This window comes from Vandammella animalimorsus (assembly GCF_002288875.1).
GTDB lineage: Bacteria > Pseudomonadota > Gammaproteobacteria > Burkholderiales > Burkholderiaceae_C > Lampropedia > Lampropedia animalimorsus.
Genome location: NZ_NTBH01000001.1, coordinates 1 through 56,245, shown reverse-complemented (window position 1 = coordinate 56,245; position 56,245 = coordinate 1). Strand labels below are relative to the sequence as shown.

The 56,245-nt window shown below is 67.0% G+C and carries 52 protein-coding genes and 2 riboswitches (1 of these 54 cut by a window edge); of the genes, 44 read left to right on the top strand and 8 right to left on the bottom strand.

The window, feature by feature from the left end:
• Positions 1-263 carry the 3' end of a Ppx/GppA phosphatase family protein gene (locus CLI93_RS00260; RefSeq protein WP_095543190.1) on the top strand. The gene continues 1,237 nt to the left of window position 1, outside the view, so the window shows 263 of its 1,500 coding nt (coding positions 1,238-1,500); the start codon falls outside the window, past its left edge; the stop codon is at positions 261-263.
• Between the two features lie 52 nt (positions 264-315).
• Positions 316-726, top strand: a complete 411-nt coding sequence (locus CLI93_RS00255) for a VOC family protein (RefSeq protein ID WP_095543189.1) — start codon at positions 316-318, stop codon at positions 724-726.
• Between the two features lie 6 nt (positions 727-732).
• Here the strand turns inward: CLI93_RS00255 and CLI93_RS00250 are convergent, their stop codons facing one another.
• The gene (locus CLI93_RS00250) at positions 733-1,512 is read right to left on the bottom strand and encodes a DUF6683 family protein (protein WP_095543188.1); all 780 of its coding nucleotides are present in this window, start codon (positions 1,510-1,512) and stop codon (positions 733-735) included.
• Between the two features lie 217 nt (positions 1,513-1,729).
• Between CLI93_RS00250 and CLI93_RS00245 the strand changes: the two genes are divergently transcribed.
• The 14 genes from CLI93_RS00245 (at position 1,730) to CLI93_RS14645 (ending at position 14,479) form a co-directional block, all read left to right on the top strand.
• Positions 1,730-2,149 (top strand): COG4315 family predicted lipoprotein, encoded by a 420-nt coding sequence (locus tag CLI93_RS00245; protein WP_172424334.1) that lies wholly within the window; start codon positions 1,730-1,732, stop codon positions 2,147-2,149.
• 132 nt (positions 2,150-2,281) lie between these two features.
• Positions 2,282-5,305 (top strand): monovalent cation/H+ antiporter subunit A, encoded by a 3,024-nt coding sequence (locus CLI93_RS00240; protein WP_095543187.1) that lies wholly within the window; start codon positions 2,282-2,284, stop codon positions 5,303-5,305.
• A gap of 14 nt (positions 5,306-5,319) precedes the next feature.
• The gene (locus tag CLI93_RS00235; protein ID WP_095538420.1) at positions 5,320-5,685 is read left to right on the top strand and encodes a Na+/H+ antiporter subunit C; all 366 of its coding nucleotides are present in this window, start codon (positions 5,320-5,322) and stop codon (positions 5,683-5,685) included.
• Positions 5,682-7,484, top strand: coding sequence for a monovalent cation/H+ antiporter subunit D (locus tag CLI93_RS00230; RefSeq protein ID WP_095543186.1), 1,803 nt, complete (start codon positions 5,682-5,684; stop codon positions 7,482-7,484). Before CLI93_RS00235 ends, CLI93_RS00230 begins: the two co-directional genes overlap by 4 nt.
• Entirely contained in the window at positions 7,481-7,990 is a 510-nt protein-coding gene (locus tag CLI93_RS00225) for a Na+/H+ antiporter subunit E (protein ID WP_238945895.1), read from the top strand. Before CLI93_RS00230 ends, CLI93_RS00225 begins: the two co-directional genes overlap by 4 nt.
• Positions 7,987-8,268: a K+/H+ antiporter subunit F gene (locus tag CLI93_RS00220; RefSeq protein ID WP_095538418.1), complete on the top strand. Its 282-nt coding sequence runs from the start codon at positions 7,987-7,989 to the stop codon at positions 8,266-8,268. The genes CLI93_RS00225 and CLI93_RS00220 overlap by 4 nt, the downstream gene beginning before the upstream one ends.
• Complete coding sequence (locus CLI93_RS15585; RefSeq protein WP_095543184.1) at positions 8,265-8,786, top strand: monovalent cation/H(+) antiporter subunit G; 522 nt, start codon at positions 8,265-8,267, stop codon at positions 8,784-8,786. Before CLI93_RS00220 ends, CLI93_RS15585 begins: the two co-directional genes overlap by 4 nt.
• A 67-nt stretch (positions 8,787-8,853) precedes the next feature.
• Positions 8,854-9,636 carry a glycerophosphodiester phosphodiesterase gene (gene ugpQ, locus CLI93_RS00210; protein WP_095543183.1) on the top strand — a complete coding sequence of 261 codons (783 nt, stop codon included), beginning with the start codon at positions 8,854-8,856 and terminating at the stop codon, positions 9,634-9,636.
• 56 nt (positions 9,637-9,692) lie between these two features.
• Positions 9,693-10,586, top strand: coding sequence for a recombination-associated protein RdgC (locus CLI93_RS00205; RefSeq protein WP_095543182.1), 894 nt, complete (start codon positions 9,693-9,695; stop codon positions 10,584-10,586).
• Positions 10,587-10,696: 110 nt separating this feature from the next.
• Entirely contained in the window at positions 10,697-11,626 is a 930-nt protein-coding gene (locus CLI93_RS00200; protein WP_095543181.1) for a hypothetical protein, read from the top strand.
• A 65-nt stretch (positions 11,627-11,691) separates the two neighbouring features.
• On the top strand, positions 11,692-12,003 hold the full coding sequence (locus CLI93_RS00195; RefSeq protein WP_095543205.1) for a type II toxin-antitoxin system RelE/ParE family toxin: 312 nt from the start codon (positions 11,692-11,694) through the stop codon (positions 12,001-12,003).
• Positions 12,004-12,294 (top strand): NadS family protein, encoded by a 291-nt coding sequence (gene nadS, locus CLI93_RS00190; protein ID WP_095543180.1) that lies wholly within the window; start codon positions 12,004-12,006, stop codon positions 12,292-12,294. It abuts the gene before it with no gap.
• A 162-nt stretch (positions 12,295-12,456) separates the two neighbouring features.
• Positions 12,457-13,728: an MFS transporter gene (locus CLI93_RS00185; protein WP_095543179.1), complete on the top strand. Its 1,272-nt coding sequence runs from the start codon at positions 12,457-12,459 to the stop codon at positions 13,726-13,728.
• A 91-nt stretch (positions 13,729-13,819) separates the two neighbouring features.
• Complete coding sequence (locus tag CLI93_RS14645; RefSeq protein ID WP_172425503.1) at positions 13,820-14,479, top strand: hypothetical protein; 660 nt, start codon at positions 13,820-13,822, stop codon at positions 14,477-14,479.
• A gap of 12 nt (positions 14,480-14,491) precedes the next feature.
• On the opposite strand, the gene CLI93_RS15605 is transcribed toward CLI93_RS14645, so the two are convergent.
• A protein-coding gene (locus CLI93_RS15605) for an IS630 family transposase (RefSeq protein WP_172424333.1) occupies positions 14,492-15,431 on the bottom strand; the annotation gives its coding sequence in 2 pieces (ribosomal slippage) (positions 14,492-15,097 and positions 15,099-15,431; 939 coding nt in all).
• A 274-nt stretch (positions 15,432-15,705) separates the two neighbouring features.
• On the opposite strand from CLI93_RS15605, the gene CLI93_RS00165 reads away from it, so the two are divergent.
• On the top strand, positions 15,706-17,421 hold the full coding sequence (locus CLI93_RS00165) for a (2,3-dihydroxybenzoyl)adenylate synthase (RefSeq protein ID WP_095543175.1): 1,716 nt from the start codon (positions 15,706-15,708) through the stop codon (positions 17,419-17,421).
• 21 nt (positions 17,422-17,442) lie between these two features.
• Here CLI93_RS00165 and CLI93_RS00160 read toward each other — a convergent pair whose 3' ends face one another.
• Positions 17,443-17,868 carry a type II toxin-antitoxin system VapC family toxin gene (locus CLI93_RS00160; RefSeq protein WP_095543174.1) on the bottom strand — a complete coding sequence of 142 codons (426 nt, stop codon included), beginning with the start codon at positions 17,866-17,868 and terminating at the stop codon, positions 17,443-17,445.
• Entirely contained in the window at positions 17,868-18,152 is a 285-nt protein-coding gene (locus CLI93_RS00155) for a type II toxin-antitoxin system Phd/YefM family antitoxin (protein WP_095543173.1), read from the bottom strand. The genes CLI93_RS00160 and CLI93_RS00155 overlap by 1 nt, the downstream gene beginning before the upstream one ends.
• Positions 18,153-18,384: 232 nt before the next feature.
• On the opposite strand from CLI93_RS00155, the gene CLI93_RS00150 reads away from it, so the two are divergent.
• Complete coding sequence (locus CLI93_RS00150; RefSeq protein ID WP_238945894.1) at positions 18,385-19,311, top strand: DMT family transporter; 927 nt, start codon at positions 18,385-18,387, stop codon at positions 19,309-19,311.
• A gap of 24 nt (positions 19,312-19,335) precedes the next feature.
• Here CLI93_RS00150 and brnQ read toward each other — a convergent pair whose 3' ends face one another.
• A complete protein-coding gene (gene brnQ / locus CLI93_RS00145; protein WP_238945893.1) occupies positions 19,336-20,679 on the bottom strand; it encodes a branched-chain amino acid transport system II carrier protein in 1,344 nt (447 codons plus the stop codon).
• A 490-nt stretch (positions 20,680-21,169) separates the two neighbouring features.
• Here brnQ and CLI93_RS00140 point away from each other — a divergent pair, with 490 nt between their 5' ends.
• From CLI93_RS00140 to CLI93_RS00085, 12 genes are all read left to right on the top strand, one after another.
• On the top strand, positions 21,170-21,988 hold the full coding sequence (locus tag CLI93_RS00140) for a PP2C family protein-serine/threonine phosphatase (protein ID WP_095543171.1): 819 nt from the start codon (positions 21,170-21,172) through the stop codon (positions 21,986-21,988).
• 87 nt (positions 21,989-22,075) lie between these two features.
• Positions 22,076-22,207: riboswitch (S-adenosyl-L-homocysteine riboswitch) on the top strand.
• A gap of 196 nt (positions 22,208-22,403) precedes the next feature.
• A complete protein-coding gene (gene ahcY / locus CLI93_RS00135; RefSeq protein WP_095543170.1) occupies positions 22,404-23,855 on the top strand; it encodes an adenosylhomocysteinase in 1,452 nt (483 codons plus the stop codon).
• Between the two features lie 141 nt (positions 23,856-23,996).
• Complete coding sequence (locus CLI93_RS00130; RefSeq protein WP_095543203.1) at positions 23,997-24,338, top strand: phage holin family protein; 342 nt, start codon at positions 23,997-23,999, stop codon at positions 24,336-24,338.
• Positions 24,339-24,376: 38 nt separating this feature from the next.
• A complete protein-coding gene (locus tag CLI93_RS00125) occupies positions 24,377-25,144 on the top strand; it encodes a TlyA family RNA methyltransferase (RefSeq protein ID WP_095995930.1) in 768 nt (255 codons plus the stop codon).
• Positions 25,145-25,266: 122 nt separating this feature from the next.
• On the top strand, positions 25,267-26,136 hold the full coding sequence (metF, locus tag CLI93_RS00120) for a methylenetetrahydrofolate reductase [NAD(P)H] (RefSeq protein ID WP_095995931.1): 870 nt from the start codon (positions 25,267-25,269) through the stop codon (positions 26,134-26,136).
• 32 nt (positions 26,137-26,168) lie between these two features.
• Positions 26,169-27,053: a septal ring lytic transglycosylase RlpA family protein gene (locus tag CLI93_RS00115; protein WP_238946639.1), complete on the top strand. Its 885-nt coding sequence runs from the start codon at positions 26,169-26,171 to the stop codon at positions 27,051-27,053.
• A gap of 152 nt (positions 27,054-27,205) precedes the next feature.
• Positions 27,206-28,267, top strand: coding sequence for a tRNA dihydrouridine synthase DusB (dusB, locus tag CLI93_RS00110; protein ID WP_238945896.1), 1,062 nt, complete (start codon positions 27,206-27,208; stop codon positions 28,265-28,267).
• 150 nt (positions 28,268-28,417) lie between these two features.
• Positions 28,418-29,215, top strand: a complete 798-nt coding sequence (gene pssA, locus CLI93_RS00105; protein ID WP_095543167.1) for a CDP-diacylglycerol--serine O-phosphatidyltransferase — start codon at positions 28,418-28,420, stop codon at positions 29,213-29,215.
• Between the two features lie 256 nt (positions 29,216-29,471).
• Positions 29,472-31,151, top strand: a complete 1,680-nt coding sequence (gene leuA, locus CLI93_RS00100; RefSeq protein WP_095543200.1) for a 2-isopropylmalate synthase — start codon at positions 29,472-29,474, stop codon at positions 31,149-31,151.
• Between the two features lie 345 nt (positions 31,152-31,496).
• Positions 31,497-33,182 carry an L-lactate permease gene (gene lldP, locus CLI93_RS00095; protein WP_095543166.1) on the top strand — a complete coding sequence of 562 codons (1,686 nt, stop codon included), beginning with the start codon at positions 31,497-31,499 and terminating at the stop codon, positions 33,180-33,182.
• 118 nt (positions 33,183-33,300) lie between these two features.
• Entirely contained in the window at positions 33,301-34,431 is a 1,131-nt protein-coding gene (lldD, locus tag CLI93_RS00090) for an FMN-dependent L-lactate dehydrogenase LldD (protein ID WP_095995932.1), read from the top strand.
• 50 nt (positions 34,432-34,481) lie between these two features.
• Positions 34,482-34,871, top strand: a complete 390-nt coding sequence (locus tag CLI93_RS00085; protein WP_095995933.1) for a tautomerase family protein — start codon at positions 34,482-34,484, stop codon at positions 34,869-34,871.
• 65 nt (positions 34,872-34,936) lie between these two features.
• Here the strand turns inward: CLI93_RS00085 and CLI93_RS00080 are convergent, their stop codons facing one another.
• Positions 34,937-36,214 (bottom strand): hypothetical protein, encoded by a 1,278-nt coding sequence (locus tag CLI93_RS00080; protein WP_095995934.1) that lies wholly within the window; start codon positions 36,212-36,214, stop codon positions 34,937-34,939.
• Between the two features lie 527 nt (positions 36,215-36,741).
• Between CLI93_RS00080 and CLI93_RS00075 the strand changes: the two genes are divergently transcribed.
• Both CLI93_RS00075 and CLI93_RS00070 read left to right on the top strand, forming a co-directional pair.
• On the top strand, positions 36,742-39,042 hold the full coding sequence (locus CLI93_RS00075; protein ID WP_095995946.1) for an NADP-dependent malic enzyme: 2,301 nt from the start codon (positions 36,742-36,744) through the stop codon (positions 39,040-39,042).
• Between the two features lie 114 nt (positions 39,043-39,156).
• Positions 39,157-39,555 (top strand): diacylglycerol kinase, encoded by a 399-nt coding sequence (locus CLI93_RS00070; protein ID WP_095995947.1) that lies wholly within the window; start codon positions 39,157-39,159, stop codon positions 39,553-39,555.
• Between the two features lie 182 nt (positions 39,556-39,737).
• Here CLI93_RS00070 and CLI93_RS15255 read toward each other — a convergent pair whose 3' ends face one another.
• Positions 39,738-40,139, bottom strand: a complete 402-nt coding sequence (locus tag CLI93_RS15255; RefSeq protein ID WP_238946640.1) for a hypothetical protein — start codon at positions 40,137-40,139, stop codon at positions 39,738-39,740.
• Positions 40,140-40,219: 80 nt separating this feature from the next.
• Here CLI93_RS15255 and CLI93_RS00065 point away from each other — a divergent pair, with 80 nt between their 5' ends.
• The 12 genes from CLI93_RS00065 to cydX all read left to right on the top strand — a co-directional run bounded on the left by CLI93_RS00065 (position 40,220) and on the right by cydX (position 55,773).
• Complete coding sequence (locus tag CLI93_RS00065; protein WP_238946641.1) at positions 40,220-42,304, top strand: glycosyl hydrolase family 28-related protein; 2,085 nt, start codon at positions 40,220-40,222, stop codon at positions 42,302-42,304.
• A gap of 10 nt (positions 42,305-42,314) precedes the next feature.
• The gene (locus tag CLI93_RS00060) at positions 42,315-42,944 is read left to right on the top strand and encodes an LOG family protein (RefSeq protein WP_095995936.1); all 630 of its coding nucleotides are present in this window, start codon (positions 42,315-42,317) and stop codon (positions 42,942-42,944) included.
• 56 nt (positions 42,945-43,000) lie between these two features.
• A riboswitch (cobalamin riboswitch) is annotated at positions 43,001-43,269 on the top strand.
• Between the two features lie 185 nt (positions 43,270-43,454).
• Entirely contained in the window at positions 43,455-45,476 is a 2,022-nt protein-coding gene (locus tag CLI93_RS00055) for a TonB-dependent receptor (protein WP_172425737.1), read from the top strand.
• The gene (locus CLI93_RS00050) at positions 45,476-46,057 is read left to right on the top strand and encodes a DUF7676 family protein (RefSeq protein ID WP_238946642.1); all 582 of its coding nucleotides are present in this window, start codon (positions 45,476-45,478) and stop codon (positions 46,055-46,057) included. Before CLI93_RS00055 ends, CLI93_RS00050 begins: the two co-directional genes overlap by 1 nt.
• 11 nt (positions 46,058-46,068) lie before the next feature.
• Positions 46,069-47,025, top strand: a complete 957-nt coding sequence (locus tag CLI93_RS00045; RefSeq protein WP_095995938.1) for an ABC transporter substrate-binding protein — start codon at positions 46,069-46,071, stop codon at positions 47,023-47,025.
• Positions 47,022-48,014: a FecCD family ABC transporter permease gene (locus tag CLI93_RS00040; RefSeq protein WP_095550451.1), complete on the top strand. Its 993-nt coding sequence runs from the start codon at positions 47,022-47,024 to the stop codon at positions 48,012-48,014. Before CLI93_RS00045 ends, CLI93_RS00040 begins: the two co-directional genes overlap by 4 nt.
• Positions 48,011-48,796 carry an ABC transporter ATP-binding protein gene (locus CLI93_RS00035; protein WP_095550452.1) on the top strand — a complete coding sequence of 262 codons (786 nt, stop codon included), beginning with the start codon at positions 48,011-48,013 and terminating at the stop codon, positions 48,794-48,796. Before CLI93_RS00040 ends, CLI93_RS00035 begins: the two co-directional genes overlap by 4 nt.
• A 296-nt stretch (positions 48,797-49,092) precedes the next feature.
• Positions 49,093-50,883, top strand: a complete 1,791-nt coding sequence (gene cydD, locus CLI93_RS00030; RefSeq protein WP_095995948.1) for a thiol reductant ABC exporter subunit CydD — start codon at positions 49,093-49,095, stop codon at positions 50,881-50,883.
• Positions 50,880-52,739: an ATP-binding cassette domain-containing protein gene (locus tag CLI93_RS00025; RefSeq protein WP_238946643.1), complete on the top strand. Its 1,860-nt coding sequence runs from the start codon at positions 50,880-50,882 to the stop codon at positions 52,737-52,739. The genes cydD and CLI93_RS00025 overlap by 4 nt, the downstream gene beginning before the upstream one ends.
• Positions 52,740-52,816: 77 nt before the next feature.
• A complete protein-coding gene (locus CLI93_RS00020) occupies positions 52,817-54,433 on the top strand; it encodes a cytochrome ubiquinol oxidase subunit I (protein WP_095552575.1) in 1,617 nt (538 codons plus the stop codon).
• A complete protein-coding gene (gene cydB / locus CLI93_RS00015; protein WP_095995939.1) occupies positions 54,430-55,587 on the top strand; it encodes a cytochrome d ubiquinol oxidase subunit II in 1,158 nt (385 codons plus the stop codon). Before CLI93_RS00020 ends, cydB begins: the two co-directional genes overlap by 4 nt.
• Positions 55,588-55,656: 69 nt before the next feature.
• Positions 55,657-55,773 (top strand): cytochrome bd-I oxidase subunit CydX, encoded by a 117-nt coding sequence (gene cydX / locus CLI93_RS00010; RefSeq protein ID WP_095543705.1) that lies wholly within the window; start codon positions 55,657-55,659, stop codon positions 55,771-55,773.
• A gap of 235 nt (positions 55,774-56,008) precedes the next feature.
• Here the strand turns inward: cydX and CLI93_RS15035 are convergent.
• On the bottom strand, positions 56,009-56,245 hold a 237-nt coding region (locus CLI93_RS15035; protein ID WP_172425501.1), incomplete at its 5' end, for a hypothetical protein.

Here is a 56,245-nt window from a genome sequence, read left to right as displayed (position 1 = left end):
TCAAAAAAGTCGCCGAGGACATCAGCGGCCAGCCCGTCTTCACCCGCCAGCTGCTGTGCCTGCGCCTGGCCGCCCTGCTCTGCCACGCCCGCCAGCGCCCCCAGCTGGACACGCTGCAATGGACGCTGCGCAAAAACGGGGCACTGCGGCTGAGCCTGCCGCAAGCCTGGGCGCAACAACACCCGCGCTCTTTCTACCTGCTGCAGGAAGAAGCCGCCGCCTGGGACAAATTCGGCCTGCACATCGCCATAGAGGCCCAGTGATGCAGTGATGGCGCGCCCGCCTCCAGCCCTCCCTCCACCTGAAAGGATCCCCATGTTCAATCACATCATGCTTGGCTCCAACGACATCGATCGCTCCCAGCGTTTTTACGATGCCGTGCTCGGCGTGCTTGGCGCGGCTGCGGCCACGCGCAATCAAGCAGCCAGCGGCCAATGGCGCTTGTTCTACCGCCACGATGGCGGCACCTTCGCCCTGACCGAGCCACTCAACGGCCAGCCAGCCACGGCCGCCAACGGCGGCACCATCGGCTTCAAATGCCAATCGCCCGAGCAGGTGCAGGCCTTCCACGATGCCGCTGTGGCCCATGGCGGCCAATCGGTCGAAGACCCTCCCGGCCTGCGCGACACCCCCATGGGCCCGCTGTACCTGGCCTACGTGCGCGACCCCGACGGCCACAAGCTCTGCGCCATCCACCGCCCTGCCGCCGCGCCGGCCAAGGGCTGAGCCCGCTCAGCCAATCTCCAGGCATTTGCTGCCGTTGCGGATGCTGCCCTCCAAGCCCATCTGGCGCAGCGCCGCCTTGGCATCGTGCATGCGGGCGTTGAGCTCCTGCGTGTTGCCGGTCTTGACCGCATCCACGTAGATGCCTAATTGCAGGCTGCCCATCCAGTACAGGGTTTCGGCCATGCGCTGCTTCTGGGCCGCATCCATACCGGCCACGCTCTGCTCGCCGGCCATGGCCGTCTGCAGCTGCTTGACCAGTGGCTGCATGCTCAAGCGATTCAAGTCCTGCTGCTGGGCGATGCCATAGTTCACCAGCACCCAGAAGGCCATGGCCGTGGCCAGGCTGTGCGGCTCATAGCCATCGGCGCGCAGCGCCTGATGCACCTGCTGCACGAAGCCAGCCTGCTGAAAGCCTTGCAGGCGCTGCTCGGCCTGGGCATCCAGGCGCCCTTGCTGGCGCAGGTAGTCGCGCAGCGATTGCACCATCTCGCCACTGACTTGCCGGGCCACGGCCTCGCTGTGCTGGTAGCGGTGCGCGTCGGGCCACGCCGGGCGCTTGGCGCTGCCCATCGCCTTCTTGCTTGGCTTGGCCGCGCCATAGAGCTGCCGGTACTGCGCGCTGCCTTCTGCCTGGGGCTTGCGCGCTTGGTGCCTGCGGCGGTTTTGTTCGTTGAGCAGCTTGTTCTGCTCCAGCGTGCGCCGATAGGCATCCTCAATCATCCAGGTCGGGTTGATGTAGGCGTCCACATACGCCTGCGCAGGCTGCAGCGGCAGGGTCAGCGCCAAGCCCAGGGCCAGCGCAGCCAGCCTGCCTCCGCCTGCACGTTTGCTCTGGGTGACAGCCCTGGCTTCGACGACATGGCCGCGCGCTTGAAGTGCTTCTTGCAGGGTGTGTCCCTCCTCGGCTTGACGATCAAGAGCCTGCCATTGTCTCTGCACTGGGCTTGTGCCGGGCATCATTTACACTGCCCGTTCCTTTTAATTAGCCTAGGAGGCTCTTGCCATGAAACCCATTCAATTGATTGCCCTGACTGCCTTGGCTGCAGCCCTGACTGCCTGCGGCAGCACCCGCAAGCCGACCGAGCCGCAGCAGGAAATTGCCAACGTGCCCGTTAGCCCGACCCAAGCCAACGACGGCGTGCTCATCGGCCCCAAGGGCATGACGCTCTACACCTTTGCCAAGGACAAGGCGCACAGCGGCACCTCGGCATGCAATGACCAGTGCGCCATCAACTGGCCGCCACTGGGCGTGGACAGCAAGGCCAAGCCGATGGGCGACTACAGCATCATCGTGCGCGCCGATGGCAGCAAGCAGTGGGCCTATAAGGGCATGCCGCTGTACTACTTTGCCAAGGACAAGCAACCAGGCGACAGACTGGGCGATGGCCTGCTTGAGGGCAACTGGCGTCTGGCCCGCCCCTGAGAGCCAGCTCTCTTCTGGAAAGCTCTGCCAAGGCTCGCGCAGAGCTTTGCTTGCCAGATGGGCGGCTGCCATGGGGATTTGAGGCTCTTTTGAAAATCAGCCCAAGCGCAAGCCCGTAGAATCCGCCCCATCATGGAGCCCGTTGCACTCAGTACCATTGTTCTTTTGCCGTTCATTGGCAGCCTGATTGCCAGCGCGCTGCCTTCCAACGCGCGCAACATCGAATCGACCATGGCCGGCCTGATTGCGCTGTTTTGCGCTGTGCAGCTGGCCATGTACTTCCCCGGCATTGCCCGGGGTGAAATTTACGAGCAGGACTTCCTCTGGCTGGCCAGCTACGGCCTGAACCTGTCCATGCGCATGGACGGTTTTGCCTGGATGTTCGGCATGCTGGTGTATGGCATCGGCGCGCTGGTGGTGCTGTATGCGCGCTACTACATGTCGCCGCAGGATCCGGTGCCGCGTTTTTTCTCCTTCCTGCAGGCCTTCATGGGCTCGATGGCCGGCGTGGTGCTGGCGGGCAACATCATCCAGCTGGCCTTCTTCTGGGAGCTGACCAGCATCTTTTCCTTTCTGCTGATCGGCTACTGGCACCACCGCAAAGATGCGCGCCGCGGCGCGCGCATGGCCTTGACGGTCACCGGCGCGGGCGGGCTGTGCCTGTTTGCCGGCGCGCTGCTGCTGGGGCACATCGTCGGCAGCTACGACCTGGACAATGTGCTGGCCGCCGGCTCGCAAATCCGCAACCACAGCGCCTACACCACGGTGCTGGTGCTGGTGCTGCTGGGGGTGTTCACCAAGAGCGCGCAGTTCCCGTTCCACTTCTGGCTGCCCAACGCCATGGCCGCGCCCACCCCGGTGTCGGCCTACCTGCACTCGGCCACCATGGTCAAGGCCGGGGTGTTTTTGCTCGGGCGCTTCTGGCCGGTGCTCAGCGGCACGCAGGAGTGGTTCTGGATCGTGAGCATCGTCGGCGCCACGACGCTGCTGTTTGCGGCCTTCATGGCCATGTTCCAGAACGATCTCAAGGGCCTGCTGGCCTATTCGACGATCTCGCACCTGGGCCTGATCACGCTGCTGTTTGGCCTCAACCGCGAGCTGGCGGCCGTGGCCGCAGTCTTTCACATCATGAACCACGCCACCTTCAAGGCCTCGCTGTTCATGGTGGTGGGCATCGTCGATCATGAGGCGGGCACGCGCGACATCCGGCGCCTCTCCGGCCTGCGCAAGCTGATGCCGGTGACCACGGTGCTGGCCCTGGTGGCCACGGCGGCCATGGCCGGCGTGCCGTTCTTCAACGGCTTTCTCTCCAAGGAGATGTTCTTTGCCGAGACGGTGCTGGTGCACGCGCCTGCCTATATCCAGGCCAGCTTGCCGGTGCTGGCGGTGACCTTTGGCATCTTCAGCGCCATTTATTCACTGCACTTTGCCTACGACGTGTTCTTCGGCCCCAAAGCCGACGACCTGCCCAAAAAGCCGCACGACCCGCCCATCTGGATGAACGTGCCCGTCGGCCTGCTGGTGGTGATTTGCTGCGCCGTGGGCGTGCTGCCCAATCTGACGGTCGGCAGTTTCCTGGCCGCGGCGGCCACGCCCGTGGTCGGCGGCCAGCTGCCAGAATACAGCCTGGCCATCTGGCATGGCATCAACAAGCCGCTGATCATGAGTGTGATCGCGCTGGTGGTGGGCACGGGCCTGTTTTTCTTTGTGGCGCGCTACGTGCGCGGCAAGGGCTATCTGGTCGACTACGCCTTCACCTGGACGCTGACGGGTCAGCGTATTTTCGAGTACACGCTGGCCTCGCTCACGCGCACCAGCCGCTCGCTGCGCCTGCGCCTGACCACCAACCGCCTGCAATGGCAGATGTTTTGGGTCGTCATGGTCACCTTCCTGGCCGTGGGCCTGCCGCTGTGGCATGGCGGGCTGACGATTGGTGACCGCGCCGTGCAACCGATCTCGCCTGGCTTTGGCGCCATCTGGTTCGTAGGCGCCATCTGCGCCATCGCCGCGGCCTGGCAGGCCAAGTTCCACCGCCTGGCCTCCATGGTGATGCTGGGCGCCACCGGCCTGTGCGTGGTGCTGAGCTTTCTGTGGTTCTCGGCGCCTGACCTGGGGCTGACGCAACTGACAGTGGAAATTGCCACCACCATCTTGCTCCTGCTGGGCTTGCGCTGGCTGCCCCAGCGCGACAAGTCCATCCGCCCGGCCAGCTGGGCCATCGACCAGAGCGTGGCCCAGGCGCGGCGCGCGCGCGATCTGGTGATTGCGCTGGTTGCCGGCAGCGGCATCGCGCTGCTGACCTATGCCATGCTCAGCCGCCCGTTTGACGACAGCGCCTCGACCTTCTACCTGGAGCGCGCCTACACCGAGGGCGGCGGCACCAACGTGGTGAACGTGATGCTGGTGGACTTCCGCGCCTTCGACACCTTTGGCGAGATCGTCGTGCTGGCCATCGTGGCGCTGACGGTGTATGCGCTGCTGCGGCGCTTCCGCCCGGCCCGCGAAACCATGGACCTGCCCATGCAGCAGCGCGTGCTGCCCGGCGATTTGATCACCGACCTGTTCAACCCGCGCCAGGCCAAGGACACGGCCATCGGCTACCTGACCGTGCCGGCCGTGCTGGTGCGCCTGCTGCTGCCCATCACCACCTTGGTGTCGGTGTACTTCTTCATGCGCGGCCACAACGAGCCCGGCGGCGGCTTCGTGGCCGGGCTGGTGTTCTCGCTGGGGCTGCTGCTGCAGTACATCGTCTCGGGCACGCAGTGGGTCGAGGCCAATCTGACGCTGTACCCGCGCCGCTGGATCGCCTTTGGCCTGGCCATCGCCATCGCCACCGGCGCCGGCGCGTTCTATTGGGACTACCCCTTCATGACCACGCACACGGCGCACCTGGAGCTGCCCTACCTGGGCGAGATCCACATCGCCAGCGCCATGTTCTTCGACCTGGGCGTGTTTGCCGTGGTGGTGGGCGCCACGCTGCTGATCCTCACCGCGCTGGCCCACCAGTCCACACGCGGCCACCGCTACCACGCGCGCAAGCTGGAAGAGGAAGCCGAGGCGCGCGAGGCCGCACGCGTCAACTACATGCGGGCCAAGGCTGCCTATGAGGCCGTGGCGCGCTTCAACGTCGATCCCCAGAACCCGCACAACAGCTGAGGAGAAGGCCACGCATGGAAATCGTCCTGTCCATCGCCATCGGGGTGCTCACCGGCGCCGGCGTCTGGCTGCTGCTGCGGCCGCGCACCTTTCAGGTCATCATCGGCCTGGCGCTGCTGGGCTATGCCGTCAACCTGTTCATCTTCTCGATGAGCCGACTGGGCCTGGCCATCGACAAGGAGCCCGTGCTGCGCCCAGGCGTGCCTCAGGATTTGCTGCACTACGCCGACCCGCTGCCGCAGGCCCTGGTGCTGACGGCCATCGTCATTGGCTTTGCCACCACGGCGCTGTTTCTGGTGGTGCTGCTGGCGCTGCGCGGCATGACCGGCACTGACCACGTGGACGGCCGCCTCTCGGCCGAGAAAAACGAAGCCTCATGAAAGACTGGCTGCACTCCCTGATGCCCCACCTCATCCTGGCGCCCGTGTTGCTGCCCATGGGGGTGGCGGCGCTCATCCTGCTGCTGGGCGAGGAGCGCCAGCGCATCAAGCTCACGCTCAGCCTGATGTCCTGCCTGAGCCTGCTGGGCGTGGCCGTATTCCTGCTGCAGTGGAGCCACCAGCAAAGCTCGGCCACGACCATGGGCGTGTACCTGACAAGCAACTGGCCGGCGCAGTTCGGCATCACGCTGGTGCTGGATCGGCTGGCGGCGCTGATGCTCACGCTCACGGCGCTGCTGGCGCTGGCCTCGGCCATCTACGCCTCGGCGCGCTGGCACCGCGCTGGCGTGCATTTTCACGCGCTGTTTCAATTGCAGCTCATGGGCCTCAATGGGCTGTTCCTCACGGGCGACCTGTTCAACCTGTTCGTGTTCATCGAGATTTTGCTGGCCGCCTCCTACGGGCTGCTGCTGCACGGCTCGGGGCGCTTTCGCGTGCAGGCCGGGCTGCACTACATCGCCATCAACCTGCTGGCTTCCTCGCTGCTGCTGATCGGCATTTCCATGCTCTACGGCATCACTGGCACGCTGAACCTGGCGCACATGGCCAGCATCATTCCCTACGTGGCCGACGAGGATCGCTCGCTGCTGCACGCCGCCGCCGGCGTGCTGGGCGTGGCCCTGCTGATCAAGGCCGCCGTCTGGCCGATGAATTTCTGGCTCACGCGCGCCTACAGCGCCGCCACCGCACCGGCCGGCGCGCTGTTTGCCATCATGACCAAGGTCGGCATCTACATGGTGCTGCGGCTGTGGACGCTGCTGTTCGGCTACGACGCCGGGCCCTCGGCCCAGTACGGAGGCCAGTGGCTGACCTACGCCGGCATGGCCACCATCGCCGTAGGCTCAATTGGCGTGCTCAGCTCGCAAAAGCTGGGCAATCTGGCCGGCTACAGCGCCATCGTTTCATCAGGCACGCTGCTGGCGGCCATGGGCTTTGGCCAGAATCTGCTGACGGCCGGACTGCTGTATTACCTGGTCAGCTCCACGCTGGCCATCAGCGCCTGCTTCCTGCTGGCCGATTTGATGGACCGCTGGCGCAACGACGGCGCGGATTACGCCCCCTACGAGGCCGAGGACGAGGCGCCCTTTCTCACCGCCGATCTTCAGGGCCGGCTGCAGTCGCTCAACCTGGACGAGCGCGAGCAGGCCCTGGTGGGCCAGCCCATGCCTGCGGCCGTGGCGTTGCTGGGCCTGGGCTTCATGGCCTGCACTCTGTTGATTGCCGGGCTGCCGCCGCTGTCAGGCTTCATCGGCAAGTTCACCATGCTCACGGCGCTGCTCAATCCGCTGGGCATGGGCGGCTCCTCCGGCCAGCAGCTGGACAGGGATGGCTGGCTGCTGCTGGCCCTGCTGATCGGCTCGGGCCTGCTGGCGTTGATCGCCCTCTCGCGCGCGGGCATCCGCCATTTCTGGGCCTCGCACGACCGCAATCCGCCACTGGTCAAGATCGGCGAGGGCATTCCGCTGGCGCTGCTGCTGGGCTGCTGCGTGACCATGACGGTGCAGGCCGACGACGTGATGCGCTACATGCAAACCACCGCCAATGCGCTGTACGCGCCCGACGATTACATCCAGTCGGTGCTGCAAACCCAGGTCAAGCCCTATCCCACGCAAACCACTGGCAGCGCCGCAGGCTCTGCCGAGGCCGGGGCCAGTGTCGATGAGGCCGCTGCCAGCGCCGCGGCCACGCCCGGCGAGCAGACGCCAAGCGGCACCTCGGGGCTGGAGGGCAAGCCATGATCGCCAGACTGTTGCAACTGCTGTTTCCCTCGCCCCTGCTGTCGCTGCTGCTGATGCTGCTGTGGCTGGTGATGACGCAAAGCTACACCCGGGGCAACGCACTGCTGGCGCTGGTGCTGGGGCTGGTCATTCCAGTGTTCAGCGCCAATTTGCGGCCACGCTCCAAGCGCATGCGCCACCCGCTGACCGTGCTGCGGCTGTGCTTGACCGTCATGATCGACGCCTGGCATTCAAACTGGTTGGTGATCCGCATCCTGCTGCAGCCCAGCCTGACGCGGCAGGACACCTCGATCTTCGTGCGCATCCCGCTGGAGATGCGCAACCCCAATGGCCTGGCGGTGCTGGCGGCCATTGTCACCATCACCCCCGGCAATGCCTGGGCCGAGCTGTCCATGGACCGCAGCACGCTGCTGCTGCACGTGTTCGATGGCCGCATCGACGAGCAAACAGTCATCCAGACCGTCAAACAGCGCTACGAGCGCCCCCTGATGGAGATTTTCGAATGAACGGATCCGTGCTGGCCTGGGCCCTGCCCATCACCCTGACCATGCTCGCACTGTCCATGCTGATGGTGACGGTGCGCCTGCTGATCGGCCCCAGCGCCCAGGATCGCATCCTGGCTCTGGACTGCCTGTACATGCTGGGCATGTACGTCATGCTCACACTGTCCATCTACTACGACAGCAGCGCCTACTTCGAGGCCGCACTGCTGATTGCCCTGCTGGGCTTTGTCAGCACCACGGCCATGGCCAAGTTCCTGCTGCGCGGCGAGGTCATCGAATGAGCGAGGCCGCCACCTTCAACCTGCCGCTGTGGGCGGAAATCATCGTCGCCTTCTTTGCGCTGTGCGGCGGGCTGGTGGGCCTGCTGGGCGCTTCGGGCGTGCTGCGCCTGCCCACCTTCTTCGCCCGCGTGCACGCCCCGGCGCTCATTACCACCGCTGGCATCTGGTGCCTGATGCTGGCCACCATCACCTACTTTTCCGTGCAAAGCGGCAGCCTGGCGCTGAACGTGCTGCTGCTGGGCCTGTTCATTGCCATCACCGCGCCTGTGACCACCATCTTCCTGATGCGCGCCGCGCTGTTTCGCTCGCGCCAAAGTGGCGAAGACGTACCGCGCAGCGTCAACATGCTGCAACTGGCCGTGCCCAAGCTGGCGCCGGAAAAGGACGATGACGCCGGCGACAGCCATAACGATAGCGATGGCGATGGCGATGGCGATGGCGGCAATGCCGACGAGACCCGCGATGCGCACTCGCCCGGCCCGAGCCCGAACACGCCCGAGCCAGCCAAGCCGCAATAACTCCGCCCAGCCCCGGCTGGCCGGCATGCCACAGCGCGCAGCGCGTGCCCCACTCCCTGCTTGACCCATGCCTTCTGCCACCACCGCCGCGCCCAGCGCTTGGCCCTACCCCTTCTGGATCGCCCACCGCGGCGCCGGCCTGCTGGCGCCTGAAAACACCCTGGCGGCCTTTCGCCACGGCGCCTCGTACGGCTATCGCATGTTCGAGTGCGATGCCAAGCTCAGCGCCGACGGCGTGCTCTACCTCATGCACGATGCCCAGCTCGATCGCACCACCAATGCCCAGGGCGATGCTGCGCACTGGTGCTGGGCGCAGCTGGCCCAGCTCGACGCCGGCAGCTGGCACGGGCGGCGCTGGGCCGGCGAGCCCCTGCCCACGCTGGCGGCGCTGATGCGTTGGTGCATTGCCAACCACTTCGCGCTGAACATCGAGATCAAGCCCATTCCCGGCGCCGAAGAAGCCACCGGCGCGGCCGTGGCGCGGCTGGTGCAAACGCTCTGGCCGGCCGATCTGCCGCCGCCGCTGCTGTCCTCCTTCCAGCCAGCGGCGCTGCGCGCTGCGCAGCAGATCAACGCGCAGCAAATGCGCGCTCTGCTGCTGGCGCAGTGGCAGGAAGACGCCCTGCTCACCGCCCAGGCGCTGGGCTGCGCCGCACTGGTCTGCCAGCACACACTGTGGGATCCACAACGTCTGGCCGCCACCCATGCCCAGGGCCTGCGCGCGCTGAGCTACACCGTCAACGACCTGGCCCAGGCCCAGGCCCTGCAAGCCATGGGCACGGACGGCATCATCACCGACCGGGTTGACGCCTTCAGCCCCGCCGCACAGCCCCCTGCCGCCGCGCGCTGACCCTGCCGGGCGCAGGCCCTGGGCCAGCGCCTGCACCTCGCCTTCTTTTGCCAACCATGTTCAAAAACCTGTTGATCTACCGCATCGCACAGGGCTGGGAGCCCGAGCTGGGCGCCGCCACCCAGGCCCTGCAGGCGCAGCACTTCAGCCCCTGCAGCGCCACGCAGGAGCAATCGAGCGGCTGGCTGCCGCCGCGCGGCCAGGAGCACGCGCCCATGATCGAATCCATTGGCGGGCACTGGATCATGCGCCACGTCACCGAAAGCAAAATCCTGCCCGCCTCGGTCGTCGATGCCCAGGTCGAGCAAAAAGCCGCCGCCATCGAGGCCCAGACCGGGCGCCGCCCCGGCAAGAAAGAGCGCCGCGACCTCAAGGACGAGGCGCGCCTGAGCCTGCTGCCGCTGGCCTTCACCAAAACCCACGGGCACTGGGTCTGGATCGACCCGCGCCAGCAGCTGCTGGTCATCGACGCTGCCAGCCCGCAGCGCGCCGACGCCATCCTCACCGCGCTGGTCGAGCAATGGCCGGGCTTTGTGCCGCGCATGCTGCAAACGCAAGAGGCCCCAGCCTCGGCCATGGCCGCCTGGCTGCAGGAGCAGGCCGCGCCCGGCGCCTTCAGCCTGGGCGATGAGTGCGAGCTCAAGGCCACAGACGAAACCCGCGCCACGGTGCGCTACGCCCGCCACGCGCTGGAGATCGAGGAAATCCAGGGCCATCTGCAAGCCGGCAAGCGCCCCACCCGCTTGTCGCTGGGCTGGGGCGATCGCTGCCAATTCGTGCTCACCGATACGCTGCAGATCAAAAAACTGGCCCTGAGCGATGCCGTCCTTGAAGGTCGGGACAGCGCTGACGACCACTTCGACGCCGACGTGGCGCTGACCACCGGCGAGCTGTCGCAACTCATCCCGCAGCTGCTCGAAGCCCTGGGCGGCGAGCAAGCGCCAGGCTGAGCGCCCACTGAGAGCCAGATCAAGCGCCAGATCGAGCGCCCATTCACGCCGCTCCCCCCAAGACAATCCCAACCCGGCCCCCACATACCCTCAACGTCTGCCGCGCCGCCATGCCCGAATCCCTGCAACACCTGGCCTGGCTGTGGGTGCCCATCACGCTGTTTGCCGCCCTGGCCCAGACCGTGCGCAACACGGCCCAGCGCAGCCTGATTCAGGAGCTGGGCACACTGCCGGCCACGCTGGTGCGCTTTCTCTACGGCCTGCCCTTTGCCGCGCTGTGGCTGGCCTTGCTGTACCTGATGCCGGCGCAGCGCCCCGCACTGCCCGACATCAGCCTGACCTACCTGGGCTGGATTGCGCTGGGCGCCATCTTCCAGCTCGCTGGCACGGCCGCCCTGCTGCTGGCGATGAAGGAGCGCAACTTCGCCGTGGCCGTCACCCTGAGCAAGACCGAAGTGCTGCAGCTGGCGCTGTTTGCCGCCGTATTCCTGCATGAGCTGCCCTCGCCGCTGGCCCTGCTGGCCATGGCCGTAGCCAGCGCTGGCGTGCTGCTGCTGTCGCTGCCGCCGCGCGACCAGCTGCTGTCCCTGCCCGCCTGGATGAACCGCTGCGCCCTCTACGGCCTGGCCTGCGGCTGCTGCTTTGCCATCGCCACGGTGGGCTTTCGCGGCGGCGCGCTGGCCTTGAACGCCCCCAGCCCCTGGCTGTCGGGCGCCTGGGGCGTGCTGATCGCACAAACCCTGCAAACCCTGGGGGCCGGGCTGTGGATCCAGTGGCGCACCCCGCAAGGCCTGGCGCCGGTGCTGCGCGCCTGGCGCATCTCGCTGCTGGCCGGCAGCATGGGCGCGGCCGCATCGCTGGCCTGGTTCACGGCCTACGCCATGCAAGGGGCCGCATCCGTGCGCACCCTGGGCATGGTGGAAGTTCTGTTCAGCTACCTGGTCTCACGCCGCCTGCTGAGTGAACACTTCAGCCGCGCCGAAAAAATCGGCATGGGCCTGATGCTGCTGGGCCTGGTGGTGACCTGCCTGCAGGCCTGAACACCTCTCGCCCCAGCCATTCCATAAGCGCCTACGGCTGTGCGCCAATGGCGTATGATGCGCCCATGGTTTTCATCGAAACACCCACCTTCACCCGTCAGATCGTCGCCCTCATTTCTGATGCCGAATACCGCAAGCTTCAGCAAGCGCTGGCCGACAATCCCGAAATGGGCGATCTGCTGCAAGGCGGCGGCGGAATCCGCAAACTGCGCTGGGCAGTGGCTGGCACAGGCAAAAGCGGCGGCATTCGAAGCATCTACTTCTGGAAAAAATCCGCAGATCAAATCTTCATGCTGCTGGCCTACCCCAAATCTGCCAAAGACACATTGACAGACCAGGAAACTGCCATCTTGAGAAAACTCGTCAAGGAGCTCTAAATGGAAAGCGAACTGTTCAAAGACTTGGTGCAAAGCCTCACCGAAGCCGGGGCCATTGCCAAAGGCCAGGCCAAGCCATCGCGGCAATTCAACGTGCAGACCAACATCGCCCGGGCCGCCCGCGAGCAAACAGGGCTTTCGCAAAGCGAGTTTGCCCGCATGCTGCGCGTGAGCGTCAAGACCCTGCAAAACTGGGAGCAGCACAGGCGCACCCCCACCGGCCCAGCTGCGGCGCTGCTGACCATCGTGCGCCAATCGCCCGAGACAGCGCTCAAGGCGCTGCACCAGTGACTGCACCCGGCTCCGTTCAGCGCAGCGGTTATTTTGTTGGCCGGTAAGCTGCCTGCAGGCCTGAACGCCTGCCCGCGCTCAGCACCGCAGCGCTTTGTGTGACGGCTATCATTTCGTGCGTCTTTGCGCGTCTTTGCACGTCTTGCCCGCCCGCCGTCCCCGATGCCTGATTCAACCTTTGCCCCAACTGCCGCCTCCGCTGCCACTTCTGCCTTTCACCTAGCGCCGCTGCTGCTGGCCGCGCTGGTGGGCACCATGGCCATGATGGCCTACGTGGCCATCATCGGCCCCGTCGTGCGCCAGCTGGGCGTCTCGGAAATGGTGGCCGGCATTTCCATGTCCATCGGCGGCGTGTTCTGGATGCTGCTGGCGCGCACTTGGGGCCGCACCAGCGATCGGCTGGGCCGCAAGCCCGTGCTGCTCATCGGCCTGGGCGTGTTCACCCTGACCTATGCGCTGCTGGCCGTGTTCGTCGATCTGGCCCTGCACCAGGCCCTGCCGGCCGCGCTGATCGCCATCGTGCTGATCGCCGCGCGCAGCATCATCGGCGCGTTTTACGCTGCCGTGCCGCCCACGGCGGCGGCCACCATTGCCGACCGCGTCGCGCCCGAGCTACGCCACCAGGCCATGGCCAAGCTCGGCTCGGCCAATGCGCTGGGCATGGTGGCCGGGCCGGCCATCGTCAGCCTGGTCAGCGGCTGGGGCCTGCAATGGGGCTTTTACGCCACCGCCGCCCTGCCCCTGCTGGGCCTGCTGGGCATTGCCCTGTGGCTGCCCGCCGGCCTGCCGCCGCAGGCACCGCAAGGCGGCGGCAGCCAGCCAGCCCATGCCGCCGCCCCAGCGGCCCAAGCCAAAGCCCGGCCCCATCTTCCGCTGTGGGATGCGCGCCTGCGCCTGGCCATGGCCACCGCCTTCGTGGCCATGATGTGCGTGGCCGTGGCCCAGGTGGCCGTGGGCTTTTTCGCCATGGACCAGTTCGGCCTGAGCGAGGAGCGCGGCGCGCGCCTGGCCGGCCACGCGCTGACCTGCGTGGGCCTGGCGCTGATCCTGTCGCAGCAGTGCGTCATCCACCTCAAGCGCATTGCGCTGCGCCATTGGGTGATGGCCGGCGCGGGCATCTCCGCGCTGGGCTTTGCCAGCACGCTGCTGGCCAGCCAGCCCTGGCATTTGCTGCTGGCCTACGCCATCGGCGCCTTTGGCATGGGCTTTATCTTCCCCGCCTTCCAGGCCATGGCGGCCAATGCCGTGCAGGCCCACGAGCAAGGCGCGGCCGCCGGCAATGCCTCGGCCGCACAAGGCCTGGGCATGGTGCTTGGGCCCATGCTGGGCACGGGCCTGTACACCCTCTCGCCCGTGGCCCCCTACGCCGGCGTTGCGCTGAGCCTGCTGGCCCTGGCCGCCGCCGTGGCCTGGCATGGCGCACGGCAGCCTTGAAACACCCCGGCCGCTGGCGCAACAATGCCCGGCGCAGCGCCTGCTGCAATGCCAAACGCCCTCGGATGCACCCACCCCAGGAGCTTTTTTGATGAAACACCGTTTACTCTGGGCAGCGGCCCTGTTGTTACCCGCCACGCTGGCGGCGCAAAGCCTGCCCGCGCCGCCGCACGACGCCCAAACCACGCCCCAAACCACGCCCCAAACCACGCCCCAAACCACGCCCCAAACCGCAACCCAGACGGCAGCCCAAACAGCAGACCAGACGCTGGCCGCCCATCTGCCCAGCCAGGCCCAGCGCGTGCAGGTCTATGCCAGCACGCATTGGTTCTTCGCCGCCCAGCCTTACGACCACCACACATTGCGCGGCATAGTGCGCGGCTGGCTGCAAGATCGGGCGCTGTACCGCGCGCTGGACGATGCGGCCCAGGTGCAGGCCAGCATGGCCCGCCTGCGCGCCGTGCGGGTGCGCACCGATGCCGAGGCACAACCGGGGCAGACGGGACGGGCGGCACAGACTGGGCAATCGCCATGCCTCATCAACCCCATGATGTTGTGGGACATCACCGACAGGCAAGGCGAGCTGACCAGCCTGGCGCTGCCCATGCCAGCGCAAAAGCCCTCCAGCATGGACAGCTCCGCCCCCTTCACCCCAGCCTGCCTGGAGCGCGGCGGGCAGACCTACGCGCTGGAGGTGAACCACGCCGACGTCTGGCAGGCGATCAAGCCATTGCTGAAGCGGCCGCGCTAGAGCAATTTCGAATTAATTCACTACATATCCAGCTGATCTGAAGTAATTGGCACACTCTTGAGCCGAGAACAGATCAACCAGTTGCCCCATGCGCCGCCACAGCGCATCCACAGTGCGCTCGCCGGCCCTGCGCAGCAGGGCCTTGAACTTGGCAAACAGCTTTTCAATGGGGTTCAGATCCGGCGAGTACGGCGGCAGATAGCGAATGCTGGCGCCCACGCCTTCAATGGCTTCTCGCACACCCGCGACCTTGTGGCTGGAGAGGTTGTCGGCAATGACGATGTCGCCAGGGCGCAGCGTCGGGCACAGAAAGGTTTTGACCCACGCCAGAAACAAAGCGCCATTGATGGGTCCATCGGTCACCATGGGGGCCGTCAGTGCATCACAGCGCAAGGCGGCAATGAAGGTGCTGGTTTTCCAGTGCCCATACGGGGCGCTGGCCACGCAACGCTGACCGCGCGGAGCACGTCCGCGCAGCGGCGTCATGCAGGTGCTGCTCCAGGTCTCGTCCAGAAACACCAGATGCCGGGCATCGAGCTGGGCTTGCTGCTCTCTCCAATGCGCCCGTGCCCGCTGCACGTCTTCACGCGCTTGTTCGCTGGCGTGCAGCGTTTTTTTTGAAGCTCAGCCGCCATTTGTTGAGCTGGTGCCACAGCGCCGAGGGTTTGATGCTGATGCCGTGCTCGGCCAAGCGCTCGCACATTTGCACCAAGGTCAGATCGGGTTCGGCCTTGATCCAGTCGCGGATCATGCCCTCCACTGGCGCCAGTCGGGAGATACGCTTGCCGCCTTGCTGCCGGCTGCTGCGCTCGCCTTCTTTTTCGAAGCGATCACGCACCCGATATACCCACATGCGGCTGACTTCATAACGACGGGCGATGGCGCTGGGGCGCTCTCCACGATCCAGCGCTCCCAGCACTCGGTCTCGAAGGTCTTGCGAATAGGCTCGCATTTCAGGCTCCGGCTGTCAGAGAAAGTCTTATTGTGTTACCTTTTCAATCAAAGTTGCTCTAACCGCCCATTTACCTTCACTTCAACAGCGGCACAAGTGCGCGCTCTGGCGAGCCGCTGCATGGCAAATCCTTCCCCACAGCTGGGTCGGCATGCTGGCCTTTGTTCAAGCAGCAGCCCACCACAACGTCACTTTCTCCACTGATTCAAAGACCTTGCTCAGGCCCTAAAATCGCGGCGCTTTTCAGCAATCATTCTTATTTGCACTGCTTGTCATGACCGATTCACGCCACCGCCATCCCTTGCTGCAAACCTGGCCGCCCGAGTTCGTGGCGCGTTACCGCGCAGCGGGGTATTGGCGGGGCGAGACCATGGCCAGCTTTCTGCAGGCCCAGGCCCAGCGCCGCGCCGATCACACGGCCCTGGTGGGCTACTCAGCGGCCGGCGGTACTAGTCAGCCGCTGGCGCGCTGGAGCTATGCCCAGTTCTGGCAGAAGGTGGAAACGGCAGCGGCCGGCTTTCTGGCCAGCGGCTTGCAGCCGGGCGATCGCGTCGTGGTGCAAATGGGCAATGTGCCTGAGTTTTACAGCGTGGTGTTCGGGCTGTTTCGCGCCGGGCTGATTCCGGTCTATGCCCTGCCCGCGCACCGCACGCGCGAGATCGCCCATTTCATCGACAAGGCCGAGGCCTCGGCCTACGTGGCCTTGCAGCAGTACGAGCAGTTCGATTACCGCACGCTGGCGCGCGAGCTGCGGCAGCAGGCGTTTTCGCACGATTTGTTTGAGCAGGTGTTCATCGTCGGCGGCGATGCGGCCGAGTTCACGGCTTTTGACGCCTTCCAGAGCGATGCGGCGCGCCTGCCCGATCTGGCCAGCGCCGATGCCGACCCGCAGGCCGTGGCCTTCTTGCAGATTTCCGGCGGCAGCACGGGCCTGTCCAAGCTCATCCCGCGCACGCATGACGATTACATCTACAGCTTCCGCGCCAGCAATGAGATCTGCGACATCACGCAGGACAGCGTGTACATGGTGGCGCTGCCTGCGGCGCACAACTTCCCCATGAGTTCGCCCGGGGCCTTTGGCGCTTTTTACGCCGGGGCGACGGTGGTGCTCAGCCCCTCGCCCTCGCCCGAGGCGGCCTTCCCGCTGATTGCGTCCGAGCGCGTCACGGCTGTGGGCCTGGTGCCGCCTCTGGCGCTGCTGTGGGCGCAGGCGGCCAGTGGCACAGGCGGTGCCGGCCAGGCGCATGATTTGAGCAGCCTGCGCACGCTGCAAGTGGGCGGTGCCAAGCTCACGCCCGAGGCGGCGCGGCGCGTCAGCGCCAGCCTGAGTTGCCAGCTCCAGCAGGTTTTTGGCATGGCCGAGGGCCTGGTGAACTACACCCGGCTGGGCGATGACGAGGCCACCGTCATCGAAACCCAGGGCCGCCCCATCAGCGCCGATGACGAGGTGCTGGTGGTCGATGACCTGGGCCAGCCCGTGCCCGAGGGGCAGCCGGGCTATTTGCTCACGCGCGGGCCTTACACCATCCGCCGTTATCACAATGACGATGCGGCCAATGCGCGCAGCTTCACCGACGATGGTTACTACCGCACCGGCGACATGGTGCTGCGCAACGCGCGCGGCTACCTGACGGTGCAAGGCCGCGCCACCGACCACATCAACCGCGCGGGCGAGAAGGTCTCGGCCGAGGAGATTGAAGACCATCTGCTGGCCCACCCGCAGGTGTTCGATGCGGCGGTGGTTTCCATCCCCGACGAATATCTGGGCGAGCGCAGCTGCGCCTTCGTCATCGCCCGCCAGGGCGAAAAACCGCGCGCCATCGAGATCAAGCAGTGGTTCAAGGGCCGCCAGATTGCTGCCTTCAAGATCCCGGACCAGATCGTGTTCGTGGACAACTTCGAGACCACGGCCGTGGGCAAAACCAGCCGCAAGGAGCTGCGCGCCCGGCTGCGCGCGCAATTGCTGGCGCAAGAGGCGCCCGCGCGCTGAGCGCCAGCGGCGGCTGCCCCATCAACGCCCCTGGGCGAATGGGTCGAAGACTTCGATGCCCAGGCCCGCAAAATCCCGCACATTGCGGGTCACCAGCGTCAGGCCATGCGTTTTGGCCGTGGCGGCGATGTAGGCATCGTTGAGCGGGCTTTTGTCCGGCACATGAAACTGGGCCGACAGCAAGGCGGCCTGGGCATCCAAGGGCAGGATGCGCTGGGCGAACTCGGGCAGCAGGCGCATTTTCAGCCAGTCTTGCAAGATCGCCGCCGCCTGTTCATCGCGCCGCGCCAACAGCAAGATGCCGGTTTGAATCTCGGCCAGACTGATGACGCTCAAATAGGCGTGCTGAGTCTTGATGCCTGAAAACCACTGCAGCACCTGGGCATCGGCCCGGCCTTTCTCCGCCTTGCGCAACTCGGAGACGATATTGGTATCGAGCAGATACATCAATCGCCCCAGTCCGTTTCACGCACTTTGCTGCTGTGCTGGCGAATGCCGGCCAACAGGTCATCGAAAGCCGCGTTCAATGCGCCGCCCAATGCGCCCGCTTCGTGCCCGCTGGCAAACGCATCGGCCAGGCTTTTTCCCTCCTGCTGGCGGTATTGTTCGTAACTGGAGAGCACGCCCACGATCTTGCCCCACTTGGTGATGAAAACAGGCTCATGCTGGGAGAGTTGCAGCATTTGGCTGGCTTTTTGATTGAACTCCCGGGTGCTCACGGTGATCGGCATAGGGCCTCCAATTTGTAGGAACGTTCTACAGTCTAGCGCCCCGCTGGCGCACGGGCAAGCTGGGCCGCCTGGCCAGGGGCCACGTTGGCTGAGCCATGCGCCGGTAAGCCAGGCAGGCGTTGGCAAAACGTGCACAATCGCCCGCTGCTGTTTTCCATCTTGGCGGGCCTGTGGCCGGCTGCCTTCTGGCCGCTGCCCTTTTGGCCCCCTATTGCTCACCCACTGCCACGCCATGCGCCTGCCTCTCGACCCCATTCACCTTCGCCTGCTGGGCATGGCCATGATCTGGGGCGCTTCCTGGCCGTGGGGGCGCATCGTGGCGCTGAACATGCCGCCACTGGCGGCGGCGGCGGCGCGTTTTTTGCTGGCCAGTGCGCTGCTGCTGGTGTGGATGGGGCGCAGCGGCCGTTTGCGTACGCTGCGCAGCCTCTCATCGCGCCAATGGCTGGGGTTGACTCTGGCTGCGGCCACCGGGGTGTTTGGCTATGCGGTGTTTTTCATGCTGGCCTTGCAGTCCGTGCCCTCCAGCCGGGCTGTTCTGGCCATCGCGCTCAACCCGGTGGCCACGCTGCTGCTGGCGGCGCTGGTGTTCAAGGAGCGGCTCAATGGCGCCATCGCACTGGGCATGCTGCTGGCCATCTGCGGTGCGCTGCTGGCCATCGCCAGTGGCGCGCCCGCACCCAGCAGCCAGTTGCCCGGTGCTGGCAGTCAGGCCGGCCTGGGCGAGTGGCTGCTGCTGGGTTGCGTGCTGTGCTGGGCGGCCTATACGCTGATTGGCCGCGCCGTGCTGACCCGCGTGGATGCGCTCAGCGCCACCGGGGTCAGCTCAGTGCTGGGCGCGCTGCTGCTGGTGCTGCTCAGCCTGGGGGTGGAAGGCCCCAGCGCCTGGCGCGCCATGGCACAAGCCCCGGCTGCGGCCTGGTGGTCATTGCTGGCGCTGAGCTTTGGCGCCGCCGCGCTGGCCTATGCCTGGTATTACGCTGGCGTCAAGGCGCTGGGTGCGGGCGCTGCATCGGGCTATATCACGCTGGTGCCGGTGTTTGGCGTGCTGTGCTCCAGCCTCTGGCTGGGCGAGCCGCTGGGCGCCACGCTGCTGCTGGGCGGCCTGCTGGCCATCGGCGGCATGGCGCTGATGCACTGGGGGCGGCTGCGGGCTTGAGCGCCGGCAAACCCCACAATCTCATTACGCCAATTGCATGGGCTTGCGCCCAGTGGCCTGCCAGTGCAGCAGGCCCAGGGCCAGCCCCGCTGCGGCAAACACCATCCAGCCCATGCCTGCCTCCTGTCCGGGCACGTAACGCGCCAATCCATCGGCCAGCGCTGCGGGCAACCATTTGGCGCTGTGGAGCGCATGCAGCAGCGCAGAGAGCACGGTGGCGCCCATGGCCCAGCGCCAGACCACCGCGCCCCAGCCCAAGAGGGCCTGGCCCATGGCCAGCACGATCAGCACGATGGTCAGCGGGTAGAGGAACACCAGCACCGGCACGGCCGCGGAAAGAATCGTGCCCAGCCCCAGGCTGGCAATGGCAAAGGAAACCAGCGCGAACAGCAGCACCAGCGCGCGGTAGTTCAAGATCGGCCACAAATGGTTGAAATAGGCCGCACAAGCGGCCAACAAGCCTACGGCGGTGGTGACGCAGGCCAGGAACACCATGACCCCCAGCAGCACCGCACCCCAAGCGCCGTAATAGTGCATGGCCACGCCGGAGAGCACCTTGGCGCCGTTGTCCAGCAGGCCCAGCTGGGCCAGGCTCGTGGCCCCCATGCGGGCAATGCAGACATAGACCACGGCCAGCAGCAGCGCGGCCACCAGGCCAGCTGCGAAGGTGGCGCGCATGACCTGGGCCGGCTCGCGGATGCCGGCCTGGTGCACGCTCATCAGCACCAGCATGCCAAACACCAGCGAGGCCAGCGCATCCATGGTGTCGTAACCGGCCAGAAAGCCTTTGACGAAGGGCTGCGCTTGATACGCAGCCTGCGCCGCAGCCGGCGGGCCCATGGGCGCGATGAAGGTCGAGGCAATCAGCAGCGCCATGGCCAGCAGCAGCAAGGGCGTCAGCACCTTGCCAATGCGGCCGACCAGCTTGCCCGGCGAAAGGGCCAGCCACAGCGCAATGGCAAAAAACAGCGCCAGGCTACCGATCTCCCACAGCTTGCGCCCCTGCTGCGGCAACCACGGCGACAGCCCGATCTCAAAAGCCACCGAGCCCGTGCGCGGCAGTGCAAACAAGGGGCCAATAGTCAGGTACAGAGCCACGGTGAACAGCACGCCAAACCAGGGATGCACGCGCGAGGCCAGATCTTGCAGCCCCTGCGCCCGGGACAGGCCCAGCGCCAGCACCCCCAGCAAAGGCAGACCCACGCCGGTGATCAAAAAGCCCCAGATTGCCGGCCACAGCGATTGCCCGGCCTGCTGGCCCAGGGCCGCTGGAAAAATCAAATTGCCCGCGCCGAAGAACAGCGCAAACAGCATCATTCCCGTGGCCATCAAAAGGCTCAGTGACAGGCGTTGGCCGGCAGAAGGCATCTTGGGCTCCCCAGAAGAAACGGTTGCATGCAACACCATTGCATAAGCGGCGCAAAAGCGCCCATGCAGGCCATCGGTGTTGTGATGGCGCGATCTTAGAGCGTGTTCACAAGATGGCGCTGTCAACGCCCAAGGATGCGCAGCAATGCGGCAAGAACAATGTGTGCAAGGCCACCGCACAGCCAACGATTGCAAGCATTTGCAATCGGGCCTGCGCAGCCCTGCCCCAAACCACTCTTGCCCGCTGGGCTGTCGCATGCCCTTGGCTGGGCCTGGAGCCGAAGACGGCTGATTTGCTCACAATTGTGTGATTTTCCCCACTGATCGGGGCGCAGAGGCTGCGAAATCGCCGCCAATCTGCCCGCCAGGCGCTGCGCTGCGGCATGGAGCCAGTACATAATTTGCGCCACCCCATGCGCTGCGCAGCACCAAGGCCCGCAACGCCAGCGAGCGCGGCATGTCTTCACTCTCGACCAGACAGGCCCCAACCATGCCAACCAACTACCGACTGACGGCGGCCACCGGCCTGCACAAAGGTGATCGCCAATACCAACAAGACCAGGTGGCCATCTACCAGCACCACCGCAGCAAGGAATGTGTGCTGGGCATCGTGGCCGATGGCATGGGCGGGCGCAGCGGCGGGCGCAAGGCGGCCGATCAGGTGCTGCTGACCGCACGCCAACTGTTCGAGCGCTTCGACCCCGAGACGGACAAGCCCGAGCAGTTGTTGCACAGCATCGTCAAGGATGCGCACCTGGTGATCCGCCTGACGGCCGTCTCCGCCGAGCAGGAGCCGCACAGCACCATTGCGGCATTTTTGATCACGCCGCAGAACCAGTGCCACTGGATCCATGCGGGCGACTCGCGCATCTACTACTTCCAGTGGGGGCGCCTGGTGTTCCGCACCAAGGACCACTCCTACGTGCAATCGCTCATCGACAGCGGCGAGATCAGCGAGGAAGAGGCCACCAACCACCCCAACTCCAACGTGTTGGTGGGCTGCCTGGGCAGCGACATCGACCCGCCGGCCACGGCCTACAGCATCGCCAAACTCGAGGTCGGCGACGTGCTGCTGGCCTGCAGCGATGGGCTGTGGAGCCAGTTCACACCGCAGGAGCTGGGCCAGACCACGCAAATGCTCAATGCCCGCGATGCGGCCATGTTCCTGGTCAACAAGGCCAACGAGCGCGCCGGCGGCAGCAGCGACAACATCTCGGTGGCCATCATCAAGATTGAGCCCCTGCCAGCCGAGCAGCCCCAGGAAACGCTGGAGCAGCGCACCGGCTTCAGCACCGACATTTCGGTCTGAGCGCCCCTGGACACTTCTGGGCGCCTCGGCCCGGTCGCGATCCTGCCGCCATGACAAGATCGCGCCCGGGCTTTTATAATCGCCCGTTTTTCCGAGGAGCGTTGCAGCAACTTGCCGCCACAGGCCCAGCGCCGGGGCAATTGCCAGGCTCGGAAATCCTTGACTGTCATTGCACTGCGCAAAAAAGGCCGTGCAGCGTCGCACCGGCGCCAACCCGTGGCAGTCACTGGCATGGCGCAGCAGCGCCACGGGCCTGCGGCCCGCGATGTCCAGATTTCGCAACGACGCTCAACCGCCCGCAGGCGCATGCGGCGGCAAGAGCGCTTTGGCCCCGGCCCATCCACTTCTTGCTCACGCGTGCAGACACTGCGCTGGCGGTCCCTGTCCACCTGTTGCAATGAACTGGAGTTTGTCCATGAACGCCCAAAATGATCTTCCCCTGGCCGCGCACAGCGTGATTGCCGATCCGTCCCTGGCCGCCTGGGGCCGCAAGGAAATCGCCATCGCCGAGACCGAAATGCCCGGCCTGATGGCCATCCGCGAGGAATACGCCGCCAGCCAGCCGCTCAAGGGCGCACGCATCGCCGGCAGCCTGCACATGACGATCCAGACCGCCGTGCTGATCGAAACCCTGCAGGCCCTGGGCGCTGATGTGCGCTGGGCCTCGTGCAACATCTTCTCCACCCAGGACCACGCCGCCGCCGCCATCGCCTGCAACAGCGCCAATGGCGGCCGGGGCACGCCGGTGTTTGCCGTCAAGGGCGAAACGCTGCAGCAGTATTGGGATTACACGCACCGCATCTTCGAGTTCGGCGACAAAGGCAGCGATGCCGAAGGCCCGAACATGATCCTGGACGACGGCGGCGACGCCACGCTGCTGATGCACCTGGGCCAAAAGGCCGAAAAAGACGCCAGCTTGCTGGCCAACCCGCAAAGTGAAGAAGAGCGCGTGCTCTTTGCCGCCATCAAGGCCAAACTGGCCCAGGACCCGAGCTGGTACACCCGCAAGAGCGCTCAAATCATCGGCGTGACCGAGGAAACCACCACCGGCGTGATGCGCCTCAAGGAAATGTCCGCCAAGGGCGAGCTGCTGTTTCGCGCCATCAACGTCAACGACAGCGTGACCAAGAGCAAGTTCGACAACCTCTACGGCTGCCGCGAATCGCTGGTCGATGGCATCAAGCGCGCCACCGACGTGATGGTGGCGGGCAAGATTGCCGTCATCTGCGGCTACGGCGACGTGGGCAAGGGCTGCGCCCAGGCCATGGCCGCGCTGCGCGCCCAGGTCTGGGTGACGGAAATCGACCCCATCTGCGCCCTGCAAGCGGCGATGGAGGGCTACAAGGTGGTGACCATGGAATACGCCGCCGACAAGGCCGACATCTTCGTGACCACCACCGGCAACAAGGACGTGATCCGCCACGAGCACATGGTGGCCATGAAGAACGAGGCCATCGTCTGCAACATCGGCCACTTCGACAACGAGATCGACGTCGCCTCGCTGGAGCAATACCAGTGGGAGGAGATCAAGCCCCAGGTCGATCACATCATCTTCCCCACCGGCCGCCGCATCACCCTGCTGGCCAAGGGCCGCCTGGTCAACCTCGGCTGCGCCACCGGCCACCCCAGCTACGTGATGAGCAGCAGCTTCGCCAACCAGACGCTGGCGCAAATCGAGCTGTTCACCAAGCCTGAGCAATACCAGGCCGGCCAGGTCTATGTGCTGCCCAAAATCCTGGATGAACACGTCGCCCGCCTGCAACTGTCCAAACTCGGCGCACAGCTGACCGAGCTGACCGACTCGCAAGCGGCCTACATCGGCGTGAAGAAGGAAGGGCCTTACAAGCCCGATACCTATCGCTATTGATCCGCAAGCGCCTGGGTGCAGCGCCCTGCCCTTGCAGGCGCTGCGCTCTGGCTGCACAACCATTGCGACCCGATCCGCCCAGCGCATTCGTGTGGAGTATGCTGGGCTTCTTGCTGCGATATCGAGGAGGACTTTGCCATGCTGCCCCTGCTGATAACCTGGCTGCTCAGCGCGCTGGCGCTGATGTTGGTGGCCTACATGCTGCCTGGCGTGCAGATCACCAACTTCAAGAACGCCCTGCTGGCGGCCGTGATCCTGGGCTTGATCAACTCCCTGCTGCGCCCCGTGCTGCTCGTGCTGACTTTCCCCGTCACGGTGCTGACACTGGGTTTGTTCGTGCTGGTGCTCAACGGCCTGATGTTCTGGCTGGCCAGCAGCTTCATGCGCGGCTTTCAGGTCTCAGGCTTTTGGTCGGGCGTGTTCGGCGCCCTGCTCTACAGCGTCATCAACTGGGCCTTGAACAGCTGGCGTGCAGCAGGTTAAGGCCTGCTGACTGCGCAATGCACTGACCAGACTGCCCCATGCGTGCCGACCAACTGCTGGTGCACCGTGGCCTGGCGCAAACGCGCTCGCAGGCGCAACGGCTGATTGCCGCTGGCGTGCAGTGGCGCCTGCCCGATGCCCCCTGGCAGCCGGTGCGCAAAAACGGCGATGAGCTGCCCGGCGCGGCCGAGCTGCAACTGCTCGATGCCGCCGAGGCGCGCTACGTCTCGCGCGGCGGCCTCAAGCTCGAAGGCGCGCTGCGCGCGCTGAGCTGGCATGTGCAGGGCTGGCGCTGCCTGGATATCGGCCAGTCCACCGGAGGCTTCACCGACTGCCTGCTGCAGCACGGCGCGGCGCAGGTCGTGGGCGTCGATGTGGGCCACGGCCAGCTCGACGCACGGCTGCGCAGCGACTCTCGCGTGCAGGCCATCGAGCACTGCAATGCACGGCATCTGCAGCGCGCGATGGTGGACCCGGATGGCCAGGGCTTTGCGCTGATCGTCGGTGATCTGTCCTTCATCTCGCTGACGTTGGTGCTGCCCGCGCTGCTGCCCTGCATGGATGGGCATACCCGGCTGCTGATGCTGGTCAAGCCGCAGTTCGAGCTGCAGCCCGAGCTGCTGGGCAAAGGTGGCATCGTGCGCGATGCGCGCCACTACGAGCAGGTGCGCCAGCGCATCAACCAGGCTTGTGCCGCGCACTGCCTGCAACTGCTGCACTGGCTGCCCAGCCCCATCACCGGCGGCGATGGCAATCGCGAGTTTTTCATCGCTGCGCAACGCCACGCTGCTGACCCCAATCAATAGCTTCCGCCCCACAGCCAGGCTGTGCCAAAGGCCCGACTGGCTGGGGTTTTTCCGTTTCATTTACGGTCAGGGCTTCTGGCCGCCTGAGCCTGGCCCGCTCCTTGCGTTTTCGATTGCCTTCCATGTCCGCTTCCGCACCCAGCCAACCACAGGCACCACGCGCCGCATTGAGTCTGGAATTCTTCCCGCCCAAGACCGAGGCCGGCGCACTCAAGCTGCGCGCCACGCGTCAGGCGCTGTATCCGCTGCAGCCGCAGTTCTGCTCCGTCACCTATGGGGCGGGCGGCTCCACGCAGGCGGGCACCTTTGCCGCCGTGCGTGAAATCCTGGCCGAGGGCCAGCAGGCCGCAGCGCACTTTTCCTGCATCGGCGCCACGCGCGAGAAGCTGCGCGCCGAGCTGGCCGAGCTGCAGGCCATGGGCGTGAAGCGCCTGGTGGCGCTGCGCGGCGACCTGCCCAGTGGCTATGGCCTGGGCGGCGAGTTTCAATACGCCAGCGATCTGGTGGCCTTCATCCGTGAAGAGACTGGCGCGCACTTCCACATCGAGGTGGCCGCCTACCCCGAAATGCATCCACAAGCGGCCTCGCCCGAAAAAGACCTGCAGGCCTTTGCCACCAAGGTGCACGCCGGCGCCAACTCGGCCATTACGCAGTATTTCTTCAACGCCGACGCCTACTTCCGCTTCGTGGACGAGGCCCGGCGCCTGGGGCTGGATTTGCCCATCGTGCCGGGCATCATGCCCATTCACGCCGCCAGCCAGCTGCTGCGCTTTTCCGACGCCTGCGGTGCTGAAGTGCCGCGCTGGGTGCGCAGCCGCCTGCAAGCCTATGGCGATGACACGGCCTCCATCCTGGCCTTCGGGCTGGATGTGGTCACACAGCTGTGCCAGCGTCTGCTGGCCGCCGGCGCGCCTGGCCTGCACTTCTACACCATGAACCAAAGCACGTTGGTGCTGGAAATCGCCCGCCGCCTGGGCCTGCCAACACATTGAGCGCGACGCACGCGCGCCGCCATCGCCCCGCCATGCCTTCTTCCTGCCCTCCGCTTCGCCGTCTGGCCCTGCATGCCAGCGCCATGACGCTGCTGCTGGCGCTCAGCGCCTGCAGCACCCTGCCGCCCCCCAAAGCCAGCGACGAGCCCCCGCCGCAGCCCTGGGATGCCACGCGCCTGCTGGGCATGGAGCTGTTGCCGCCCATTTATGAGCTCAACACTCCGGAAGCCGGCGCTGCGCAATCCAGCCTTGGCCTGCAGCCCAGCCAGGATGTGGTTGACACCCGTCTGACCCCAGGCCTGAAGAAAGAGCTGCCCGCGCCCAGGGCCTCCGCGCTTGCGCCGCAAAGCCTGTACCAGACTGGCGTGGCCTCGTGGTATGGCAGGCAGTTCCACGGTCGCCTGACCGCCAATGGCGAGCGCTACAACATGAATGCGTTGACTGCTGCGCACCGCAGCCTGCCATTTGGCACCAAAGTCTGCGTGCGCAGCCTGGTCAATGGCAAGGAAGTGCTGGTGCGCATCAACGACCGTGGCCCCTATTCCGGCCGGCGCATCATCGACCTCAGCCGCGCCGCCGCCGAGCGCCTGGGCATGGTTTCGCTGGGCCTGAAAAACGTCTCGCTGTGGATCCCCAACGGCCAAGGCCCGCAGTGCGGCGAAGGCGAGGTGCCGCTTCGCGGCAAGGGCCTGCCCCCGCCAGTAAACCCACCGCGCAAAGAGCTGACCAAGGGCGACAAAAAGGCCCAAAGCGGCAAAGCCACCAATGCCAGCGCAGCGGGCAAGAACAAGCCTCAAGCCTCCAAGGCCCGAGCGCCAGCTCGCAAACCTCGCGCAACCGTTGCAGCGCCCCAGGCTTCGCAGGCCAAAGCGGGCAAAGCCCAGGCTCGCAAACCCAACGCCAACGCAAAGCGCTGAGTCCTCCCCCAGCCATGCCAGCCTCCCCTATGCCCGAGGCCATGCCGCCCGCCCGGGCGCACGACGTCCCCTCGCCCCCGCTGCCCCAAGCCTGGCTCGCCCCCCTGCAGATCGGCCCCATCTCGCTGGCCAATCGGCTGTTCGTCGCGCCCATGGCGGGCGTCACAGATCGGCCCTTTCGCATGCTGTGCCGCCAGCTCGGCGCGGGCTATGCGGTCAGCGAGATGGTGACCTCCCAGCCACATCTGTATCGCAGCCTCAAAACCTCGCGCCGCGCCAACCACGATGGCGAACCCGGCCCCATTGCCGTGCAGATTGCCGGCACCGACGCGCAGATGATGGCCGAGGCCGCGCGCTACAACATCGAGCGCGGCGCGCAAATCATCGACATCAACATGGGCTGCCCGGCCAAGAAAGTCTGCAACGCCTGGGCCGGCTCGGCCCTGATGCAAAACGAGCCATTGGCGCTGGCCATCGCCCAGGCCGTGGTTGCCGCCTGCCAACCCCATGGCGTGCCAGTGACGTTGAAGATGCGCACCGGCTGGTCCGCCCAGCACAAAAATGCCGAGGCGCTGGCTCGCGCCTTCGAGCAAGCCGGCATCCAAATGCTCACCGTGCATGGCCGCACGCGCGAGCAAGGCTACAAAGGTCAGGCCGAGTACGACACCATCGCCGCCGTCAAACAGGCCGTGCGCATTCCAGTCGTGGCCAACGGCGACATCACCAGCCCCGAAAAAGCCTGGCAGGTGCTGCAGTACACCGGCGCCGATGCGCTGATGATTGGCCGCGCCGCGCAGGGAACGCCCTGGATTTTCAGCGCCATCGCCCACTACCTGCACACCGGCACGCAAGCCCCGCCGCCGGCCACAGCCCAGGTGCGGCAATGGCTGCTGGCGCACCTGCTCGAACACTACAGCCTCTATGGCGAATACAGCGGCGTGCGCACCGCGCGCAAGCACATAGGCTGGTACCTGCGCGGCCTGCCCGGCAGCCAGGCGCTGCGCCAGCGCCTCAACCAGGAAGAAGACTGCCAGCGACAATGGCAGCAATTGGCCGATTACCTGCAAGAGCTGGCCGAACAATGTCCGCAATGGCCAGCCGCCGTGGGCAGCACACCAGCCCCGGACGACGAAGCCGAAGCGCAGAATGCCCCCGAGGCCAGCAGCGGGGCAGGCTCGCCGGCCAGCGCTGCTTGTTCCCCTTGCCACCCGTGAAGCGGCCAGCCACAGATGCCGAGGCCATAATGCAGCCAGCCCGTGCGTTGCCCTGCGCCCCATGATGGGGATGGCGCGCTGCCCGTTTCACCCGCACTTTCCTGTGGCTCCATGAACGAACATCCCGCCCGCCCGCCTCAACCACCTGCCATGCCGCATCCTGCGTCAATGCGGCGCAAGGGCATTTACGTGTTGCCCAATGCCGTGACACTGGCAGCGCTGTTTTGTGGCTTCTACGCCATCGTCATGGCCATGCAGCAGCGCTTTGACCTGGCCACGCTGGCGATCTTCGCCGCCATGGTGCTCGACAGCCTCGACGGCCGTGTGGCGCGCATCACCAAGACGCAAAGCGCCTTTGGCGAGCAAATGGACTCGCTCTCGGACATGGTCTCCTTCGGCGCTGCGCCTGCATTGGTGGCCTATGAATGGGGCCTGCACAGCCTTGGGCGCTGGGGCTGGACGGCGGCCTTCGTCTACTGTGCCTGCGCCGCGCTGCGACTGGCGCGCTTCAACGTCAATACCGCCGTGGTGGACAAGCGCTGGTTCCAGGGCCTGCCCTCACCTTCGGCCGCCGCGCTGGTGGCCGGCTTTATCTGGTTGGCCAATGATGCCGAGCACGGCTGGAGCAGCTATCTCTCGCCTGCGGCCATGGCCTGGCTGATGTTTGCCATCACGCTCTACGCTGGCATCACCATGGTGACCAACCTGCCCTTCTACAGCTTCAAGGATTTGCGCGCGCGCCGCTCGATGCCCTTCATCAGCGTGGTGCTGGTGGTGCTGGTCATCGCCATCATCAACATCGACCCACCTCTGGTGCTGTTCACGCTCTTCGTCGGCTACGCCTGCAGCGGCTTTGTGGTCTACGTACGCCGCCGCGCACGCGGCGAGCCCGTCAGCGTCATCAGCACCTCCACCGATGAGCCCGACGAGCAAGGGCTGCATCGTTAGGCTGCCTGGCAGCGCGCAAAAACTGTGATACATTGCCGCGATGCGCAAATTCTCCCTGAACCTACTACTAGCCGCGCCCCACGGGCGGGTTTGGTAGTGCGCGCATTGTTTTTCCATACTTGGAAAACCACCAGAGAACCCAACGGCCCGTGAGCTTGTGCAGCGACGGGCCGTTTTTGTTTTTTCAGGTGTGCCAGCACACCACCGGCTGCACCGGCAACATCCATCCCCATCTGCGAACAGGAGCTAGACCATGATGTTGAAGAACCCCGCCACCAAGTACCGCGCCTTTGCCCCCATCGGCCTGAAGGATCGCACCTGGCCCGATGCCGTCATCACAAAGCCGCCCGTGTGGTGCAGCGTGGATCTGCGCGATGGCAACCAGGCGCTGATCGAGCCCATGGACGTGCCGCGCAAGCTGCGCATGTTCAAGACACTGGTGGATGTGGGCTTCAAGGAAATCGAGATCGGCTTTCCCTCGGCATCACAGGTGGAGTTCGACTTCACCCGCAAGCTGATCGAGGAAAACCTGATTCCCGAGGATGTGACCGTGCAGGTGCTCACGCCTGCGCGCGCGCCGCTGATCGAGCGCACCTTCGAGGCCCTCAAGGGCGCGCCGCGCGCCATCGTGCACCTCTACAACGCCACCGCGCCGGTGATGCGCCGCGTGGTGCTGGGCATGAGCGAGGATGAAATCGTCGAGCTGGCCGCCTCCCACGCGCGCCTGTTCAAGGAACTGGCCGCCAAGCAACCGGAGACGCAGTGGGTCTTCCAGTACTCGCCCGAGATGTACTCGGACACCGAGCTGGCCTTCAGCAAGCGCGTGGTCGATGCCGTCACCGAAGTCTGGCAGCCCACGCCCGAGAACAAGTGCATCATCAACCTGCCCACCACGGTTGAGCACAGCACGCCCAACATCTTTGCCGACATGGTCGAATGGTCGCACCGCCACCTGCAGCGCCGCGACAGCATCATCCTCTCGGTGCACCCGCACAACGACCGTGGCACGGGCACCGCCAGCGCCGAGCTGGCCCTGATGGCCGGTGCCGACCGCCTCGAAGGCTGCCTGTTCGGCAATGGCGAGCGCACCGGCAACCTGGACATCGTCAACGTGGCGCTGAACATGTACAGCCAGGGCGTGCATCCGGGACTGGATTTCTCCAACATCGACGAGATCAAGCGCACCGTCGAATACTGCAACCAGCTGCCTGTGCACCCGCGCCACCCCTATGTGGGTGAATTGGTCTACACCTCGTTCTCCGGCTCGCACCAGGACGCCATCAAAAAAGCCTTCGGCGCGCGCCAGGAAGGCGAGATCTGGGACATGCCCTACCTGCCCATCGACCCCAAGGATCTGGGCCGCAGTTACGAGGCCGTGATCCGCGTCAACAGCCAATCGGGCAAGGGCGGCATCTCCTACCTGCTGGAGAGCGAGTACAAGGTGGCGCTGCCACGCAAGCTGCAGATCGAGTTCAGCCAGGTGGTGCAAAAGGCCATGGACAGCGAAGGCACGGAAATGACCGCCCACGACATCTGGGAGATTTTCCAGCGCGAATACCGCCTGCACGAGACCGCGCCCAGCTACCAGCTCGGCGGCGATGGCCAGGCCACCACCATCCAGGCCAGCATCCGCAAGAACGGTGCCCAGGCTCAAGTACAGGGCCAGGGCTCTGGCCCTGTGGAAGCCTTCATCCACGCACTGCAACAGGCCGGCTGCGACGTGCGCGTGCTGGACTACGCCGAGCATGCCATCGGCGCCGGCGCCGATGCCCAGGCCATGGCCTATGTGGAAGTCGAGGTGGGCCAGCAACGCTGCTGGGGCGCGGCGCGCAACCCCAACATCGTCTCGGCCTCGATCTCGGCCATCCTCTCGGGCGTGGAGCGCGCCGGCGTCGATCTGAGCCAGCTGCGCATGGCCGAGGCCACCACGGCTTGAGCCCCAGGCCCTGAAGCAAGCGCCCCCAAAGCCCGTACTGGCCCGCCCGGCACGGGCTTTTGGCTTTCTTGCCCGCCATTGGCGCCAAAGGCAGGCCTGCCCAAGGGCTTTCGCGGGGGGCGAAAAGCGCATAGCACGCTCTAGAATCACACGGCGTTTTGGTGCAAGGCACAGCTGCAAAGGCCGATGGCAGGCCCTTTGAGCGATGCCGATTCCCCCCGCGCAACGGCGGCCCAGGGGGCAATTGGCATCAGCACCCAGCCCGATGCGCACAGGCTGCAGCCAGTGGGCCTTGCAAGCAGGTTCATCGGCTGCTCGTTTTTGCGTGACATGGAGCTTCGGTCTATGGAACCCACCATCTGGCAACAAAACTACGACCCGGCGGGCAACGTCTGGGTCTCGGCGCTGGTTGCGCTCATTCCCATCATCTTTTTCTTCCTGGCGCTGACCCGGCTGCGCCTCAAAGGCTATGTGGCCGGCACCATCACGGTGCTGCTGGCGCTGGCTGTGGCGCTGCTGTTTTATCGCATGCCGGTTTCGGCGGCGCTGGCCTCGGGCGTGTACGGCTTTTTCTACGGGCTGTGGCCGATTGCCTGGATCATCGTCGCCGCCGTCTTTCTCTACAAAGTCTCGGTCAAGACGGGGCAGTTCGACGTGATCCGCTCCTCGATTCTGTCCATCACGCCCGACCAGCGCCTGCAATTGATTCTGGTGGGCTTTTGCTTTGGCGCGTTTCTGGAAGGCGCGGCGGGCTTTGGCGCGCCGGTGGCCATCACGGCGGCGCTGCTGGTGGGCCTGGGCTTCAAGCCGCTGTATGCCGCTGGCCTGTGCCTGATTGGCAATACCGCGCCGGTGGCCTTTGGCGCCATGGGCATCCCCATCATCGTGGCCGGGCAGGTCTCGGGCGTGGATGCGATGGCCATCAGCCAGATGGCCGGGCGGCAATTGCCCTTCATGACCATCATCGTGCTGTTCTGGCTGATGGCCATCATGGACGGCTGGCGCGGCATCAAGGAGACCTGGCCCGCCGTACTGGTGGGCGGCGGCAGCTTTGCCATCGTGCAGTTTCTCACCGCCAACTACATCGGGCCGGAGCTGCCGGACATCACCTCGGCCATCGTCTCGCTGGTGGCGCTGACGCTGTTTCTCAAGGTCTGGCAACCCAAGCGCATCTTCCGCTTTGAAACCGAAGGCGGCGCCCAGGCCGTGGCCGCCCAGCAGGCCCAGGTGCAGAAAGAGGCCGAAGTGGAGCTGACCCTGGGCAAGGTGCTCAAGGCCTGGTCGCCCTTCATCATCCTCACGGCGATGGTGACGATCTGGAGCCTCAAGCCCTTCAAGGATTTGTTCGCCAAGGGCGGCGCGCTGGCCGATTGGGTGCTTGCCATCCCCGTACCCATGCTGCACAACCTGGTGGAAAAAATGCCGCCCGTGGTCGCCAGCGCCTCGCCCTATGGCGCGGTGTATTCCTTCAACTGGTTCTCCGCCACCGGCACGGCCATCATGATTGGCGCGCTGCTGACCATCCTGTATTTGCGCATGCGCCCGGCCCAGGCCGCCTGCACGCTGGCGGAAACCTTCAAGGAATTGGCGCTGCCCATCTACTCCATCGGCATGGTGCTGGCCTTTGCCTTCATCGCCAACTACTCGGGCCTGTCGGCCACGCTGGCGCTGGCCTTGGCGCACACGGGCGATGCGTTCACCTTCTTCTCGCCCTTTTTGGGCTGGATTGGCGTGTTCCTCACCGGCTCGGACACTTCGGCCAACGCCCTGTTTGGCGCGCTGCAAGCCACCACGGCCCAGCAGTTGGGCCTGCCCGAGGTGCTGACGGTGGCGGCCAACACCACTGGCGGCGTGACGGGCAAGATGATCTCGCCCCAATCGATTGCCATTGCCTGCGCGGCCGTGGGGCTGGCCGGGCGCGAATCCGATCTGTTCCGCTTCACCGTCAAGCACAGCCTGATCTTTGCGGTCATCATCGGCGCCATGACCACGCTGCAAGCCTATGTGCTGCCGTGGATGATTCCGCAGTGATCGCGGCAGCACAGGCCGCCTCCATTCCAGCCCTAGAGCGTGTGATGCACTTTGCGCCCCCGCGCTGGCCCAAGTGCATCACACGCTCTGATCGAACCTCAATACCGCGAGACTGCAGATGATCATCTCCTCCGCCAGCGACTACCGCGCCGCCGCCCAGCGCCGCCTGCCGCCCTTTTTGTTCCACTACATCGACGGCGGCGCCTACGCCGAGAAAACCCTGCGCCGCAACGTCGAAGACCTGGCCGACATCGCCCTGCGCCAGCGCGTGCTCAAGGACATGAGCGAGCTGGACACCAGCATCGAGCTGTTTGGCGAGCAGCTCGCCCTGCCCGTGGCCCTCTCGCCCGTGGGCCTGACGGGCATGTACGCGCGGCGCGGCGAAGTGCAGGCGGCCAAGGCGGCCTACAACAAAGGCGTGCCCTTTTGCCTCTCCAGCGTCTCCGTCTGCCCCATCGAGGAAGTCACCCCCGCCATCGGGCGGCCCATGTGGTTCCAGCTCTACGTGCTCAAGGACCGCGGCTTCATGAAAAACGTGCTGGAGCGCGCCAAGGCCGCGGGCTGCTCCACGCTGGTCTTCACCGTGGACATGCCCGTGCCCGGCGCGCGCTACCGCGACGCCCACTCCGGCATGAGCGGCCCCAACGCCAAGTGGCGCCGCTACCTGCAAGCCGCGCTGCATCCGCAATGGGCCTGGGACGTGGGCCTGCACGGCAAGCCGCACGATCTGGGCAACATCTCCAAATACACCGGCCGCGTCATCGGCCTGGAGGACTACATCGGCTACCTGGGCGCGAACTTCGACCCCTCCATCTCCTGGAAAGACCTGGAATGGATCCGCGAATTCTGGCCAGGCGCCATGGTCATCAAAGGCATTCTCGACCCCGAGGACGCCAAGGACGCCGTGCGCTTTGGCGCGGACGGCATCGTCGTCTCCAACCACGGCGGGCGTCAGCTCGACGGCGTGCTCTCCTCGGCGCGCGCGCTGCCGCCCATTGCCGATGCCGTCAAAGGCCAGATCAAAATCCTGGCCGACTCGGGCATCCGCAACGGCCTGGACGTGGTGCGCATGCTGGCGCTGGGCGCGGACTGCACCATGATCGGCCGCGCCTTCGTCTATGCCCTGGCCGCGCACGGCCAGGCTGGCGTGGAAAACCTGCTGGACTTGATGCTCAAGGAAATGCGCGTGGCCATGACGCTGACCAGCGTGAAAAACGTGGGCGAAATCACCAGCGACCTGCTGGCCTGATGGACTGGCTGGACAGGTTCTGATCAGGTTCTGATACGGAGAACACGCCCATGCCCGTGACCAAGATCGAAGTGCGCCGCCCGCGCAGCCCCGAACAGGTGCAAGCCATGATCGAGGCCGTGTACCAGGCGCAGCGCGTGGCCCTGCAAGTGCCCGAGGGCGACCGGCAAATTCGCTACATCGAGCACCGCCCCGAGCACTTTGCCGTGCCGCCAGGCAAGACGGAGGACTACACCTTCGTCGAAATCCTGCTCTTTCCCGGCCGCTCGCTGGCGGCCAAGCGCAGGCTTTACCAGGAGATCGTGAGCCGGCTGGGCACGCTGGGCATTGCGCCGGGCGACGTATTCATCGTGCTGCACGAGCCGCCGCTGGACAACTGGGGCCTGCGCGGCGGCCAGCCCGCGTGCGAGCTGGACTTGGGCTTTCGGCTTGACGTTTGAGGGAACTGGCAGCCCCACAGCCCGGCAAAAACGGCCAGCGGCAGCACGGGCGATTGCCCCAGGCGTCAGGCAGTGTGGCTGAGCATTTGCACCACGCGCCAGCGCTGCCCATCGGGGCTGTGCAGCACCGCGCCAGCCGGGGCCGGCGATGGCCCGCTGCAGTCACTGCCATCACTGTTGCCAGTGCGAGCAGGCTGCCACAGCAGCGTGGCGGCAAAGCCGAAGCCGGGGTGGTGCACGGCATCCCAATCCAGCAGCGTGGCGCTGCCGGCCTCTGCGGGCAGACCAGTGATATCCACGGGCTGCGCGGGGGAGAGCTGGGCGCGGGCGCCGTCCCAGCGGCTTTGGCACAACCGGTGGACGCGGGCGGCAGCGCCAGCCTCGGGCAGGGCCAGCATGAACACCAGCGCCTGGCCTGCGCCCTGGCCGCACACGGCCAGCAGGCTGTGGCCGGCCAGCACGCGCGCCAGTTGCAGGGGCGGGGTCGCTGGCGAGGTGGCAGGCGCGTTTCCGGCCTGCGCCAGCACGGCGGCGTTGTAGTCAGCCGGCGCGGGCGGGCCCAGCATCCAGAAGGGCGAGAGATCCGGCGGCAAATCATGCACGCCACGCAGCAGGGGCGCGCCAATCAGCCAAGGGGCCTGCGCGGGCGAAGGGCCGGGCAAGGCCGCCAGCCAGGCTTCCATGCCAGCCAGGCTGGCCCATTCGGCCGCGGGGGTGCTGGCTTCATCCACCGGCCACACGTCCAGCCCCTGCCAGCGGTCTTGAACGGCCAGCGGGCGCATGTGCCAGCGCAACAGCAGCGCCTGGCCAAAGCCCGTGATGTCGCCATCGGCGTCGCGCGGGCGCGGGCGCATGCCAGCAGCCCACAACTGGCCCTGATGCGCCCAGGCTGCATACACCTGCGCGTCGTCGATCGGGGGCAGCTCCACCGCCTGCGCCGCATCGGCCGCGAACACGCGCACCTGCGAAGCCGCGTTGACCAGAAACACCATCAGCCCGCCCGCCTGCGCGGCCACCACGGCCGGATAGGGCGCATCCGGCGGTGCGCCGTCATGCCCCCAGGGCCGGCGGGGCTGAATCACCAGCGGGCGATGGCCGTCGATGAGCGCCAGGATGCGATCGTGCGTGGCCAGCCAAGGCACCGGGTCGTGCGGCGCTGAGTGGCCCCAGCAGCGCATGGCCTGCCCGGCGCTGCGGCTCGCGGTCACGCCCGGCCAAGGCTGTACGGCAATGGGCGCGCCGCCCTGGCCAGGCGTGACTGTGAGCGGCAAGCCGTTCAGGCCGCGCAGCACGGGCTGGGCCAGGGCCAGAAAGCAGGGGTCGATGGCGGGTGTGGGGTTCATGCGTGTGTGCTTGCCGTGGCATTGGTGCAGCCGGGCGCTGCGGGCCGATTCTGGCGCATGGCAGCGCTTTGGGCAGCGCTTTGGGCCAAGCATTCAGGCAGCGCCTGCACGAGCCACAGCGTCGCATGCCCATGCGGATTGGGGATGCTCTGCTTGGCCCGCAAATCCCATCTCTCCCCACAGCACACACTTTGCCGCTCGATGCGCGCAGGTTTTCCCGGCAAAAACCTTGAAAGAAATGGCTCCAAGGCCCCGTTCTGATGGGCGCGCGTCATATGCAGGCCCACAGGCCGCTGCTTGCGGGGCGTACTGCCGTTTTCACGCATTGTCCACCTGGCCCGCTGCCGCTAATGTCCCTGCCTGACTGCGGCGCGCGCCAGCACCTGCAAGCGCTTGTCGACATGGGCAAGCAATTTGCGATGCGAAATGGTTTTGAGACCCTTCAAGCTCTGCAAAAATCGCCCCCCAGCATCCACTGTGCCGCGCCCGGCCCCTCTGCGTCTCTTTTTCCGCAATCCAAGGCATTCATGACTTCCCACGCCCAATCTCTCTCCGAAGCCGAACAAGCCCTGCGCCTGGCCGCGCTCGAATACCACAGCGCGCCCAGCAAGGGCAAGATTTCCGTCAAGCCCACCAAGCCCCTGTCCAACCAGCGCGATCTCTCGCTGGCCTACTCGCCCGGCGTGGCCTACCCCTGCCTGGACATCCAGGCCGACCCCAGCAAGGCTGCCGAATACACCTCGCGCGGCAACCTGGTGGGCGTCATCACCAACGGCACGGCTGTGCTCGGTCTGGGCGACATCGGCCCGCTGGCGGGCAAGCCGGTGATGGAGGGCAAGGGCTGTCTGTTCAAGAAGTTCGCCGGCGTGGACGTGTTCGACATCGAACTGGCCGAGCGCGACCCGGACAAGCTCATCGAGATCATCGCCGCGCTGGAGCCCACGCTGGGCGGCATCAACCTGGAGGACATCAAGGCGCCCGAGTGCTTCTACATCGAGCAAGAGCTCTCCAAGCGCATGAACATCCCCGTGTTCCACGACGACCAGCACGGCACGGCCATCATCTCCTCGGCCGCGCTGATCAACGCGCTGGAGCTGGTGGGCAAGGACATCGGCCAGGTCAAGGTCGCCGTCTCCGGCGCTGGCGCGGCCGCCATTGCCTGCATCAACGTCATGGAAGGGCTGGGCGTGCGCCATGAAAACGTTTTCGTGGCCGACTCCAAGGGCGTGATCCACGCCGGGCGCGACAAGCTCGACGCCTCCAAGGCGCGCTTTGCGCACCAGACCGAGGCGCGCACCCTGGCCGACATCGTCAAGGGCGCGGACGTGTTTCTGGGCTGCTCCGCCCCGGGCGTGCTCACCGCCGAGATGCTCAAGACCATGGCCGACAAGCCCATCGTGCTGGCCCTGGCCAACCCCGAGCCGGAAATCCGCCCCGAGCTGGCCAAGGCCGTGCGCCCGGACGTCATCATCGCCACCGGCCGCTCGGACTACCCCAACCAGGTCAACAACGTCCTGTGCTTCCCCTACATCTTCCGCGGCGCGCTGGACTGCGGCGCCACCAAGATCACGGACGAGATGAAGCTGGCCTGCGTGCATGAAATCGCCGCCCTGGCCAAGGCCGAAGCCAGCGATGAGGTCGCCGCCGCCTACTCCGGCAAGGAGCTGAGCTTCGGCCCCGAATACCTCATCCCCACCCCGTTCGATGGCCGCCTGATCCTGCGCATCGCCCCGGCCGTGGCCGAAGCCGCCGCGCGCTCGGGCGTGGCCACCCGCCCCATTGAGGACATCGCCGCCTACCGCGAAAGCCTGCAACGCTTTGTCTATCAGACCGGCATGTTCATGAAGCCCGTGTTCCAGGCCGCCAAGCAGCAGTTGCGCCGCGTGGCCTATGCCGAAGGCGAGGACGAGCGCGTGCTGCGCGCCGCGCAGGTCGCGGTGGACGATGGCCTGGCCCGCCCCATCCTCATCGGCCGCCCGGCCGTCATCGCCGAGCGCATCCAGCGCGCCGGCCTGCGCATTCGCCTCGGCCAGGACGTGGAAAACGTCAACCCCGAAGACGACCCGCGCTTTCGCCAGTATTGGGAGGCCTATCACAAGATCATGGGCCGCAACGGCGTCACGCCCGAGGCCGCCAAAGCCGCCGTGCGCCGCTCCAACACCATCATCGCCGCGCTGATGATCCACCTGGGCGATGCCGACGCCATGCTCTGCGGCATGGTCGGCGGCTTCGACAAGCATCTGCAGCGCATTGAAGACATCATTGGCGTGCGCCAAGGCAGCGAGGGCCTGGCCACCATCAATGCGCTGATTCTGGACGAGCGCACCCTGTTCGTGGCCGACACCTACATCCACGAAGACCCGGACCCCGAAGGCCTGGTCTCCATCGCCCGCATGGCCGTGCGCGAAGTGCAGCGCTTTGGCTTGCCGCCCAAGGTGGCCTTCGTCTCGCACTCGAACTTCGGCTCCTCCACACGCCCCAGCGCGCTGAAAATGCGCCGCGCGGCAGAGCTGTTCAAGCAGCGCTTTCCCGAGATCGAGTGCGACGGCGAAATGCATGGCGATGCTGCGCTGTCCGATGAAGTGCGTCAGCGCAACCTGCTCGACAGCTCGCTGAGCGCCAGCGCCAACATCCTCATCTGCCCCAACCTGGACTCGGCCAACATCCTCTTCAACGTGCTCAAGGAAGTGGGCGGCAACGGCACCACCATCGGCCCCATCCTGATGGGCGCGGCCGGCGCAGCCCACGTGCTGACCCCCTCGGCCACCGTGCGGCGCATCGTCAACATGACGGCCCTGGCCGCCGCCAACGTCAACGCGCCGCACTGAGCCTGGCCGCGCCGGCTGCAGCACCTGGCCTTGGCTGCCCCCTGGGGCTGCCAGGGCCAAGGCGCTGCAACAGGCCACAAGCCCGCCCTCAGCCAGCCCCACCCGGCCCCGCCCATGCCCACCTCGCCCCACTCACCCAAGACCGGCCTGGCCCGCCTGGGCCCGGCCCTGCGCAACTCCTGCCACGGCCTGGGCGCCGCATGGCAGGAAGCGGCCTTTCGCCAGGAGCTGCTGCTAGCCGCAGTGCTCATCCCCCTGGCCTTCTGGGCCGGGCAACGCTGGCTGGAAACCGCCGTGCTCATCGCGCTGCCCGTGCTGGTGCTGCTGGTCGAAATCCTCAACTCCGCCATCGAGGCCGTGGTCGACCGCATCGGCCCCGAATGGCATCCGCTGTCGAAAAAAGCCAAGGACCTGGGCAGCGCTGCCGTGCTGCTGGCGCTGGCGCTGTGCCTGGGCATTTGGGCCTGGGCGCTTTGGGCAAAATGGGCTGCCTGCTGCACCGCCGGCGCCTGATGCCAGCCCCAAGACAGCGTCAAGGCTCCCTATAATCGCCTGAACATTTTTTACAAAAGCAAACACCTGCACGAACGGCGCCACAGAGCGCCTTGTTTGTGCCCGCGCCAGGCCCGCTGGGCTGCGCAGCGCCTGTGTCAGGCAGGGGCTGGCGACTTGGCCACGCACGCCAGCTGCGGCATTCATCTTGGAGGGAACCGTGATGTTGAGTTGCATGCGCGCAAAGCGTTTGGCCATGCTGGCCTTGGCCGTCTCACTGGCCGCTTGTGGCGGCGGCGGCGATGGTCAATCCGACAACCGTCCTCCTGCGCCCAACCCAGCCCCTGGGCCGCAGCCCGACCCAACGCCATCGCAGCCGCCAGCGCCTGCGCCGGTGCCCGCCCCACGGCCACCTGCACCTGCACCTGCACCTGCACCTGCACCTGCACCTGCACCTGCACCTGCACCTGCACCTGCACCTGCTCCTGCTCCTGCTCCTGCTCCTGCTCCTGCTCCTGCTCCTGCTCCTGCTCCTGCTCCGCAGCCGCCATCACCGCCTGCGCCCAGTCCAGTTCCGCCTCCTGCACCCGCACCTGCGCCGCCATCGCCGCCGCCGGCTCCCGCGCCCACGCCTGCCCCTGCGGCAGAGCCCGTACCGCCGCCCACTGCCGGGGTTTGCGTGCCCATGCCCGCCTCTGCGCTGACGGTCAACGTCAAGGACAAAGGCGCCAAGGGCAATGGCCAGGCCGACGACACGGCGGCCATCCAGGCTGCGCTGGACGAAGCGGCCGGCAGCGGCGGGCGCGTCTGGATTCCGGCTGGCACCTACATGATCGACGCCACGGTCAACGCCTGCGGCGGCTGGGGCCAAGAGCGGTGCGGCCTGCAGATGCGCAGCGGCGTGACCGTGCACATGTCGCAGCAGGCCGTGCTCAAGGCCATGCCCAATGGCTCGCGGCACTACAACATCTTCCATTTCAACGATGTGGAAAACGCCCACGTGCTGGGCGGCCATCTGCAGGGCGAGCGCTACGCGCACCGCATCCCCGCCGACGGGCAGCTGGGCGAATGGGGCTCTGGCCTCGTGATGCGCGGCGCGCGCCATACCGCCATCGAGAACGTCACGGCCCGTGAGTTCTGGGGCGATGGCTTTTACGTCGGCGGCGCCAGCCAGAACGTCAAGTTCTGCGCCGTGGTGGCCGACAAGAACCGCCGCCAGGGCATGTCCATCGTCGATGTCGACACCATCGTGGTGCAGGATTCGGTGTTCAAGAACACGCACGGCACCCCGCCCCAGGACGGCATCGACATCGAGCCATGGGGGCACGCGCAAGAGGCGCTCCGCGAGCACGTCAAGAACGTGACCATCCGCCGCTCGCAATTCATCAACAACGCCGGCCGCGGCATCGGCATGGTGACCACTTACCCCGGCCAGATCGAGAACGTCGCGCTGGAGGGCAACACCATCATCGACAACTCCATCGGCCTGGGCCTGGGCAATCGCAGCTGGAAAACCCGCATCACTGGCAACCGCATCATCAACAGCCAGTACCTCAACATCAGCCTGGAGCCGCTGGCGACCTTCATCACCATCACGGACAACGCCATCACCGGGCGGCCCGGGGCATCGCTGGATCGCCTGATCGTCGACGAGCCCAACGCCGACGGCAGCCCCAAGCACAACACCATTGCCAACAATCGGCTCAATACTCTGGCCGCCGTGCCCCTGCTGCCGACCGATGCGGCACCCGTGGTGGCCCCTGCGCCCATCCCGCCCGCGCCCGTGGCCAACCCCTCGCCCACGCCAGCGCCAACTGCTGGGCAGTGCGCGCCCATGCCCGCTGCAGGCCAGGCCATCAACGTGCGCGACAAGGGCGCCAAGGGCGATGGCCGCAGCGACGACACCGCCGCCATCCAGGCCGCCATTGACCAGGCCGCCGGCACAAACGGCATGGTCTGGGTGCCCGAGGGCACTTACCTGATCGACCCGGCCAAGCGCCTGTTCATGCGCAGCCACATGACGCTGCGGCTTTCCGACCAGGCTGTGCTCAAAGCCAAGCCCGGCAGCGCCGGCTTCTACGACATCGTGCGCTTCCAGCAGGTGGACAACGCCCGCCTGGTCGGCGGCACGGTGCTGGGCGACCGCCACACGCGCCAAGGCGCTGAAGGCGCCTGGGGCACGGGCGTGATGGTGGCCGCATCGAGCCGCATCGTCATCGAGCAAGTCAAAGTCCAGGATGCCTGGGGCGATGGCCTGGCCGTGACCCAAGCCAGCCGCGACGTGCAACTGTGCAACGTGGTGGCCGAGGGCAACCGCCGCCGCGGCCTGGCCATCGCCTCGGCCCAGGACGTGTTGGTGCAGGGCGGGCGCTACCACAGCACGCACGGCGTGGCGCCCATGACCGGCATCGACATCCGGCCCGGCAAGGACGAAACCATCCACAACGTGCGCATCACCCAGGCGCACGTGGCCGGCAACCGCGGCTACGGCATTTATGCCGGCGTGCCCTACGAGGTCAGCGCCAGCAGCGCCCGCGTCAGCGGGGTGCAGATCGAAGGCAACACCTTCGAGCCCAACTACCTGCGCTCCGTCACGCTCGAGCGCATCAGCGGCAGCAGCATCCGCAACAACCGCCTCTGGCACACCGGCCTGTGGTTGACGGACACCACCTCGGGCAACACCGTGACGGGCAACTACATCCACAGCCACACCATCCTCGACCAGGGCACGGCCAACACCGTCAGTGGCAACACCCTCTTCACCCCCTGAGACCCCCCCGATGCAACCCCGCTTCTCCTTCTGCGTTTACTGCGGCTCGCGCAATGGCAGCAACCCGCGCATCATCGAAGCCGCCCAGGCCGTTGGCCGCTGGATCGGCGAGCAAGGCGGCCAGCTGGTCTACGGCGGCGGCAAATCCGGGCTGATGGGCCTGGTGGCCCAGGCCGCCAAGGAAGCGGGCGCGCGCGTGGTGGGCATCATCCCCACCGTGCTGGTGCACAAGGAAATGGCCAACGAAGCCTGCGACGAGCTGTTCGTCGTGGACACCATGCACCAGCGCAAGGCCATGATGGCCCAGCGCAGCGATGCCTTCGTCGCCCTGCCCGGCGGCATCGGCACCTTCGAGGAGCTGTTCGAGATCTGGACTTGGCGACAGCTGGGCTACCACGACAAACCCATCGGTATCCTCGACGTGGACGGCTACTACAGCGCGCTGCAGCCCTTCTTGCAGCACTGCATCGCCAACGGGCTGCTCAGCGACTGGCAGATGACGCTGACCACCACCAGCAACAACACCCAGGCCCTGCTGCACGAGCTGCTGCAGCAACTGCAGCAAGGCCCACAAGCGGCCGCGCCGCTGAACGCCCAGGCCGGCAATGCCAGGGCCGAGCCAGGGCTGCTGGGCCGCTAAAATGCGCGCCGCGTTCTGCGCTCGGCGCCACTGCTCAGCGCCAGCGCGGACGCAGCTTTCTTTGTGGTTTGCAGGTGCCGCGCTGCCTGGGTTCTTGGCAACCAGGGCAGCGGGTTCAACGGGAACAGGGTGCAAAGCCCTGACTGCCCCCGCAACGGTAAGCAAGGATGGGGGCGCCAGGCCGCCTGCTGCGCACACGCTGCGCCGGGCGGCAGCCACTGAAGCTGGGTGAAGTTCAGACCGCCGATGGTCTGGGCAGCCCTTTTGGGAAGGCGGCGCTCTTGGTCTTGCGAGTCCGGATACCGGCCTGCATTGTCAGGCAGTGCGCGCCCCGGCGTGCACCGCCGGTCACGGTGATCGTCTGCGGGGTGGCGGGCGACAGTGGCACGGCTGCACTGGGCGCGCCTGCGCCTGGCGGCTGCGGGCCTTGGCGCATGCGAATCAGCGCGATCACGGTGGCGGATTTCCTTGGCTGAGAAAACGCCCATGTCCCCAAAACACCTCCCCCTTTTGCCTCTCTTGCTGGCCCTGCCCGGCCTGCAGGCCCAGCCCAACGACACACAACCGGCCCAAACAAAACCCAAGGCCGAGGCCAGCACATTACCCGTTGTCGTCGTCACCGGCAGCCGCGCGCCCACGCCGCTGGCCGATGAGCCCCAGCGCATCGAGGTGGTCGATGCCGCCACCATCGAGGCCACGCCACAGCGCGAGCTGGTGGACGTGCTGAAGAAAAATGCCAGTGTCGATGTGATCCAGTACCCGGGCCAGCTCTCGGGCGTGGGCATTCGCGGCTTTGGGCCGCAGTTCAGCGGCTTGAACCAGCGCACGCTGCTGCTGGTCGATGGCCTGCCGGCCATGACCGACAACCTCAGCACGCTGGGCACTGGCGATCTGCAGCGCATCGAGGTGCTCAAAGGCCCGGCCTCGGCGCTGTACGGTTCACAGGCCATGGGCGGCGTGGTCAACCTGATCACGCGGCGCAGCACCGGCCCGCTTGAGGCCAGCCTGAGCGCCGGCCTGGGCCAGTTCAGCGCGCGTGAGCTTCAGGGCCGCGCCGGCGGCCGCATCAATGAGCGCCTGAGCTTCGACTACAGCGGCCAGTGGCAGGCCGAGGGCGACATGCGCATGGGCAATGGCCAAAAACGCCCGCATTCGGACTACAACATCCAAAAGCACGCACTGCGCCTGGGCCTGCAACTGGCGCCGCAATGGCAGCTGGACTGGCGCAGCAGCCTGTACCGCGGCAAGGGCATTGCCTCGCCCGGCGACATCGCCTACGGTCTGCAAAACCAAGGCAGCAAGGATCTGGACCGCTGGGGTACGCGCCTGCAACTGCAGGGCCAGCTGGGCGCGCACGCCCTGAGCGCCAGCGCCTATACCGGCCGTCAGACTGCGGAGAATGCCACCGTCAGCTCGCGCTATGACCCGCCAGGCACCACCTACCCCTACCGCAGCTACGGCGGCACGCTGCGCTGGAGCGGCCTGCAGTTGCAAGACGCCTGGCAATGGGGCGCCGGCGCGCGGCTGGTGCTGGGTCTGGATGCCGACCGCGCCCAGTCCACCTCGCGCCGCTACGACAAGAGCGGCGCCCAGCTCGCGCCCTACTCGGCCAACAGCCGCCGCCAAAGCGCCGGCCTGTACGCCCAGCAAAGCTGGGAGTTCAACCAGGGCGCGACGGTGCTGAACCTGGGCGCGCGCCACGACCGCATCCGCGTGCAGACGCTGGCCACGCCGCTGCTCACCAGCTTCACGCCAGGCAAGGCGAACTTCGGCAAGACCAGCCCCAGCGCTGGCGTGCAACAGCGCCTGGGCGGCGGCTTCACGGCCCATGCCAGCTACGGCGAAGGCTTTATGACGCCCGATGCCTTCCAGCTCACGGGCGAATCGCTCAGCGTCCGTGACGGCCGCCGCCTCATCACCCGCGGCAATGCCGCGCTGCGGCCCGAATCCAGCCGCAGCTGGGATCTGGGCCTGGGCTGGGAGAACCACGCCTGGCAGATCGACGCCACCTATTTCGACACCCGCGTGCGCGACAAAATCGTCAGCGTCAAGGCCATCGACACGCCCGAGCAAAGCCTGAGCACCTTTGCCAATGCCCACCGCGCCCGCATGCAGGGCGTGGAGCTGATGGCGCGCTGGCGCTTCACGCCCGGCTGGTCGCTGGGCCTGTCGGGCACGCGCATGCTCAAGGCCCGCGATCAGGTCAAAGGTCAATGGGTCGATGCCAACAACGTGCCCCGGCAGACCTGGCGCCTGGCGCTCGAAGGCCAACACGGCCCTTGGAGCGGCCGCCTGGCGCTGCGCCATGTGGGCAGCCGCAAGGATCTGGACTGGGTCAACCCCGCCACCTACGGCCAGCAGCAAAGCTACGCGCCCTACAGCGTGGCCGACTTGAGCCTGCGCTACCAGTTCGCCGCGCAGCACGCGCTGCAACTGAGCGTGGACAACCTCACCGACAAGTTCTATTGGGAGAAGTTCGGCTTCCCGCAGCCGGGCCGCCAGTTCAAGCTCCGCTACATCTGGGAGCTGTGATGAACGCCGCCAGCAGCCCCCCCGTCCCCAACGCACCGCAGCGCCGCACCGAACCCGATGGCAGCGTCAGCGAAGCCTGGCCCCTGCCCACCGACGAGGACACGCTGTGGATGCTGCTGCAGGACGTGTTCGGCCAGTGGTGGCAGCAGATCCACTTCGGCGTCTGCGAGCCCGGCGTCGTCTATGAAATCAAGGCCCCCAACGCGCCGCTGCGCGTGGGCCTGCTCGACGGCTACGCCACCATCGACTTCGGCGCCTGGCACTTTCACCTGTGCATTGGCGAGTTCAAGGGCGTAGCGCCCGAGCTGGCCCATGCGCGCCGCACCGGTCGCGCCGAGCTGTACCGCCTGCTCGACCGCGATGGCGCGCCGCGCAGCTGGGGCCTGCGCCTGTTCACCCACGCCGGGCACCAGCAGCTGACGGTGTTCCTGCCCAACCCGTTCCTGACCGACGAGCAGGCGCTGGCGGCCACGCCCGACTGGAGCCGTCTGGCGGCCTGGAACCAGTTGCGCAGCGACTACCTGAACCTGCCGCCCGACCCGGCCGACCAGAGCGGCAAAGGCTTTGTGTGCGGCGGCTGAATGTGCGACGGATGAAGCAAGCCCCTGTTGCGGCGCTGGCAATGCTGGCGGCGCTGGCAGGCTGCCAGAGGGCCGAGCAAGCTGGGCTGCCGCCTGCGGCCAGCCCACTGCCACAGGCCGCCAGCGAGCGCCCAGCCACCACGGCCACCGCCGAGGCAACACGCCCGCAGCGCATCGTCTCGCTCAACCTCTGCACCGACCAAATCCTGCTGCAACTGGTCGAGCGCTCGCGCATTGCCGCGCTCAGCCGCCTGGCCAGCGATCCGACCTCGTCCATGCTGGCCGAAGCCGCGCGCGGCATCCCCAGCGTGCGTGGCAGCGCCGAGGAAGTGCTGGCGCTGCAACCGGACTTGGTGCTGGTGGGCACGCACACCACGCTGCACACCACGCAGATGCTGCGCCGCTTCGGCATCCCTGTGCTGGCCGTGCCCGGCGCCGACGGTTTTGCCGATGCCCAGGCGCAAATCCTGCTCGTGGCGCGCAGCACCGGCGATGAAGCCCGCGGCCAGCAACTGGTGCAGCACATGCAGGCCGCACAGCAGGCCCTGGCCGCCAGCGTGGCCGCCGAAAACCCGAATGCCGTGCAACGCCCCACCGCCGCGCTTTACGGCGCCAACGGCCACAGCGCCGGCGCCGGCACCATTTACGACGACATGCTCGGCCTGGCCGGCTGGCGCAACGCCGCCGCCGAAGCCGGCGTGCCTGGCTATGGCCAATTGCCGCTGGAGCGCCTGATCGCCCAGCGCCCCGAGCTGCTGCTCGTGCCACGCTGGGGCCACAACGCACTGGGCGCCCAGCGCCCGCTTCAGCACCCGGTGCTGGCAGAGCTGGGCGTGCAGCGCCTGGAGCTGCCCTCACGCATGACCGTCTGCGGCGGGCCGTGGAACATCGCCGCCGCCGAGCGGCTGGCCCAGGCGCGCCGCGCTAACGCCAGCTCCCTGCCCCAACCCCGCCCCATCACGCCATGAGCAACTTATTGCGTTGGCTGCTTGCCCCCGCCGCCCTGGCCCTGCTGGCGCTGCTGTCGCTGGCCGTGGGCTACATCGACACTCCTCTGCCGCGCCTGCTGCAAGGCGCCTGGCAGGGCGAACTCATCCCCACCCGCATCTTGCTGGACCTGCGCCTGCCGCGCACCCTGCTGTGCCTGGCCGTGGGCGCGGCGCTGGGCATGGCCGGCGCGGCGCTGCAAGGCCTGCTGCGCAACCCGCTGGCCGAGCCAGGGCTGCTGGGCGTCTCCAACGGCGCGGCGCTGGGCGCGGTGCTGGCGCTCTACACCGGCCTGAGCAGCGCCTTTGCGCTGGCCTTGCCGCTGGCGGGCATGGCCGGCACGGCCGCCGCCGTGGGCCTGGTGTTCTTTCTTGCCGGCCGCCAGGCCAGCACCACGCTGCTGATCCTCGCTGGCGTGGCAGTCTCGGCCATGGCCGGGGCGCTGATCGCGCTGGTCATGAACTGGACGAAAAACGTCTATGCCCTGCAGGAAATCGTCTTCTGGCTCATGGGCTCGCTGGCCGACCGCAGCCAGCGCGAAGTGGCCCTGGCCCTGCCCTTCATCGCGCTGGGTCTGGCGCTGCTGCTGCGCGCCAGGCGCGGCCTGCTGGCGCTGTCGCTGGGCGAGGAGACTGCCCACTCCCTGGGCATCAACGTGGCGCGGCTGCGCACCCTGGTGCTGCTGGGTACGGCCGCCAGCGTGGGCGCGGCCGTCTCCGTCTCAGGCAGCATCGGCTTCATTGGCCTGGTCGCGCCGCACCTGATGCGGCCGCTGGCGCGCGGCAACCCGGCGCAGCTGCTGCCACTGGCCGCCTGGGCCGGCGCAGCGCTGCTGCTGCTGGCCGACCTGGGCGTGCGCTGGCTTTACGTGGGCGGGCAGGAGCTGCGCCTGGGGGTGCTCACCGCCCTGGTCGGCGCACCCTTTTTCCTGCTGCTGATCCTGCGTCTGCACCGGGAGGGCCGCGCATGAACACCCCTGCACTGCAAGCCGTGCAGCTTCAGGCCCAGGCCGGCGCGCGCCGCCTGCTCGATGGCGCGCAGCTGCAGCTGGCCGCCGGGCAACTGCTGGGCATCGTCGGCCCCAACGGCGCCGGCAAGACCAGCCTGCTGCGCGCGCTGCTGGGCTGGCTGCCGCTGCGCGGCGGCCAGGTGCTGCTGCAAGGCCGCCCGCTGGCCGATTGGCCGCCAGCCGAGCGCGCGCGCCAAATGGCCTATCTGGCCCAGGGCGCGCAACTGCAATGGCCGCTGCCGGTGCGCGAAGTCGTGGCGCTGGGCCGTCTGCCGCATGGCGACGCCGCCCGGCCCAGCGGCCAGCAGGCCATTGACGCCGCCTTGCAGGCCACCGGCCTGCAAGCCCTGGCCGATCGCAACGCGCAAAGCCTCTCGGGCGGCGAGCGCGCCCGCGCGCTGCTGGCGCGCGCCCTGGCCGTGCAGGCCCCGGTGCTGCTGGCCGACGAGCCGCTGGCCGCACTCGATCCAGCCCAGCAACTGCACTGCATGGCTTTGCTGCGCGAGCAAGCCCGCCAGGGCCAGGCCGTGGCCGTGGTGCTGCACGACCTCAGCCTGGCCTCGCGCTTTTGCCACCAGCTGCTGCTGCTCGAAGGCGGCCGCACGCTGCGCCACGGCCCGCCGGCCCAAGTGCTGGACGACACAGCGTTGGCGCAAACCTTCGGCATCGCGGCGCTGCGCATCGCCCCCGGCGACGGCCAGCCGCCCTGCATCCTGCCCTGGCGCCCCCTGGAACGGCTTTGAAATATCACGCCAGCCCCGCCCAGGTGCCCGACTAAAGCCGTGCGGATAACCCCATGAAGTTTGCTGGAATTCATAGAATCCGGCGCTTTTTCCCAAAGAGCCTTTGCAAGCGCTGCGGCGCTGGCCGATGGCTGTTTTGCAGGGGCTTGGGAAGGCCTACACGCATCGCTGCGCCTTGTGCATCTGCGGCATCTGCGCACTTCGCCGCCGGGTTCGTGCAGGCCTTGCCTTGCTGATTTTTTGCATTTCTTCCACCCATGGCACGCAACGGGCGCGCACGCGCTGCAAATTCAGAGATGGCCCCTGGCCTGCCGCACGGCTTGGCCCAGGCCAGAGGCTGGTGGCATGCCCTGCCCGCACTGGCCTCACTGCTGTGGGTCGGCCAGGCTTGGCAGATCGCCACAGCCATTGCCGCGCTGATGGCCTGGCAAAACGGCGGCGGCACAGCCGCCGGCCTGCCGCCACCCACGGCCACCATTGGGCAGGCTGCGGCCATCACCGTGGCCCTGGGCCTGCTGCGCGCTGCGCTGGAATACGCTGGCACGCAGCTGGCCTGGCGCCATGCCCGCCGCAGCCTGACGGCGCTGCGCCTGCAGCTGGGCCAGCGCCTGCGCCACAGCTCGCCGCTGGATGCGCGCCGCCCGCCTTCGGGCCAGATCACCAGCGCCTGGATGGAGCAGGCCGATGCCGTGCTGCCCTGGCTGGCGCGCTACCAGCTGGCGCAGTGGCGCGTGCTGCTCGTGCCGCCGGCACTGGCGCTGTGCGTGGGCTGGCATTCCTGGCTTTCGGCGCTCTTGCTGCTGCTGGCCGCGCCGCTGATCCCTTTGTTCATGGCCATCATCGGCTGGCGCGCCCAGGCCATCAGCGAGGCCCAGCTACAAGCACTGGGGCATTTGCACGGCGATCTGCTGCAGCGCCTGCGCGCCCTGCCCAGCCTGCGCGCCTTGCACGCAGTGGAGGCCACGGCGCAGCGCATGAGCGCGCTGGGCCGCGACCTGACGCAGCGCACCATGCGCGTGCTGCGCGTGGCCATGCTGTCCTCAGCGGTGCTGGAGCTGTTCTCTGCGCTGGGCGTGGCGCTGGTGGCCGTGTACGTGGGCTTTCACCTGCTGGGGCAGCTGCCTTTTGGCGCCTGGGGCGAGCGCCTGACGCTGCACGAAGGCCTGTTCGTGCTGATGCTGGCGCCGGCCTTTTTCGAGCCGCTGCGCGAGCTTTCAGCCGTCTGGCACGACCGCGCCAATGGCCGCGCCGCGTTGCAGCGCCTGCAGACCCTGCTCGATGGACTGGCGCCGCTGGTGCCCAATGCCCACACAGCAGGCGATCCCACCGCCGCCGAGATCGCTGCCCCTGCAAGCGCACCTGCCATCACGCTGCAGGCCGTGCAACCGGCACTGCCGCTGGCCGAAGGCCAGGCCGCGCGCCCAGCCCTTGATCTGCACATCCCGGCCGGGGCGCACGTGGCCATCACCGGCCCCAGCGGCAGCGGCAAAAGCCTGCTGCTAGCCCTGGTGGCCGGGCTGGTGCAAGCTGCCAGCGGCCAAGTGCGCATCGGCGGCCTGCCCATGGATGCGGCCCACGCAGCAGCGCTGCGCCGCCGCGTGGGCTGGATGGGCGCGCAGCCTTATTTGTTCGCCGGCTCGCTGCAGCGCAATCTGCGCCTGGGCCGCGCCGCACCAGCCACGCCCGATGACGAAGCCCGCGCACTGCAGCAAGTGGGCCTGGGGGCCTTTGTCCCACAACGCAACCAGGCCCTGCTGGGCGAAGGCGGCAGCGGCCTCTCCGGCGGCGAGGCCCTGCGCCTGGCGCTGGCCCGGCTCGTGGCCGCGCCCGAGGCCACGCTGCTGCTGCTCGACGAACCCACCGCCCACCTGGACAGCGCCACCAGCGCCCAGGTACTGGCGCAGATTCTGAAGCTGGCGCAAGGCCGCACGCTGCTGCTGGCCACGCACGATCCGCAGGCCATCGCCACCCTGCCCTGGGTGCTGGAGCTGGATGCCCAGGGCCAGGCCCACTGGCGTCGCCGCCCCGATGCACCAACGCAAGCGATGCGCGCCGCCGACAGGCCGATCGAGGAGGCTCTGCCGTGAGTGAGCGCCACCCCACCCATCTGCACCGCCACAGCCTGGCCCTGCTGTGGGCCGCGCTGTGGCAAGGCCACAGCCGGCGCATGGCCGCAGGCCTGCTGCTGGCCTGCGCCACGGCTTTGATGGGCGCCTTGCTGCTGGGCGTGTCGGGCTGGTTCATCACCGGCACGGCCCTGGCCGGGATGAGCGCCGCCACGGCGCTGGCCTTCGACATCTTCGTGCCCAGCGCCAGCATCCGCTTTCTGGCCCTGGGGCGCACCGGTGCGCGCTATGCCGAGCGCCTGGTCGGCCATGCCGCCACGCTGGACGCGCTGGTGGCCTTGCGCGAGCGCCTGCTGCGCAGCTTTGCCCAGCCCCCGGCGCAAGCGCCGCAACTGGCAGCCGCGCAGCGCGCCTGGCGCCTGCAGCCCGCACGCCTGCTGCTGCGTCTGACGCGCGACCTGGACGCCGCCGAGGCCCTGTACCTGCGCCTGGCCCTGCCCTGCGCTGCGGCCCTGGCCACCACGCTGGCCATCAGCCTGTGGCTGGCCTGGCAGCACCTGTGGCTGGGCCTGGCCTGCTGGCTGTGGTTCTGGGGCTGGGGCCTGGGCATCACGCTGTGGCTGGTGCGCAGCAGCAGCGCGCTGGCGCTGGCCCAGTCGCGCCATGGCGAGCGCATGCGCCAGCAGGCTCTGGAGCTGGTGGGCGGCCAGGCCGAGCTGACCATGGCCGTGCAATTCGATGCCGCCAGCGAGCGCTGGCGCCAGCGCCAGGCCCAGCTGGCCGCGCTGGAGCTGCGCCTGCAACAGCGCGACGCCGCCGCCGCCGCGGCCTGGCAGGCGCTGCAGGCGCTGACCCTGGCCGCCGCCCTGGGCGTGGCCGCCTGGCTGGTGCTGGCGCGCGACATGCATGTGGCGCTGGCGGCCTTTTTCGTGCTGATGGCCATGGCCGGCATGGAGCCCTTTGCCGCGCTGCGCCGTGGCACGCTGGAGTGGGCCGCCTGCCTGCTGGCCGCGCGCCGCCTGCAGGCCCCGCTGGCGCGCAGCCTGACGCCCGCCACCAACGCCACCAACGCCAACACCGCCCCCCCCAGCGCCACCCTGCCCGCGCCCGAGGCTGGCCTGGCCGCCCAGTTGCAGCACGTCTGGCTCGACAGTGGCCGCAGCGGCCTGGCGCGCCTGCAGGATTGCTCGCTGACGCTGGCCGAAGGCGAGGTGCTGGCCCTGGTGGGCGCCAGCGGCAGCGGCAAGTCCAGCCTGCTGGCGCTGCTGGCCGGCGAGCTGGCGGCCACGCGCGGCACAGTGCGCGCCCTGCCCAGCCTGGGCCTGCCGCAGCAAACGGCCTTGTTCAGCGACACGGTGCGCGCCAACCTGAATCTGCAACAGCGCGCGCTGGACGATGCGGCGCTGTGGGCCGCGCTGGAGCTCGTGGGCCTGAAGGGCGCCATTGCCGCGCGCCCGGCCGGGCTGGACGAGCGCCTGGGCGAAGGCGGCCTGGGCCTGTCCAAAGGCCAGGGCCGGCGCCTGGCCCTGGCGCGGCTGCTGCTGGCCCAGATCCCACAGACCCCGCTGCCTGGCACTGGCACTGGCACTGGCACTGGCACTGGCACTGGCACTGGCACTGGCGGCGCTGGCGCAGCCGGTGCGCTGTGGCTGCTCGACGAGCCCACCGACGGTCTGGACGCCGCCACCGCCCAGGCCCTGCTGCAGCGCCTGGCGCCAACATTGCGCGGCCGCAGCGTGGTGTTGGCCACGCACATGCGCCGCGAGGCCGCGCTGGCCGACCGCCTGCTGCTGCTGGAGCACGGCCGCATCACGGCCCAGGCCGTGCATGGCACGGCCGAGTTCGAGGCGCTGCTGGCGCGGCTGCGCGATGGCTGAGCCTCTTGTTTTGGCACCCCGGTTTTTTCTCTCACCACTTTTCTTTTGCACTTTGAACTACTGAAAGGTCTCCCCCCATGGATCTCGACATAGTTGGTCTGTCACGGCTGCAATTTGCCCTGACGGCCATGTACCACTTCATCTTCGTGCCCCTGACGCTGGGGCTGTCCATCCTGCTGGCCATCATGGAGACGGTGTACGTCATGACGCGCCGGCCCATCTGGCGCCAGATGACCAAGTTCTGGGGCGTGCTCTTTGGCATCAACTTCGCCATGGGCGTGGCCACCGGCATCGTCATGGAGTTCCAGTTCGGCATGAACTGGAGCTACTACAGCCACTACGTCGGCGACATCTTCGGCGCGCCGCTGGCCATCGAGGCGCTGATGGCCTTCTTCCTGGAGGCCACGCTGGTGGGCATGTTCTTCTTCGGTTGGGAGCGCCTGTCCAAAGTCAAGCACCTGGTGGTGACCTGGGCCATGGCCATCGGCACCAACCTCTCGGCGCTGTGGATCTTGGTGGCCAACGGCTGGATGCAATTCCCCGTGGGTGCCAAGCTCAACCCGCACACCATGCGCATGGAGGTGGACAGCTTCTTTGACGTGGTGACCAACCCCGTGGCGCAGGCCAAGTTCGTGCACACCGTCTCGGCCGGCTACACCGTGGCGGCCGTGTTCGTGCTGGGCGTGGCCGCCTGGTTCGTGCTCAAGGGGCGGCACCTGGAGCTGGCCAAGCGCTCGATGACCGTGGCAGCTGCCTTCGGCCTGGCCGGCTCGCTGTCGGTGGTGGTGCTGGGCGATGAAAGCGGCTACCTCTCCTCCGAACACCAGAGCATGAAGCTGGCCGCCATCGAAGGCATGTGGGAGACCGAGCCCGCGCCCGCCTCCTTCACCGTGGTGGGCCTGCCCGACCAAGAGGCGCGCAAGACGCACTACGCCATCCACATCCCCTGGGTCATGGGCCTGATCGGCACGCGCAGCCTGGATACGCAAATCCCCGGCATCAAGGATTTGGTGGCCTCTGCGCAGCAGCACATCCGCAGCGGCCTTGTTGCCTATGACGCGCTGGAGCAAATCCGCGCCCTCAACGGCAAGCAAGCGCCGCAGGCGCTGATGGAGCAGTTCGAGGCGCACAGCGACCGCCTGGGCTACGCCCTGCTGCTCAAGCGCTATGTGGACGATCCGCGCCAGGCCAGCGCCGCGCAGATCGAGCAGGCCGCCTGGGACACCGTGCCGCAGGTCGCGCCGCTGTTCTGGACCTTCCGCATCATGGTCGGCCTGGGCTTTTTCTTCATCGTGTTGACGGCCACCTTCTTCGTGCTCTCGGCGCGCCGCCGCCTCGATGCGCACCCCTGGCTGCTCAAGCTGGCCGTGTGGGCCATCCCGCTGCCCTGGATTGCCGCCGAGTGCGGCTGGTTCGTGGCCGAGTTCGGCCGCCAGCCCTGGGCCATCGAAGGCGTGCTGCCCGTGGCTGTGGCCGTCTCCAACCTGGGCGCCAAGACCGTGCTGCTGACCATGCTGGGCTTTGTGGCCATCTACACCGTGCTGCTCATCATCGAGATGAAGCTGATGCTCGCTGCCATCCGCAAAGGCCCCGACGCGCGTGAGCTGCAAGCCCTGCCCGGCGACCTGCCGCTGCCCGCGCACCTGACCGCCAACCCATCCTTTACCCCCCGCGCCGCTGGAGAATCCGCATGATCTTGCATGAACTACTGAACTACGAAGTCCTTCGCGTCATCTGGTGGCTGGTGCTGGGCGTGGTCCTGGTCGGCTTTGCCGTCACCGACGGCTTCGACCTGGGCACCGGCACCCTGCTGCCCTTCGTGGCCAAGACCGACACCGAGCGCCGCGTGGTCATCAACACCGTCGGCCCTGTTTGGGAAGGCAACCAGGTCTGGCTGATCCTGGCCGGCGGCGCCATCTTCGCCGCCTGGCCGCAGCTGTATGCCGTGTCCTTCTCCGGCTTTTACCTGGCCATGTTCGCCATCCTGTTCGCGCTCATCCTGCGCCCCGTGGGCTTCAAGTTCCGCAGCAAGGTCGAGGACAGCCGCTGGCGCAACACCTGGGACTGGATGCTGTTCATCGGCGGCTTCGTGCCCTCGCTGGTGTTCGGCGTGGCCATGGGCAACGTGCTGCAGGGCGTGCCCTTCCGCATCGAGCCGGACATGCAAATCCACTACGAAGGCTCCTTCTGGGCGCTGTTCAACCCCTTCGCGCTGCTGGCCGGCGTGCTCTCCGTGCTCATGCTCACCTGCCACGGCGCCACCTGGCTGCAACTGAAGACCGAAGGCCCCGTGCAACAGCGCGTGCGCCAATGGGGCATCGCCTGCGCCATCGGCAGCGCCGCACTGTTTGCGCTGCTGGGCCTGTACCTGGCCAAAGGCGTTGAGGGCTATCGCATCACCAGCGATGTGGTCGTCAACGGCCCATCCAACCCGCTGTACAAAACCGTCGTCGCCGATGGCGGCGCCTGGTTTGCCAACTACGCCGCAGCCCCCGTGCTGTGGCTGGTGCCGGCGCTGGGCATCCTCGGCTTCGTACTGGCCGCGCTGATGCTGGCCGCACGGCGCGAAATCCTCGCCCTGCTGGCCAGCGGCGTGGGCATCGCCGGCATCATCCTCAGCGTGGGCGTATCCATGTTCCCCTTCATCCTGCCCTCCAGCTCCAAGCTGGCCGCCAGCCTGACGGTGTGGGATTCGTCCTCCAGCCACATGACGCTGTTCATCATGCTGGTGGTCACCCTCATCTTCCTGCCCATCGTGCTGGCCTACACCAGCTGGGTGTACTCCGTCATGCGCGGCAAGGTGCGCAACGCAGACGTGGACGGTGAAAAAGGCCACGCCATTTATTAAGCACACCCCAAGGCCAGCCCCGCCGGGGCCGGCCTGTGAACGACTCAACCGTTTTGAAAGGAATCAACGATGTGGTACTTCGCCTGGATGCTGGGCCTGCCGCTGGCCGCCGCCCTGGCCGTGCTCAACGCCATGTGGTATGAGCTGATGGACGACGCCGCGCGCGAACGCCAAGCGCAGCGCTAGGGGTTGTTGAGATTGGGTTTGCGAAGCGGTTTTTCGAGGCAAAAGCCGCAAATGCAAGGCAAAAACGCGCACAAGGCCTGGACGCCTTGCAAGCGTTTTCAACGCGGCAGTTGCGGGTTTTGACCGGAAACACCGCCGCAACACTCAATCTTCACAAACCCTAAGCCGTTGGGCATAGCCCAACAACAAACCGCCGCAACGGTCAAAGCCGTGCGGCGGTTTTTTGTGGCAACGCTCAAGCCGCCGCAGCCAACAAGGGCTTGGTCAGGTCCTGGTAGTTGCCCGGCTGGTAGCCCGCTGCGGTCATGAAGCTGGCGCTGGCCAGGGCATCGGCCTGGGCCATGGCAGCCATGGCGGCGATGAGCTGTTGCGCCTGGGCGGCGCTGCTCAGGGCGCTGTCCAGTGTGCTGCTTGGCGTGCTGCCCGGTGCGCTGTCTGCTTCGTCCCAGGTCTGGGCATGCCATGGGGTCTG

Bases quoted from the DNA above. Each gene is read 5' to 3' on its own strand.
- CLI93_RS00255 (WP_095543189.1), top strand. From the start codon at position 316: ATGTTCAATCACATCATGCTTGGCTCCAACGACATCGATCGCTCCCAG.
- CLI93_RS00245 (WP_172424334.1), top strand. From the start codon at position 1,730: ATGAAACCCATTCAATTGATTGCCCTGACTGCCTTGGCTGCAGCCCTG.
- CLI93_RS00240 (WP_095543187.1), top strand. From the start codon at position 2,282: ATGGAGCCCGTTGCACTCAGTACCATTGTTCTTTTGCCGTTCATTGGC.
- CLI93_RS00235 (WP_095538420.1), top strand. From the start codon at position 5,320: ATGGAAATCGTCCTGTCCATCGCCATCGGGGTGCTCACCGGCGCCGGC.
- CLI93_RS00230 (WP_095543186.1), top strand. From the start codon at position 5,682: ATGAAAGACTGGCTGCACTCCCTGATGCCCCACCTCATCCTGGCGCCC.
- CLI93_RS00225 (WP_238945895.1), top strand. From the start codon at position 7,481: ATGATCGCCAGACTGTTGCAACTGCTGTTTCCCTCGCCCCTGCTGTCG.
- CLI93_RS00220 (WP_095538418.1), top strand. From the start codon at position 7,987: ATGAACGGATCCGTGCTGGCCTGGGCCCTGCCCATCACCCTGACCATG.
- CLI93_RS15585 (WP_095543184.1), top strand. From the start codon at position 8,265: ATGAGCGAGGCCGCCACCTTCAACCTGCCGCTGTGGGCGGAAATCATC.
- ugpQ (WP_095543183.1), top strand. From the start codon at position 8,854: ATGCCTTCTGCCACCACCGCCGCGCCCAGCGCTTGGCCCTACCCCTTC.
- CLI93_RS00205 (WP_095543182.1), top strand. From the start codon at position 9,693: ATGTTCAAAAACCTGTTGATCTACCGCATCGCACAGGGCTGGGAGCCC.
- CLI93_RS00200 (WP_095543181.1), top strand. From the start codon at position 10,697: ATGCCCGAATCCCTGCAACACCTGGCCTGGCTGTGGGTGCCCATCACG.
- CLI93_RS00195 (WP_095543205.1), top strand. From the start codon at position 11,692: ATGGTTTTCATCGAAACACCCACCTTCACCCGTCAGATCGTCGCCCTC.
- nadS (WP_095543180.1), top strand. From the start codon at position 12,004: ATGGAAAGCGAACTGTTCAAAGACTTGGTGCAAAGCCTCACCGAAGCC.
- CLI93_RS00185 (WP_095543179.1), top strand. From the start codon at position 12,457: ATGCCTGATTCAACCTTTGCCCCAACTGCCGCCTCCGCTGCCACTTCT.
- CLI93_RS14645 (WP_172425503.1), top strand. From the start codon at position 13,820: ATGAAACACCGTTTACTCTGGGCAGCGGCCCTGTTGTTACCCGCCACG.
- CLI93_RS00165 (WP_095543175.1), top strand. From the start codon at position 15,706: ATGACCGATTCACGCCACCGCCATCCCTTGCTGCAAACCTGGCCGCCC.
- CLI93_RS00160 (WP_095543174.1), bottom strand. From the start codon at position 17,868: ATGTATCTGCTCGATACCAATATCGTCTCCGAGTTGCGCAAGGCGGAG.
- CLI93_RS00155 (WP_095543173.1), bottom strand. From the start codon at position 18,152: ATGCCGATCACCGTGAGCACCCGGGAGTTCAATCAAAAAGCCAGCCAA.
- CLI93_RS00150 (WP_238945894.1), top strand. From the start codon at position 18,385: ATGCGCCTGCCTCTCGACCCCATTCACCTTCGCCTGCTGGGCATGGCC.
- brnQ (WP_238945893.1), bottom strand. From the start codon at position 20,679: ATGCCTTCTGCCGGCCAACGCCTGTCACTGAGCCTTTTGATGGCCACG.
- CLI93_RS00140 (WP_095543171.1), top strand. From the start codon at position 21,170: ATGCCAACCAACTACCGACTGACGGCGGCCACCGGCCTGCACAAAGGT.
- ahcY (WP_095543170.1), top strand. From the start codon at position 22,404: ATGAACGCCCAAAATGATCTTCCCCTGGCCGCGCACAGCGTGATTGCC.
- CLI93_RS00125 (WP_095995930.1), top strand. From the start codon at position 24,377: ATGCGTGCCGACCAACTGCTGGTGCACCGTGGCCTGGCGCAAACGCGC.
- metF (WP_095995931.1), top strand. From the start codon at position 25,267: ATGTCCGCTTCCGCACCCAGCCAACCACAGGCACCACGCGCCGCATTG.
- CLI93_RS00115 (WP_238946639.1), top strand. From the start codon at position 26,169: ATGCCTTCTTCCTGCCCTCCGCTTCGCCGTCTGGCCCTGCATGCCAGC.
- dusB (WP_238945896.1), top strand. From the start codon at position 27,206: ATGGCGGGCGTCACAGATCGGCCCTTTCGCATGCTGTGCCGCCAGCTC.
- pssA (WP_095543167.1), top strand. From the start codon at position 28,418: ATGCCGCATCCTGCGTCAATGCGGCGCAAGGGCATTTACGTGTTGCCC.
- leuA (WP_095543200.1), top strand. From the start codon at position 29,472: ATGTTGAAGAACCCCGCCACCAAGTACCGCGCCTTTGCCCCCATCGGC.
- lldP (WP_095543166.1), top strand. From the start codon at position 31,497: ATGGAACCCACCATCTGGCAACAAAACTACGACCCGGCGGGCAACGTC.
- lldD (WP_095995932.1), top strand. From the start codon at position 33,301: ATGATCATCTCCTCCGCCAGCGACTACCGCGCCGCCGCCCAGCGCCGC.
- CLI93_RS00085 (WP_095995933.1), top strand. From the start codon at position 34,482: ATGCCCGTGACCAAGATCGAAGTGCGCCGCCCGCGCAGCCCCGAACAG.
- CLI93_RS00080 (WP_095995934.1), bottom strand. From the start codon at position 36,214: ATGAACCCCACACCCGCCATCGACCCCTGCTTTCTGGCCCTGGCCCAG.
- CLI93_RS00075 (WP_095995946.1), top strand. From the start codon at position 36,742: ATGACTTCCCACGCCCAATCTCTCTCCGAAGCCGAACAAGCCCTGCGC.
- CLI93_RS00070 (WP_095995947.1), top strand. From the start codon at position 39,157: ATGCCCACCTCGCCCCACTCACCCAAGACCGGCCTGGCCCGCCTGGGC.
- CLI93_RS15255 (WP_238946640.1), bottom strand. From the start codon at position 40,139: ATGGCGGCGCAGGTGCGGGTGCAGGAGGCGGAACTGGACTGGGCGCAG.
- CLI93_RS00065 (WP_238946641.1), top strand. From the start codon at position 40,220: ATGCCCGCCTCTGCGCTGACGGTCAACGTCAAGGACAAAGGCGCCAAG.
- CLI93_RS00060 (WP_095995936.1), top strand. From the start codon at position 42,315: ATGCAACCCCGCTTCTCCTTCTGCGTTTACTGCGGCTCGCGCAATGGC.
- CLI93_RS00050 (WP_238946642.1), top strand. From the start codon at position 45,476: ATGAACGCCGCCAGCAGCCCCCCCGTCCCCAACGCACCGCAGCGCCGC.
- CLI93_RS00045 (WP_095995938.1), top strand. From the start codon at position 46,069: ATGAAGCAAGCCCCTGTTGCGGCGCTGGCAATGCTGGCGGCGCTGGCA.
- CLI93_RS00040 (WP_095550451.1), top strand. From the start codon at position 47,022: ATGAGCAACTTATTGCGTTGGCTGCTTGCCCCCGCCGCCCTGGCCCTG.
- CLI93_RS00035 (WP_095550452.1), top strand. From the start codon at position 48,011: ATGAACACCCCTGCACTGCAAGCCGTGCAGCTTCAGGCCCAGGCCGGC.
- cydD (WP_095995948.1), top strand. From the start codon at position 49,093: ATGGCCCCTGGCCTGCCGCACGGCTTGGCCCAGGCCAGAGGCTGGTGG.
- CLI93_RS00020 (WP_095552575.1), top strand. From the start codon at position 52,817: ATGGATCTCGACATAGTTGGTCTGTCACGGCTGCAATTTGCCCTGACG.
- cydB (WP_095995939.1), top strand. From the start codon at position 54,430: ATGATCTTGCATGAACTACTGAACTACGAAGTCCTTCGCGTCATCTGG.
- cydX (WP_095543705.1), top strand. From the start codon at position 55,657: ATGTGGTACTTCGCCTGGATGCTGGGCCTGCCGCTGGCCGCCGCCCTG.